At 69.4% G+C, this 50,675-nt stretch carries 47 protein-coding genes and 1 pseudogene; 15 read left to right on the plus strand and 33 right to left on the minus strand.

Annotation, left to right across the window (positions count from 1 at the left end):
* Nucleotides 1–85 precede the first annotated feature (85 nt).
* Complete coding sequence (dapA, locus tag GA0115254_RS36150; RefSeq protein WP_093899498.1) at nt 86–970, plus strand: 4-hydroxy-tetrahydrodipicolinate synthase; 885 nt, start codon at nt 86–88, stop codon at nt 968–970.
* Here the strand turns inward: dapA and dapD are convergent.
* Both dapD and GA0115254_RS36160 read right to left on the minus strand, forming a co-directional pair.
* On the minus strand, nt 967–1,956 hold the full coding sequence (gene dapD / locus GA0115254_RS36155) for a 2,3,4,5-tetrahydropyridine-2,6-dicarboxylate N-succinyltransferase (RefSeq protein WP_093899499.1): 990 nt from the start codon (nt 1,954–1,956) through the stop codon (nt 967–969). The two genes, dapA and dapD, sit on opposite strands and share 4 nt — an antisense overlap.
* Before the next feature lie 89 nt (nt 1,957–2,045).
* Nucleotides 2,046–3,275 (minus strand): MFS transporter, encoded by a 1,230-nt coding sequence (locus tag GA0115254_RS36160; protein WP_093899500.1) that lies wholly within the window; start codon nt 3,273–3,275, stop codon nt 2,046–2,048.
* Between the two features lie 111 nt (nt 3,276–3,386).
* On the opposite strand from GA0115254_RS36160, the gene GA0115254_RS36165 reads away from it, so the two are divergent.
* Nucleotides 3,387–4,274, plus strand: a complete 888-nt coding sequence (locus tag GA0115254_RS36165; RefSeq protein WP_093899501.1) for a winged helix-turn-helix transcriptional regulator — start codon at nt 3,387–3,389, stop codon at nt 4,272–4,274.
* A gap of 22 nt (nt 4,275–4,296) precedes the next feature.
* Here the strand turns inward: GA0115254_RS36165 and GA0115254_RS36170 are convergent, their stop codons facing one another.
* Both GA0115254_RS36170 and GA0115254_RS36175 read right to left on the minus strand, forming a co-directional pair.
* A complete protein-coding gene (locus tag GA0115254_RS36170; protein WP_093899502.1) occupies nt 4,297–4,833 on the minus strand; it encodes a TetR/AcrR family transcriptional regulator in 537 nt (178 codons plus the stop codon).
* Nucleotides 4,833–5,153, minus strand: coding sequence for a DMT family transporter (locus GA0115254_RS36175; protein ID WP_093899538.1), 321 nt, complete (start codon nt 5,151–5,153; stop codon nt 4,833–4,835). The genes GA0115254_RS36170 and GA0115254_RS36175 overlap by 1 nt, the downstream gene beginning before the upstream one ends.
* A gap of 191 nt (nt 5,154–5,344) precedes the next feature.
* On the opposite strand from GA0115254_RS36175, the gene GA0115254_RS36180 reads away from it, so the two are divergent.
* Nucleotides 5,345–6,379 (plus strand): DUF7847 domain-containing protein, encoded by a 1,035-nt coding sequence (locus GA0115254_RS36180; protein ID WP_093899503.1) that lies wholly within the window; start codon nt 5,345–5,347, stop codon nt 6,377–6,379.
* A gap of 100 nt (nt 6,380–6,479) precedes the next feature.
* On the opposite strand, the gene GA0115254_RS36185 is transcribed toward GA0115254_RS36180, so the two are convergent.
* The 9 genes from GA0115254_RS36185 to GA0115254_RS36225 form a co-directional block, all read right to left on the minus strand.
* Nucleotides 6,480–7,874 (minus strand): DUF3616 domain-containing protein, encoded by a 1,395-nt coding sequence (locus tag GA0115254_RS36185; RefSeq protein ID WP_093899504.1) that lies wholly within the window; start codon nt 7,872–7,874, stop codon nt 6,480–6,482.
* Nucleotides 7,875–8,015: 141 nt separating this feature from the next.
* The gene (locus GA0115254_RS36190) at nt 8,016–8,369 is read right to left on the minus strand and encodes a metal-sulfur cluster assembly factor (protein WP_093899505.1); all 354 of its coding nucleotides are present in this window, start codon (nt 8,367–8,369) and stop codon (nt 8,016–8,018) included.
* On the minus strand, nt 8,366–8,821 hold the full coding sequence (gene sufU / locus GA0115254_RS36195; RefSeq protein ID WP_093899506.1) for a Fe-S cluster assembly sulfur transfer protein SufU: 456 nt from the start codon (nt 8,819–8,821) through the stop codon (nt 8,366–8,368). The genes GA0115254_RS36190 and sufU overlap by 4 nt, the downstream gene beginning before the upstream one ends.
* A gap of 26 nt (nt 8,822–8,847) precedes the next feature.
* Nucleotides 8,848–10,104 (minus strand): cysteine desulfurase, encoded by a 1,257-nt coding sequence (locus GA0115254_RS36200; RefSeq protein WP_093899507.1) that lies wholly within the window; start codon nt 10,102–10,104, stop codon nt 8,848–8,850.
* Complete coding sequence (gene sufC, locus GA0115254_RS36205) at nt 10,101–10,892, minus strand: Fe-S cluster assembly ATPase SufC (protein WP_093899508.1); 792 nt, start codon at nt 10,890–10,892, stop codon at nt 10,101–10,103. Before sufC ends, GA0115254_RS36200 begins: the two co-directional genes overlap by 4 nt.
* Before the next feature lie 7 nt (nt 10,893–10,899).
* Nucleotides 10,900–11,217 (minus strand): bifunctional 3-phenylpropionate/cinnamic acid dioxygenase ferredoxin subunit, encoded by a 318-nt coding sequence (locus GA0115254_RS36210; protein WP_093899509.1) that lies wholly within the window; start codon nt 11,215–11,217, stop codon nt 10,900–10,902.
* Complete coding sequence (gene sufD, locus GA0115254_RS36215) at nt 11,217–12,398, minus strand: Fe-S cluster assembly protein SufD (protein ID WP_093899510.1); 1,182 nt, start codon at nt 12,396–12,398, stop codon at nt 11,217–11,219. Before sufD ends, GA0115254_RS36210 begins: the two co-directional genes overlap by 1 nt.
* Nucleotides 12,399–12,457: 59 nt before the next feature.
* Entirely contained in the window at nt 12,458–13,879 is a 1,422-nt protein-coding gene (sufB, locus tag GA0115254_RS36220; RefSeq protein WP_093899511.1) for a Fe-S cluster assembly protein SufB, read from the minus strand.
* A complete protein-coding gene (locus GA0115254_RS36225) occupies nt 13,876–14,661 on the minus strand; it encodes a helix-turn-helix transcriptional regulator (RefSeq protein WP_256102961.1) in 786 nt (261 codons plus the stop codon). Before GA0115254_RS36225 ends, sufB begins: the two co-directional genes overlap by 4 nt.
* Before the next feature lie 100 nt (nt 14,662–14,761).
* Here GA0115254_RS36225 and GA0115254_RS36230 point away from each other — a divergent pair, with 100 nt between their 5' ends.
* The 3 genes from GA0115254_RS36230 to GA0115254_RS36240 all read left to right on the plus strand — a co-directional run bounded on the left by GA0115254_RS36230 (nt 14,762) and on the right by GA0115254_RS36240 (nt 17,542).
* Nucleotides 14,762–15,688, plus strand: coding sequence for an ABC transporter ATP-binding protein (locus GA0115254_RS36230; RefSeq protein WP_093899513.1), 927 nt, complete (start codon nt 14,762–14,764; stop codon nt 15,686–15,688).
* Nucleotides 15,685–16,452: an ABC transporter permease gene (locus tag GA0115254_RS36235; protein WP_037691728.1), complete on the plus strand. Its 768-nt coding sequence runs from the start codon at nt 15,685–15,687 to the stop codon at nt 16,450–16,452. The genes GA0115254_RS36230 and GA0115254_RS36235 overlap by 4 nt, the downstream gene beginning before the upstream one ends.
* A 76-nt stretch (nt 16,453–16,528) precedes the next feature.
* Entirely contained in the window at nt 16,529–17,542 is a 1,014-nt protein-coding gene (locus tag GA0115254_RS36240) for a COX15/CtaA family protein (RefSeq protein ID WP_093899514.1), read from the plus strand.
* Nucleotides 17,543–17,647: 105 nt separating this feature from the next.
* Here the strand turns inward: GA0115254_RS36240 and GA0115254_RS36245 are convergent, their stop codons facing one another.
* Together GA0115254_RS36245 and GA0115254_RS36250 are read right to left on the minus strand one after the other, a co-directional pair.
* On the minus strand, nt 17,648–18,004 hold the full coding sequence (locus GA0115254_RS36245; RefSeq protein ID WP_093899515.1) for a hypothetical protein: 357 nt from the start codon (nt 18,002–18,004) through the stop codon (nt 17,648–17,650).
* Nucleotides 18,005–18,102: 98 nt separating this feature from the next.
* A complete protein-coding gene (locus GA0115254_RS36250) occupies nt 18,103–19,056 on the minus strand; it encodes a heme o synthase (protein ID WP_176740432.1) in 954 nt (317 codons plus the stop codon).
* 432 nt (nt 19,057–19,488) lie between these two features.
* On the opposite strand from GA0115254_RS36250, the gene tkt reads away from it, so the two are divergent.
* The 6 genes from tkt to GA0115254_RS36280 all read left to right on the plus strand — a co-directional run bounded on the left by tkt (nt 19,489) and on the right by GA0115254_RS36280 (nt 26,518).
* The gene (gene tkt, locus GA0115254_RS36255; protein WP_093899516.1) at nt 19,489–21,576 is read left to right on the plus strand and encodes a transketolase; all 2,088 of its coding nucleotides are present in this window, start codon (nt 19,489–19,491) and stop codon (nt 21,574–21,576) included.
* Between the two features lie 34 nt (nt 21,577–21,610).
* Nucleotides 21,611–22,753 (plus strand): transaldolase, encoded by a 1,143-nt coding sequence (tal, locus tag GA0115254_RS36260; RefSeq protein WP_093899517.1) that lies wholly within the window; start codon nt 21,611–21,613, stop codon nt 22,751–22,753.
* A gap of 5 nt (nt 22,754–22,758) precedes the next feature.
* A complete protein-coding gene (gene zwf, locus GA0115254_RS36265; RefSeq protein ID WP_093899518.1) occupies nt 22,759–24,291 on the plus strand; it encodes a glucose-6-phosphate dehydrogenase in 1,533 nt (510 codons plus the stop codon).
* The gene (gene opcA / locus GA0115254_RS36270) at nt 24,288–25,301 is read left to right on the plus strand and encodes a glucose-6-phosphate dehydrogenase assembly protein OpcA (RefSeq protein ID WP_093899519.1); all 1,014 of its coding nucleotides are present in this window, start codon (nt 24,288–24,290) and stop codon (nt 25,299–25,301) included. Before zwf ends, opcA begins: the two co-directional genes overlap by 4 nt.
* Nucleotides 25,298–26,080 (plus strand): 6-phosphogluconolactonase, encoded by a 783-nt coding sequence (gene pgl, locus GA0115254_RS36275; RefSeq protein ID WP_093899520.1) that lies wholly within the window; start codon nt 25,298–25,300, stop codon nt 26,078–26,080. Before opcA ends, pgl begins: the two co-directional genes overlap by 4 nt.
* Before the next feature lie 78 nt (nt 26,081–26,158).
* Nucleotides 26,159–26,518, plus strand: coding sequence for a VOC family protein (locus GA0115254_RS36280; RefSeq protein ID WP_176740433.1), 360 nt, complete (start codon nt 26,159–26,161; stop codon nt 26,516–26,518).
* 9 nt (nt 26,519–26,527) lie between these two features.
* Here the strand turns inward: GA0115254_RS36280 and GA0115254_RS36285 are convergent, their stop codons facing one another.
* From GA0115254_RS36285 to GA0115254_RS36350, 14 genes are all read right to left on the minus strand, one after another.
* A complete protein-coding gene (locus GA0115254_RS36285; protein ID WP_093899521.1) occupies nt 26,528–28,099 on the minus strand; it encodes a PH domain-containing protein in 1,572 nt (523 codons plus the stop codon).
* Nucleotides 28,096–28,599, minus strand: a complete 504-nt coding sequence (locus GA0115254_RS36290; protein ID WP_093899522.1) for a PH domain-containing protein — start codon at nt 28,597–28,599, stop codon at nt 28,096–28,098. Before GA0115254_RS36290 ends, GA0115254_RS36285 begins: the two co-directional genes overlap by 4 nt.
* 4 nt (nt 28,600–28,603) lie before the next feature.
* A complete protein-coding gene (gene pgi / locus GA0115254_RS36295; protein ID WP_093899523.1) occupies nt 28,604–30,280 on the minus strand; it encodes a glucose-6-phosphate isomerase in 1,677 nt (558 codons plus the stop codon).
* 155 nt (nt 30,281–30,435) lie between these two features.
* Nucleotides 30,436–30,771 carry an RNA polymerase-binding protein RbpA gene (locus tag GA0115254_RS36300; protein ID WP_072483070.1) on the minus strand — a complete coding sequence of 112 codons (336 nt, stop codon included), beginning with the start codon at nt 30,769–30,771 and terminating at the stop codon, nt 30,436–30,438.
* Between the two features lie 109 nt (nt 30,772–30,880).
* Nucleotides 30,881–31,117, minus strand: a complete 237-nt coding sequence (secG, locus tag GA0115254_RS36305; protein ID WP_093899524.1) for a preprotein translocase subunit SecG — start codon at nt 31,115–31,117, stop codon at nt 30,881–30,883.
* 114 nt (nt 31,118–31,231) lie between these two features.
* Complete coding sequence (tpiA, locus tag GA0115254_RS36310) at nt 31,232–32,008, minus strand: triose-phosphate isomerase (protein WP_093899525.1); 777 nt, start codon at nt 32,006–32,008, stop codon at nt 31,232–31,234.
* Nucleotides 32,009–32,014: 6 nt separating this feature from the next.
* Nucleotides 32,015–33,226, minus strand: coding sequence for a phosphoglycerate kinase (gene pgk / locus GA0115254_RS36315; RefSeq protein ID WP_093899526.1), 1,212 nt, complete (start codon nt 33,224–33,226; stop codon nt 32,015–32,017).
* Between the two features lie 108 nt (nt 33,227–33,334).
* Entirely contained in the window at nt 33,335–34,342 is a 1,008-nt protein-coding gene (gene gap / locus GA0115254_RS36320; RefSeq protein WP_093899527.1) for a type I glyceraldehyde-3-phosphate dehydrogenase, read from the minus strand.
* Nucleotides 34,343–34,603: 261 nt separating this feature from the next.
* Nucleotides 34,604–35,593, minus strand: a complete 990-nt coding sequence (gene whiA / locus GA0115254_RS36325) for a DNA-binding protein WhiA (protein WP_030919772.1) — start codon at nt 35,591–35,593, stop codon at nt 34,604–34,606.
* The gene (gene yvcK / locus GA0115254_RS36330; RefSeq protein ID WP_093899528.1) at nt 35,584–36,618 is read right to left on the minus strand and encodes a gluconeogenesis factor YvcK family protein; all 1,035 of its coding nucleotides are present in this window, start codon (nt 36,616–36,618) and stop codon (nt 35,584–35,586) included. The genes whiA and yvcK overlap by 10 nt, the downstream gene beginning before the upstream one ends.
* Complete coding sequence (gene rapZ / locus GA0115254_RS36335; RefSeq protein WP_093899529.1) at nt 36,615–37,586, minus strand: RNase adapter RapZ; 972 nt, start codon at nt 37,584–37,586, stop codon at nt 36,615–36,617. The genes yvcK and rapZ overlap by 4 nt, the downstream gene beginning before the upstream one ends.
* The gene (uvrC, locus tag GA0115254_RS36340; RefSeq protein WP_093899530.1) at nt 37,583–39,694 is read right to left on the minus strand and encodes an excinuclease ABC subunit UvrC; all 2,112 of its coding nucleotides are present in this window, start codon (nt 39,692–39,694) and stop codon (nt 37,583–37,585) included. The genes rapZ and uvrC overlap by 4 nt, the downstream gene beginning before the upstream one ends.
* Nucleotides 39,695–39,813: 119 nt before the next feature.
* The gene (locus GA0115254_RS36345; protein ID WP_093899531.1) at nt 39,814–40,701 is read right to left on the minus strand and encodes a hypothetical protein; all 888 of its coding nucleotides are present in this window, start codon (nt 40,699–40,701) and stop codon (nt 39,814–39,816) included.
* Between the two features lie 4 nt (nt 40,702–40,705).
* On the minus strand, nt 40,706–41,344 hold the full coding sequence (locus tag GA0115254_RS36350; protein WP_093899532.1) for a papain-like cysteine protease family protein: 639 nt from the start codon (nt 41,342–41,344) through the stop codon (nt 40,706–40,708).
* 229 nt (nt 41,345–41,573) lie between these two features.
* Between GA0115254_RS36350 and GA0115254_RS36355 the strand changes: the two genes are divergently transcribed.
* Complete coding sequence (locus tag GA0115254_RS36355) at nt 41,574–42,500, plus strand: hypothetical protein (RefSeq protein ID WP_093899541.1); 927 nt, start codon at nt 41,574–41,576, stop codon at nt 42,498–42,500.
* A 19-nt stretch (nt 42,501–42,519) separates the two neighbouring features.
* Here the strand turns inward: GA0115254_RS36355 and GA0115254_RS36360 are convergent, their stop codons facing one another.
* Entirely contained in the window at nt 42,520–42,948 is a 429-nt protein-coding gene (locus GA0115254_RS36360) for a Rieske (2Fe-2S) protein (protein ID WP_093899533.1), read from the minus strand.
* A 397-nt stretch (nt 42,949–43,345) separates the two neighbouring features.
* Entirely contained in the window at nt 43,346–46,405 is a 3,060-nt protein-coding gene (uvrA, locus tag GA0115254_RS36365) for an excinuclease ABC subunit UvrA (RefSeq protein ID WP_093899534.1), read from the minus strand.
* A gap of 175 nt (nt 46,406–46,580) precedes the next feature.
* Here uvrA and GA0115254_RS36370 point away from each other — a divergent pair, with 175 nt between their 5' ends.
* Both GA0115254_RS36370 and GA0115254_RS36375 read left to right on the plus strand, forming a co-directional pair.
* The gene (locus GA0115254_RS36370) at nt 46,581–47,270 is read left to right on the plus strand and encodes a maleylpyruvate isomerase family mycothiol-dependent enzyme (protein WP_093899535.1); all 690 of its coding nucleotides are present in this window, start codon (nt 46,581–46,583) and stop codon (nt 47,268–47,270) included.
* 10 nt (nt 47,271–47,280) lie between these two features.
* Nucleotides 47,281–47,937, plus strand: coding sequence for an MBL fold metallo-hydrolase (locus tag GA0115254_RS36375; RefSeq protein WP_093899536.1), 657 nt, complete (start codon nt 47,281–47,283; stop codon nt 47,935–47,937).
* Nucleotides 47,938–48,060: 123 nt separating this feature from the next.
* Here GA0115254_RS36375 and GA0115254_RS36380 read toward each other — a convergent pair whose 3' ends face one another.
* Nucleotides 48,061–49,068, minus strand: coding sequence for a TerC family protein (locus GA0115254_RS36380; RefSeq protein WP_093899537.1), 1,008 nt, complete (start codon nt 49,066–49,068; stop codon nt 48,061–48,063).
* A gap of 264 nt (nt 49,069–49,332) precedes the next feature.
* A pseudogene (locus GA0115254_RS36385) lies at nt 49,333–50,675 on the minus strand (export associated protein); the annotation flags it as partial.

A 50,675-nucleotide genomic window follows, 5' to 3' on the forward strand; every position in this document is an offset into this window, starting at 1 on the left:
TCCCACAATTGTTGAGCATCTCTTCCTCTTCACCTCAAGAAGAACTAAGTGGACCTTCACGGTTCGGCCGACCGACACTTCAGGGATGACAGCACCTGTAGCCCCCTTCGGCCGCGCGCTCTGCGCGATGATCACGCCGTTCACCGCTTCCGGCGCGTTGGACCAGGACGCCGCCCGGAAGCATGCCGTCTCTCTGGTCGCCGACGGTTGCGACGGCCTGGTGCTCAGCGGCACCACCGGCGAGTCCCCGACCACCACCGACGCCGAGAAGCTCGCACTGCTGCGGGCGGTCAGGGCGGCGGTCGGCGACGACGTGCCGATCGTCGCCGGGGTCGGCAGCTCGGACACCCGGCAGACCGTGGCCCTCGCCCAGCAGGCCGAACAGGCGGGCGCGGACGGCCTGTTGGTGGTGACGCCGTACTACAGCCGACCGCCGCAGGCCGCCGTCGAGGCGCACTTCTGTCGCGTCGCCGACGCGACCGGCCTTCCGCTGATGCTGTACGACATCCCCGGCCGCACCGGCACGCGCGTCGAGCCGGAGACCCTGCTGAGGCTCGCGGAGCACCCGCGCATCGTGGCCGTGAAGGACTGCGCGTACGACCTGCTCGGCTCCACGAAGGTGATCGGCGCGACCTCGCTGGCGTACTACTCGGGCTGCGAGGAGCTGAATCTGCCGTTGTACGCGGTGGGCGCGGCGGGCTATGTCAGTACGGTCGCCAATGTCGTGCCCCGGCAGCTGAGGGCGGTCCTGGACGCCTTCGACGCAGGGGACACCGCGGAGGCCGCCCGGCTCAACCGGCTGACCGTCCCGCTCGCCGAGCTGATGATGGCGTCCGGACTGCCCGGCACGGTCACGGCGAAGGCGCTGCTCGACGCCGGACCGGTCCGGGAACCGCTGCAGCCCGCCGGGCGCGAGGCGGCCGACGGGCTGCGGAGGGCGTACGAGGAACTCCTCGCCGCCACGAGCTAGTTGTGGCTGTGCAGGACGTCGTTGAGGCCGTCCCAGACCGCATTGTTCGGGCGGGCCTCGACGGCGCCGGTGACCGAGTTGCGGCGGAAGAGGATGTTCGAGGCGCCGGAGAGCTCACGGGCCTTGACGATCTGGCCGTCCGGAAGCGTGATGCGGCTGCCGGCCGTGATGTAGAGCCCGGCCTCGACGACGCACTCGTCGCCGAGCGCGATCCCCACACCGGCCTCGGCGCCGATCAGGCAGCGCTCGCCGATGACGATGCGCTCCTTGCCGCCGCCGGAGAGGGTGCCCATGGTGGAGGCGCCGCCGCCGATGTCGGAACCGTTGCCGACGACGACACCGGCGGAGATCCGGCCCTCGACCATCGACGTGCCGAGGGTGCCCGCGTTGAAGTTGACGAAGCCCTCGTGCATGACGGTGGTTCCGGAGGCGAGGTGCGCGCCGAGCCTGACCCGGTCGGCGTCGGCGATCCGGACGCCCTTCGGCGCGACGTAGTCCGTCATCCGGGGGAACTTGTCGACCGAGGTGACCTGGAGGTGCAGGCCCTCGGCGCGGGCGTTCAGCCGCACCTTCTCCACGTCGTCGACGGCGACCGGGCCGAGCGAGGTCCAGGCGACGTTGGTGAGGAGGCCGAAGAGGCCGTCGAGGTTCTGACCGTGCGGCTGGACGAGACGGTGCGAGAGGAGGTGCAGGCGCAGGTACGCGTCGTGCGCGTCGAGCGGCTTGTCGTCGAGCGAGGCGATGACCGTACGTACGGCGACGATCTCGACACCGCGGCGGGCGTCCACGCCGATGGCCTTGGCGGCGCCCTCGCCGAGGAGGTTGACGGCCTGGTCGGGGGTGAGCCGTTCGGTTCCGGCCGGGCCGGGCTCGGCGGTGAGCTCGGGGGCGGGGAACCAGGTGTCGAGAACGGAACCGTCGCCGGCGATGGTGGCGAGGCCGGCGGCGACGGCGCCGGTGGTGCGAGCAGGAGTCGTGTCGGTCATGACACGAACCTAACCGGCGAGGCACCGTCGGAGCCAACCGGTCTCGCCGGGTGGTCGCGCGCGGTCCGCGGGAGCCCACGACCACCCGGTCAGCCGGGCTGCGCCTGCCGTTCGGGTACTGGTGCGGGAGCCTCCTCGCGCACCGGCCCGCGCAGCCGCCGCGCCGCCAGCACCGCCGCCCCCGCACCGCCCGCCAGTACCGCGCAGGCCGGCCAGAGCAGTCCCGGCACGGCGGCGTAGAGGGCGCCGCCGATCGGCGGCGCCAGCACCTGGCCGCTGATGGAGGCGCCCGCGTACAGGCTCTGGAAGCGGCCCTGCGCATGGGCGGGAGCCTGGTCGGCGACGTACGCCGTCGCGGTGGTCTTGTAGAGGATCTCGCCCGCGGTCAGCGACGCCATCATGGTGACGGCGAACAGCGCCCCGGCCCCCGGGATCAGCACCGCGTATCCCAGCCCCACGAGCAGCAGCCCGGTGCCCACGATGCCCAGCGGCGTGCGCCGGCGCAGCGCGTGCGCCGCCGGGAGTTCCAGCAGCAGGATGAGGCCGCCGTTGACGGAGAGCAGCCAGCCGTAGAACTGGGCGCTGTGGCCGTGCTCGGACAGGAAGACGGGCAGCGTCGAGTACTGCTGCCGGTAGACGAGGTCGACGCAGAGGATCGCGGCGAGCAGGACCAGCACGGCCGGCCTGGCCCGTAGCTCCCGCCAGAGCCCGGGTGCACCGGGCTCGCGCACCGGCCGGTTGTGCGCGGTGCCGTGCGCCGGAAGCACCGTCGACGCGTATCCGGCGAAGAACAGCGTCCCGAGGCCGTCGGCGACGAACAGCCAGTCGTACGAGAAGTGGGCGGCGATCAGCGCGCCGAGCGGCGGGCCGACGGCGAACGCCGCGTTGCTCCCGGCCCGCACGAGGGCGAAGCTCTGACGCCGGCTGCCCTCGGGGACGGAGACGGCGACGAGTGCGGCGTTGGCTGCGCGTACGACACCTGCCGCGTACTGCGCGAGCGGCAGCACGCCGTACATCGCCGCGACCGGCAGGACCGGCAGGGCGGCGAGCGCCGTCCCGCTCACCAGCGACCCGGTCAGGAGCATTCGGCGGTGGCCGTAGTGGTCGCCGAACCAGCCGCCGGTGAAGTTCCCCGCGACCAGCCCGATGCCGCCGACACCCGCGATCACTCCGGCCTGCGGGACGGTCAGTCCGCGCGGGCCGGTCAGATAGATGAAGAGATAGACGAAGGTGAAGCTGACGACGCCGTTGAGAAAGGAACCGAAGGCCAGCAGCCGTACCGTGCGCGGTACGTCCCGCACGATCCCGAAGAACCTCATTCGCAGCACCCTCCCCAGTGAGTTTCTCTTGGGAACGGACTATGACATCATGCTTTCCTGCAGGTCAATCGTGTAAGAGACGACCGCGGGAGACCGACGGAGGAGGAGCCCATGCCCCAGCGCACCAGCCTGGCCGACGCCGACTGCGCGATCGCCCAGGCGCTCGATGTCGTCGGCGACTGGTGGACCCTGCTGATCGTGCGGGACACGGCGCGCGGGGTGCACCGCTTCGACGCGCTCCAGGAGGAGCTGGGCATGTCCCGCAAGGTGCTGACCGAGCGGCTGCGACTGCTGGTCGACGCGGGAGTGCTGTCCCGGGAGCCGTACCAGGACCGGCCGCCCCGGTACGAGTACCGGCTCACCAGGCGTGGACGCGCACTGCTGCCCGTACTGATCGCGCTCCAGGACTGGGGCGACACCTGGGTGATGGGAGACGGGGAGATGATGGCAACGGCCACGGAGGCGTCGAAGGAAGCGGCCCGGGTGCACGCCCTGGTGGGCACGCGCCTGCCCGAGCTGCAACTGCTGGACTACGACGGCGTGTTGCGCGACCCGGTCGCCGACACCCCGTACACCGTTCTGTACTGCTTCCCCAGCGCCTACGCCCGCCGGGACGCCTATCCGCCGGGCTGGTCCGATATCTCGGGGGCGAGCGGCTGCACCCTCGAATCCTGTACGTATCGTGACCAGTTGGCCGAGTTCACGGCGGTGGGCGCGACCGTGCACGGGGTGTCCACCCAACGCCCGGACGAGCAGCGGGCGTTCGCGGACGCGGAGCGGCTGCGTTTCCCTCTGCTGTCCGACGCGGAGCTGGAGCTGACGGCGGCGCTGCGCCTGCCGACGTTCCGTGCGGCGGGAACCAGCCGGCTGAAGCGGCTGACGCTCGTGGTGGACGGGGACCGGACGATCCGCGAGGCGTTGTACCCGATCACGGACATCGAGGCGAGCGTGCAGGCGGCGCTGACGGCGATCCGAAGGGCAAGCCCGGCCGGCGAGTGAGGGGCACTTGAGCCCGGAGCCATCAGCCGGCGACGCGCCCCAGCATCTCCCGCGCGTACGCCTCGTCGTACTCCCCGCCGGTGAGCAGCACCTGCAGGCAGATCCCGTCCATGAGCGCGATCAGCGCCCTCGCCGTGGCCGGATCGGTCCGCCGGGACAGCAACTCGGCCGTGCCGTCGGTCCATTCGGCGGCGACGGGCCGCAACGCGGGCCTGCGGAGGGCTGCGAGGTACAGCTCGTACTCCAACTCGGCCCGCCCGCGCCCACCGGAGAAGTAGTCCCCCAGCAGCCCGGCCAGTTCCCCGGCGAGGTCGGCGGCCGGGTCGGCCAGGGCACCGCACTCCCGCATGAGCTCGGCGAAGTTCTCGTTCGACCGGCGCAGGGCCGCGATCAACAGCTCGTCCAGCGAGGCGAAGTGATACGTCGTCGAGCCGAGCGGCACATCGGCCTCGGCCGCGACGGAGCGGTGGCTGAGCCCGGCGATGCCCTTGGCACCGACCACCCGGATCGCGGCGTCGATGATGCGGCCGCGCCGCTCGGGGTCGTAACGGCGTGTCATCAGTGGGCCCCTCCCAGATTCAGCACCACCACTCCGGCAATGACCAGGGCTATGCCCGCCAGCTTGACCGGATTGCCGGACTCCCCCATGAAGAGGATGCCGATGGCGGCGACCGCGGCGGTCCCGATCCCGGCCCAGATGGCATAGGCGGTGCCCATCGACAGCGTCTTCAACGTCTGGGCGAGCAGCGTGAAGGCTATGAGATAGCCCGCGACGGTGATGAGCGAGGGCCAGAGCCGGGTGAAGCCCTCGCTGTATTTCATGGCCGTCGTGCCGGCCACTTCCGCCGCGATCGCAGCGGCGAGCAGTCCATATCCCATGTGTACGAGTGTACGCATCGCTGTTCGCACCTCAGTACGGCAGCTTTGCGCCATCCGGGACGCTACGGTGTCCCGACCAGCACACAGGACGACAACACAACGGAGCAGCAGTGGCGCAGGACGCAGGGTGGGGCGGCGGTCCGCCGTACGGCGGAGCACCGTACGGAGGGCCGCCGGGATGGGGTGGCTGGATGCCGCCGCCGAAGCCCGGGGTGATACCGCTGGCACCTCTGAAACTCGGGGACATACTCGGCGGCGCCTTCAGCACGATGGGGCGCTACTGGAAGCAGTTGTTCGGCATCGGTGTGGCCGTGTACGGCGGGGCACTGGTGGTCGTGGGGGCGGCGGCCGTGATCGGGTACTCCGCGGTCAGTGACCATCTGCACCGGATCATCTCGCTCAGCGCCGAGGAGGACCTGCCGTCGACGGATCTCACACCGGTACTGATCGCCCTCGGCTCCGTCTGGCTGGTCGCCATGGTCGCACTCATGATCAGCACAGCCATGGTGTACGCCGCCGTTCCCGCGGTCCTTCAGGAGGCCGTACTGGGTACGCCGACCACCTTCTCCGTCATCTGGCGCCGGGCCTGGGCCCGCGTGCCGGCGTTGATCGGAACGGTGATCCTGACAGCTCTGATCGCGATGATCCCGATGGTGCTGATGGTGATCGGCTTCCTCGCCCTCATGATCGGCGCGATCACACTGGCGGACGGGGCCGGTGCCGCGGTGTGGACCTCGCTCGGCTTCCTGGGCGCCCTGGCCACCGCGCCCGTGGCGGCCTGGCTCTGGGTGAAATTCAGCCTGGCCCCCTCGGCCGTGGTCTTCGAGGGGCAGCGCCCTGTGGCCGCACTGCGCCGCTCGTCGCAGCTGGTGCGCGGCGACTGGTGGCGGATCTTCGGGATCAGCCTGCTGGCCTTCGCCATGGCGGCAGCGGCGAACTACATCATCCAGATCCCGTTCTCGTTCCTCGGCATGTTCTCCGGGATGATCGGGGGCGCGACCCTGGACGACGACCCGAACCCCGCGTCGATCGTCTTCGCGATGAGCGGCTATGTGGTGATCCTCTTGCTGGGACAGCTGATCGGTCAGCTCGTCTCGGCGACGTTCCCGCAGCTGGTGACCGGACTCCTCTACGTCGACCGGCGCATGCGTACGGAGAACCTGGGCCCGGTCCTCGCCGAGGCGGCAGCCGTACCGCCGCAGCACGGCCCGCAGTACGGCCCCTAGAGGTCACGTCCGCGAAGGCCCGCACCGGACCGCTCGGCCCGCCAGTCCGCCTGGCGGGCACGGCCGTTCGCCACATCGATTCGCGAAGCCGCCCGTTGCGTCAGCCGCCGACGGTGAACCGGACGGCCCGGGACTTCTTCCACTCGGCGTGGTCGAGGTCCTTCGCCGCCGTGCCGTCCCCGTACAGATCGGCCGATCCCGCATCCGTGATCAGCTGCACCCGGGCGCCAGGAACCGTCAGGTCCGGAACGTCGACGACGGCCTCCCAGCCGCCCGGGTCGGCGGTCGGCAGATCGGCCCGCTTGACGGGCGCGTGTGCGGCGACGCCGTCCCATGCGTAGAGGGCGTACGGGTCGGAGTTGTCGTCGGCCGCCCAGGAGCCGGCCACGATCAGATACTGATCGGCGGCGTTCTTGCGGATGTCCCGGATGCTGAGCCCGCCGAGGTCCAGCTCGATCGGCGTACCGATGACCGGCTTCGCCCCGCTGCCGGCCACCTTGTCGAAGTTGGTGACAGGCACGATCAGGGCCCTGCCCCCGTCCTTCGGCGGCACGAGAGGCGCCCGGAAGCCGAGGTACGCGGTGGTCGTCGAGCCGGGCGCGAACTCCAGGCCCTCGATGTTGAACCCGTCGATCTGCTTGGGCACTTCACCGTCCGCCGTACCCGCGGCGAAGCCGTACCGGTTGCCGTTCGCCTTGTCCCAGGCGACGAGGTCGTCCCGGAGCTTCCTGTACGAGCCGCCGACCGTCAGCCGGGTGGCGGCGCCCGACCCGGTCACCGTCGTGGTGAAGACGGTGTTGCGGTCGGACTTGTACTCACCGTCCTTGTTGTTGCCGAGCGAACCGGTCCAGTAGATGGTGTTCCCGACCCGGGCCGCGCCCTCGATGTCGATCTCCTTGTCCGCCCCGAGCGCCGAGCCGACGTCCCAGCTCCGCACGGGCGCACCGGATGCCGAACGGCTGTACAGCCGAAGCGTGTTGGACTCGTCGTCGGCCACGACCGCGTACCCGCCGCCGACATCGACGGCGGCCGAGGCATCCGAGGACCCGGTGAGGTAGCGCGTGTCCGCGGAGTTCTGCACGGCGGCGGACGCCGCGTAGTGCAGCGTCCTGGTGGCGGTCCTGCCGCCGAGTCCGGTGACCTTGATCGTGAGATCCGTGTAGCCGCGCGCGTGCGCGGCGACCGCGAGCTGCCGGGTGGCGCCGGTCCCCGTCACGGTCACATCACCGGTTCCGGCGACGGACGACTTGGAGCTGGCGGATGCCGCCACACCGAGCGCGGTGACATCGGCGCCGCTCTGCGCGACGGTGACGGTGACCACGGGGTCACCGGTCGCACCGACGGCTCCGGAGAGGTAGGAGACCGAGAGCCCGATCGTCGGCGTTCCGTAACTCGCAGCGTGCGCGGGGGTGTTGACCCCCAGAGCGGCCAGCACGAGAACACCGCCCGCGGCGGCGGCCGCCCGGCGGTTCTGGAGCGAAAGCTGATGCAGCACAGCGTGCCTCTCGTCGGCGTGATGTCGAGGAGTAGGTTGCGGTTCCCGCGCCAACGGCGGAGACACATCAGGCGTACAGCAGACGAACAACGCCGAACGGCCCCCGGCAGAAGCCGGGGGCCGTTCGGCGGTGCAGATGGCTCAGACGTTGAAGCCGAGCGCGCGCAACTGCTCGCGCCCGTCGTCCGTGATCTTGTCCGGGCCCCACGGCGGCATCCAGACCCAGTTGATCCGCAGCTCGCTGACGATGCCGTCGGTCGCGGACTTCGCCTGGTCCTCGATGACATCGGTCAGCGGGCAGGCCGCGGACGTCAGGGTCATGTCGAGGGTGGCGATGTTGGCGTCATCGATGTGGATGCCGTAGATCAGGCCCAGGTTGACGACGTCGATGCCCAGCTCGGGGTCGACGACGTCGTACAGGGCCTCACGGACCTCCTCCTCGGAGGCCGGCTTGGTCGTCAGGCCCTCGTCGGGTGTCACCGTGTTCTCGCTCATGCCGTCTTCCCTTCGGACAGCGCTTTCGCCGTCGCGTCCTTCCACGCCATCCAGCTCAGTAGCGCGCACTTGACCCGGGCCGGGTACTTCGAGACACCGGCGAACGCGACCGCGTCCTCCAGTACCTCCTCCATCGCGTCGTCCGGCTCCAGCTGGCCCTTCGACTGCATCAGTTCCAGGAAGGTCTCCTGGATCTTCTGCGCCTCGCCCAGCTCCTTGCCGACCAACAGGTCGTTCAGCACGGATGCGCTGGCCTGGCTGATGGAGCAGCCCTGACCCTCGTACGACACATCGACGATGGTCTCGCCGTCGTACTTCACCCGGAGAGTGATCTCGTCGCCGCACGTCGGGTTGACGTGGTGCACCTCGGCGTCGCCGTCCCGCAGGCCGCGCCCATGGGGGTGCTTGTAGTGGTCCAGGATCACTTCCTGGTACATGGAATCAAGCTTCACCAGTCAACCCTCAGCCGCTGTGCCTATTAACCGAAAAAGTTCCGTACGTGTTCCAGACCGTCCACCAGGGCGTCGACCTCGGCGGGCGTGGAGTACAGATAGAACGACGCTCGCGTCGTCGCAGGAATTCCGTACCGCAGGCAGACCGGCCGTGCGCAGTGGTGTCCGACCCGGACCGCGATGCCCTGTTCGTCGAGCACCTGGCCCACGTCGTGGGGGTGGATGTCGCCGAGCGTGAAGGAGATCGTGGCGCCGCGGTCCTCGGCCGTCGCAGGACCGATGATCCTGAGGTCGGGGACCTCCAGGAGCCGCTTCACCGCGTACTCGGTGATCGCGTGCTCGTGTCGGTAGATCTTCTCCATGCCGATCGCCGAGAGGTAGTCCACGGCCGCACCGAGGCCGACGGCCTGGGCGATCGGGGGCGTACCGGCCTCGAACTTGTGCGGCGCGGGGGCGTACGTCGACGAGTGCATCGACACGGTCTCGATCATCTCGCCGCCACCGAGGAACGGCGGCAGGTCCTCCAGGAGCTCCTGCCGTCCCCAGAGCACGCCGATGCCGGTCGGGCCGACCATCTTGTGACCGGTGAAGGCCACGAAGTCCGCCTGCAGCGCCTGCACGTCGAGCACCATGTGCGGGGCGGCCTGCGAAGCATCGATGCAGACCAGTGCGCCGACCTGCTGGGCACGGCGGATGATCTTCTCGACCGGGTTGATCGTGCCCATGATGTTCGAGACCAGGGTGAAGGAGACGATCTTCGTCTTCTCCGTGATGATCTCGTCGATGTTGGACAGGTCGAGGCGGCCGTCGTCGGTGATACCGAACCACTTCAGCTTCGCGCCGGTGCGCTGCGAGAGCAGCTGCCACGGCACGATGTTGGAGTGGTGCTCCATCTCCGTGGTGACGATCTCGGTGTCGTGGTCCACCCGGTAGGGCTCATCGGCCCAGCCGAGCATGTTGGCCACGAGGTTGAGCGACTCGGAGGCGTTCTTGGTGAAGATCACCTCGTTGCGGCTGGGCGCGTTGATGAACGCGGCGACCTTGTCACGGGCGCCCTCGTACAGCGCCGTGGCCTCCTCCGCGATCGTGTACACACCGCGGTGCACATTGGCGTTGTGCCGCTCGTAGTACTCGTTGAGAGCGTCGAGCACCTGGCGCGGCTTCTGCGAGGTCGCCGCACTGTCCAGGTAAATGACCTTCTTCCCGTCGTGGACCGTACGATCCAGCAGGGGGAAGTCCTTGCGGATCGCCTCGGTGTCGAGGAGGCCCGGCAGCTGTGTCACGCGACTGCACCTCCTGAGTTCGCTCCGCTCACGGGGCCACCCTTCACATATGCCTCGTAGCCCTCGTTCTCCAGCTTGTCGGCGAGCTCGGCGCCGCCGGACTCGGCAATGCGGCCGTTGGCGAAGACGTGCACGAAGTCGGGCTTGATGTAGCGGAGGATCCGCGTGTAGTGCGTGATCAGCAGGGTGCCGACCTCGCCGGTCTCGCGGACCCGGTTGACGCCCTCGGAGACGATGCGCAGGGCGTCGACGTCCAGACCGGAGTCCGTCTCGTCGAGGATCGCGACCTTCGGCTTGAGGAGCTCCAGCTGAAGGATCTCGTGGCGCTTCTTCTCACCGCCGGAGAAGCCCTCGTTGACGTTGCGCTCGGCGAACGCCGGGTCCATCTGGAGCCGGCCCATCGTCTCCTTGACCTCCTTCACCCAGGTACGCAGCTTGGGTGCCTCGCCGCGGACGGCGGTGGCGGAGGTGCGCAGGAAGTTGGAGACCGAGACACCGGGAATCTCGACCGGGTACTGCATCGCGAGGAACAGACCGGCGCGGGCGCGCTCGTCGACGGTCATCTCCAGGACGTCCTCGCCGTCCAGGGTCACCGAACCGCTGGTGATCGTGTACTTGGGGTGACCTGCGAGGGAGTACGCGAGGGTGGACTTGCCGGACCCGTTGGGGCCCATGATGGCGTGGGTCTCGCCCTGCTTCACGGTCAGGTCGACGCCCTTGAGGATCTCCTTCGTGGCGTTGTCGGCCTCGACGGAGACGTGCAGGTCGCGGATTTCAAGCGTTGCCATGGGTGACTCAGGACTCCTGGGTGACGGAGACGAGCACATCGTCCCCTTCGATCTTGACGGGGTATACGGGGACGGGGCGCGTCGCGGGGAGGCCGGACGGCTTGCCGGTGCGGAGGTCGAAGCTGGAGCCGTGCAGCCAGCACTCGATCATGCAGTCCTCGACCTCTCCTTCGGACAGTGAGACATTCGCGTGCGAGCAGATGTCGTTGATCGCGAACACCTCGCCCTCGGTGCGGACGACGGACACCGGGATGCCGTCGAGCTCCACCCGCTTCGGGGTGTCGTCCTCGAGCTCACTCAGCGCACAGGCTTTGACGAAGGCCATCAGACGGAAGCCTTCAGCTCGGTCTCGATCTTGTCGAGCAGCCGCGCCTCGACGTCCGGCAGACCGATCTGCTGGACGAGCTCGGCGAAGAAGCCGCGCACGACGAGCCGGCGGGCCTCCTCGGCCGGGATGCCGCGGGACATCAGGTAGAAGAGCTGCTCGTCGTCGAAGCGGCCGGTCGCGGAGGCGTGACCGGCGCCGACGATCTCGCCGGTCTCGATCTCCAGGTTCGGCACCGAGTCGACCCGCGCGCCGTCCGTGAGGACGAGGTTGCGGTTCATCTCGTAGGTGTCGGTGCCCTCGGCCCTGGCCTGGATGAGTACGTCACCGATCCACACCGCGTGTGCGCCGTCGCCCTGGAGCGCGCCCTTGTAGGCGGCGTTGGACTTGCAGTGCGGGGTGTTGTGGTCGACCAGGAGGCGGTGCTCCTGGTGCTGGCCCTTGTCGGTGAAGTACAGACCGAAGAGCTCGGCCTCGCCGCCGGTGCCCGCGTAGCTGACGCGCGGGTGGAGGCGGACGAGGTCACCGCCGAAGGTGACGACGATCGACTTGAACGAGGCGTCCCGGCCGACCAGCGCATTGTGCTGGCCGATGTGGACGGCGGTCTCGTCCCAGTCCTGCACGGAGACGACGGTGAGCTTCGCGCCGTCGCCGAGGACGTAGTCCACGTTGGCGGCGAGCACCGCGTCACCGGTGTGGTCGATGACGACGACGGCCTCGGCGAAGGCACCCAGCTCGACGACCTGGTGGCCGTAGGCCACGCCGCCCTCGCCGTGCACCGCGATGCGGATCGGCTCGGTGAGCACGGCCTCCTTGGCGACCGTGACGACGGACGCCTGCTCGAAGGACGTGTACGCCTGGGCGGCGACGCGGTCCACCGGGGTGCCGGCCTTCCCGAGCCGGGAGTCGTCACGGCCGACGGTCTCGACCGTGACGCCCTCGGGGGCCTCGATCGCGACCTTCACGGCGCCATCGGTGGCGACGGCCGTGCCGTCGTGCAGCCCGCGGAGCCGCTCCAGCGGCGTGAACCGCCACTCCTCCTCGCGGCCGTGCGGGACCGGGAAGTCCGCGACGTCGAAGGACGGGGGCGCGCTCATGCGCGTGGCGACGGTCGACTCGGCGGCCACCGCGATGGACCCGGTGGTGGTGGACCCCGCCGGAATGTTCTGAGCCTCAGCCATGGCTGTCGTAGTGCTCGCTTTCTCTGTCAAAAGTCGGGGGATTCGGTCGTCGGACTGTGCTAGCCGACCGAACCCTCCATCTGCAGCTCGATCAGCCGGTTGAGCTCGAGGGCGTACTCCATCGGCAGCTCCTTCGCGATCGGCTCGACGAAGCCGCGCACGATCATCGCCATCGCCTCGAACTCCGTCAGACCACGGCTCATCAGGTAGAAGAGCTGGTCCTCGGAGACCTTGGAGACGGTCGCCTCGTGCCCCATCGACACGTCGTCCTCGCGGACGTCGACGTACGGGTAGGTGTCGGAGCGCGAGATCGTGTCGACCAGCAGCGCGTCACAGAGGACGTTGGACTTCGCGCCCGGCGCGCCCTCGCCGATCTCGATCAGACCGCGGTAGGAGGTACGGCCGCCGCCTCGCGCCACCGACTTGGAGACGATGTTGGAGGAGGTGTTCGGCGCCATGTGGACCATCTTGGCGCCGGCGTCCTGGTGCTGGCCCTCGCCCGCGAAGGCGATGGACAGGGTCTCGCCCTTGGCGTGCTCGCCCATCAGGTAGACGGCCGGGTACTTCATGGTGACCTTGGAGCCGATGTTGCCGTCGACCCACTCCATGGTCGCGCCCTCGTAGGCCACGGCGCGCTTGGTGACCAGGTTGTAGACGTTGTTCGACCAGTTCTGGATCGTCGTGTAGCGGCAGCGGCCGCCCTTCTTCACGATGATCTCGACGACCGCGGAGTGCAGCGAGTCGGAGGAGTAGATCGGCGCGGTGCAGCCCTCGACGTAGTGGACGTAGGCGTCCTCGTCGACGATGATCAGCGTCCGCTCGAACTGGCCCATGTTCTCCGTGTTGATACGGAAGTAGGCCTGCAGCGGGATGTCGACGCGGACACCCTTGGGCACATAGATGAACGAGCCACCCGACCACACGGCCGAGTTCAGCGAGGCGAACTTGTTGTCGCCGACCGGGATGACGGTGCCGAAGTACTCCTTGAAGAGCTCCGGGTGCTCCTTCAGCGCGGTGTCGGTGTCGAGGAAGATGACGCCCTGCTCCTCCAGGTCCTCACGGATCTGGTGGTAGACGACCTCGGACTCGTACTGCGCGGCGACACCGGCGACCAGTCGCTGCTTCTCCGCCTCCGGGATACCGAGCTTGTCGTAGGTGTTCTTGATGTCCTCGGGCAGGTCCTCCCAGGACTCCGCCTGCTTCTCCGTGGACCGCACGAAGTACTTGATGTTGTCGAAGTCGATGCCCGAAAGGTCGGAGCCCCAGTTCGGCATGGGCTTCTTGTCGAACAGCCTGAGGCCCTTGAGGCGCAGCTTCAGCATCCACTCGGGCTCGTTCTTCTTCGCCGAGATGTCGCGGACGACATCCTCGGAGAGCCCGCGCTTGGCTGCGGCGCCTGCCGCGTCGGAGTCGGCCCAGCCGAATTCGTACGTACCCAGACCCTCGAGCTCAGGGTGGGCAGTCTCCGTAGGGAGCGTCATGCGGGGTTCCTCCCGGCCGTGCTTGCAGATGCTGAATTGGTGGTCTGTGGTGCTGAGTGGCCGCTGCGCGGAATGTACGTCGTACACACACCGTCGCCGTGGGCGATGGTGGCCAGACGCTGCACATGCGTCCCGAGGAGGCTGGAGAAGAACTCCGTCTCCGCCTCGCACAGCTGCGGATACTGCTCGGCGACATGAGCGACCGGGCAGTGGTGCTGGCACAGCTGCTCGCCCTGCTGCGGGCCGGGCGCGCTTCGCGCCGTAGCAGCGTACCCGTCGGCGGACAAGGCCTTGGCCAGCGCCTCGGTGCGCGCCTGGGGATCCGCGGCCTCGATCGCCGTGCGGTACGCCTCGGACTGAGCCGCGATCCTGGCCCGGGCGAAAGCGACGACCGCTTCGTCGCCCGAGGTCTCGGCAATCCAGCGCAGCGCGTCCGCGGCGAGCTTGTCGTAGGACTGGTCGAAGGCATCCCGCCCGCAGTCGGTGAGGGCGAACGCCTTGGCCGGGCGGCCACGGGTCCGCGCCCCGTACACCCGCTGTTCGCGGGCTTCGACGACGCCGTCGGAGGCGAGGGTGTCGAGATGGCGGCGCACCGCGGCCTGGGTGAGGCCCAGGCGCTTCGCCAGCTCGGCAACGGTGGACGGGCCGTGGTCCAGGATGGAGCGCGCGACCCGGTTGCGCGTCGAGCGCTCGCCGGTCGCGAGTTCCTCCTGCGGTGACTCCCGCTTGGCCTCGCCGTATTTCACAACGCCATTGTTGCGTAATTCAGCGGGCCCTGACAACCACGGTCCGAAACGATCTACGGTGCCGTTCATCACTTAGGGTTACCTAATTCGGCCCCGGGAGACGGGCCCTTCCCGCCCCTGCCTAGACTTACCGGCCATGAAGAGCGAGCCCGTCGTACAGGTCAGGAACCTGGTGAAGCGGTACGGCCCCAAGACCGCTGTGGACGGCCTCGACCTGTGTGTACGCGCCGACGCGGTCACCGCCGTCCTCGGCCCCAACGGCGCAGGCAAGACCACCACCATAGAAACCTGCGAGGGCTACCGCCGCCCGGATGACGGGACGGTACGGGTCCTCGGCCTCGACCCGGTCGCCGACGCCGCGAAGCTCCGCCCCCGGATCGGCGTGATGCTCCAGTCGGGCGGCGTCTACTCCGGTGCACGCGCCGACGAGATGCTCCGCCACATGGCGAAACTCCACGCCGATCCGCTGAATGTCGATGCCCTGATCGAGCGCCTCGGCCTCGGCAGCTGCGGCCGGACGACCTACCGCCGGCTCTCCGGCGGCCAGCAGCAGCGGCTCGCCCTGGCGATGGCCGTCGTCGGCCGCCCCGAACTGGTCTTCCTGGACGAGCCGACCGCCGGCCTCGACCCGCAGGCCCGCCGCTCCACCTGGGATCTCGTACGGGAGCTGCGCGCCGACGGCGTGTCGGTCGTCCTCACCACCCACTTCATGGACGAGGCCGAGGCGCTCGCCGACGATGTCGCCATCATCGACGCGGGCCGGGTCATCGCTCAGGGCAGCCCGGAACTGCTGTGCCGCGGCGGCGCGGAGAACACCCTGCGCTTCACCGGCCGCCCCGGTCTCGACCTCGGCTCGCTGCTGAAGGCGCTGCCCGACGGTTCGCAGGCGGCCGAGCCCACCTCCGGCACGTACCGCATCACCGGCCAGGTCGACCCACAGCTGCTGGCCACCGTCACCTCCTGGTGCGCGCAGCACGGCGTGATGCCCGATGGCATCTCCGTCGAGCGTCACACCCTGGAGGACGTCTTCCTGGAACTGACCGGCAAGGAGCTGCGCGCATGAGCGCCGGTACGTACGCCCCGCGGCCCGGTGCCGCCCCGCTGCCCCGCATGATCGGTGCGCAGACCGCGCTGGAGACAAGGATGCTGCTGCGCAACGGCGAGCAGCTGCTCCTGACGGTGATCATTCCGACGCTGCTGCTGGTGCTGTTCAGCGCCGTCGACATCGTGGACACCGGCGCGGGCAGGTCCGTCGACTTCCTGGCGCCGGGCATTCTCGCGCTGGCCGTGATGTCCACCGCCTTCACCGGCCAGGCCATCGCGACGGGCTTCGAGCGGCGGTACGGCGTGCTCAAGCGCCTCGGTGCCTCACCGCTGCCCCGCTGGGGGCTGATGACCGCGAAGACCCTCGCGGTACTGGTCACCGAGGTGCTGCAGGTCGTGCTGCTGACGGTGATCGCGTTCGCGCTGGGCTGGTCGCCGCACGGCAACCCGCTAGCCGTCCTGCTGCTGCTCGTGCTCGGCACCGCCGCGTTCTCCGGGCTCGGCCTGCTGATGTCCGGGACGCTGAAGGCGGAGGCGACGCTCGCCGCCGCCAACCTGGTCTTTCTGCTGCTGCTGGTCGGCGGCGGCGTCATCGTGCCGCTGGACAAGTTCCCGGACGCGGCGCAGTCCGTGCTGGGGCTGCTGCCGATCGCGGCCCTGTCCGACGGGCTGCGGGACGTGCTCCAGCACGGCGCCTCGATGCCGTGGGGCGATCTCGGGATCCTCGCGGTCTGGACGGTGCTCGGACTGGGCGCGGCGGCAAAGTTCTTCCGCTGGGAATGACCGGCGACGACGTGCGGCATGACGTTTCGAGGTAACTCGTCCCCCTCGTGAAAGCTTGCACAAGCCGCCGCTTACGATGGTGCGCGTGCCCAAGCTGACCCGAGCCGAAGTCGCTCAAGCCGCGCGGAACCCGCTCCTCTTCATCGCCGAACGCTGGACCCCGTCCCCCCGCACGGTCCGCCGCGCGGCCATGTCGGCCGTCGTCATGGCCGTGCTCATCGTCGTGACCGGCGGCGCGGTACGGCTGACCGGCTCCGGCCTCGGCTGCCCGACCTGGCCCAAGTGCACCGACGAGAGCCTGACGGCGACGAGCGCGATGGGCTTCCACGGCGCCATCGAGTTCGGCAACCGGATGCTGACGTACGTCCTTTGCGCGGCGGTCGGGTGGGCGATCATCGCCGCCCGGTCCGCGAAGCCCTGGCGGCGAAGCCTCACGCGGCTCGGCTGGGCGCAGTTCTGGGTGGTCATGGGCAACGCGGTGCTCGGCGGCATCGTGGTACTGGTCGGCCTCAACCCGTACACCGTCGCCGCGCACTTCCTGCTCTCCACGGCGCTGCTCACCGTCGCGATGGTGACCTGGCAGCGGGTCCGCGAGGGCGACGCTGCGCCCCGTCCACTGGTGGGCAAGGCGGTGTCCCAGCTGACCTGGCTGCTCGTGGTCGTGGCGGGGCTGCTGATCGCGGTCGGCACGGTCGTCACGGGCGCCGGACGGCACGCGGGTGACTCCAGCGACGTCCACCGCATTCCGATCGACTGGAAGATGATCACGCAGCTGCACGCCGATCTGGCCTGGGCCGTGGTGGCGCTGACCGTCGCTCTCTGGTTCGTGCTGAAGGCCGTTGACGCGCCGGTCGGTCCGCTCCACCGCGCCCGTGATCTCTTCCTGGTGCTGCTGGGGCAGGGCGTGATCGGTTACGTCCAGTACTTCACGGACACCCCGGAGATCCTCGTCGGCCTGCACATGTTCGGCTCGTGCCTGGTATGGATCGCGGTCGTGCGGGTGCTGCTGTCGCTGCGTGAGCGCCCGGTGGCCGTCGCCGCGGTGCCCGGTGCTGCTGCCGAGCAGCCGGAGCCCGCCGCGGCGGGCTGAGCGCGGGAGAGCTCCGGGCGTCCGACGGCCGCCCTCTATGTCGATCGCCGGGCGGGCCTGTGAATGCAGGCCCGCCCGGCGATCGACGTATGAGGGTCCGTTCGGTCAGGCCTTGTTGGAGGGGCCGCCCAGCTGAATGCCGGCCATCCGAGCCCATTCGTACGGGCCGGTGTGGACCTTCGCGGCGAACTCCCCGTCGAAGGACTCGTGCATCGTGATCCCGGCCTTCCGGGTGGCGCTCTCGGCGATCGCGTACGACGGGGCGACCAGATCGCCCCAGCCGCCGTCCTCGCCCACGAGAACGATGCGAGTGCCCGTCTGCCCGATGTAGGCGAGCTGTCCCTCCGCACCGCCGTGCGCCTTGGAGAAGGCGCCGATCTGCTTGGCGAGCCTCGTCGCCCTGCGCTCCGCGCGGGCCGCCTGCTTGCCGCTCTCCACCTGGGTCTCTGCCGTCTCTGCCATGCTCAGGATGCTACCGATGGGTAGATCGACTGGCGACGGGCGGGGCACGTGGCATGGACCACGTACCCCGCCCGTCGGCAGGAATCGATGAAGCGGGACTACCTCAGGAAGGGATCGACCGCCACGGCGACGAAGAGCAGCGAGACATAGGTGATCGACCAGTGGAACAGCCGCATCTCCTTGAGCTTCGCGCCGGTCACTCCGGCCTTGGCCCGGTTCTGCAGGCCGTGCGCCTCCCAGAGCCAGAACCCGCCGGTCGCCAGCGCCACCACCGTGTAGAACCAGCCGGTGTAGCCCAGCGGGGTCAGCAGCAGCGATACGGCCACCATCACCCAGCTGTAGACGACGATCTGGCGGGCCACCACCCGATTGGACGCGATGACCGGAAGCATCGGGACGCCGACCCGGGCGTAGTCCTCCCTGACCTTCATGGAGAGCGGCCAGTAGTGCGGCGGCGTCCAGAAGAAGATGACGGCGAAGAGGATGACTGCGGCCCAGGACATCGAGTTCGTCACGGCCGACCAGCCGATGAGGACCGGCATGCAGCCCGCGATGCCGCCCCAGACGATGTTCTGCGAGGTGCGGCGCTTGAGCAGCATCGTGTAGACGACGACGTAGAACAGCAGCGCGCCGAGCGACAGCGCGGCCGACAGCCAGTTGACGAACAGCCCGAACCAGACCGTGGAGATCACCGCGAGGGCGAACCCGAAGGCCAGGCACTCGCGCGGGCTCACCATGCCGGTGACCAGCGGGCGCTGCGACGTACGGTCCATCAACGCGTCGATGTCGCGGTCGATGTACATGTTCAGCGCATTGGCACCGCCCGCGGAGAGATATCCCCCGATGGTGGTGGTGAGAACGAGCCACAGATCGGGTACACCCTGAGCGGCCAGAAACATCACCGGAACAGTGGTGATCAGCAACAGCTCGATGATCCGCGGCTTGGTCAGCGCCACGAATGCCTTGACACGGGCCCCGAACGGGCGATGGCCCCCTGGGCTGGGAGTCAAGGCGACCCCTGCGGGTCGGGACTCGACGGCCGTCACGCACACCCCTGACAGAGAAATCCCAGCAAGCTCCGGGCGTGAGGGCCCGGTAAAGACTTGCGCGAACCAGACCACTGTAGACGTTGGGGACAGGCCGCCCTTCGCGGGGGTGGGTCGTGTTGGAGCCGCGCAGAAACAGGGGCGCACGCTCATCGGAGGACCCAGCAGCGACGGGGCACGCTCATCGGAGAGACGTCGGGGCAAATCCGGCACATAAGTAAGAGGACACGCTCATCGGAGGGCCCAGAAGTAACGGGACACGCTCATCGGAGTAGCGCATCGGTGAGCCGTTGCGCTCATACGGGAGGCGAACTCCGCGGGGCGCCTGCACCCTGGAAAGCAGCCGGAAAATGCTCGTTCCGACGGGGGTAGGCTCGACAACGCCCGGTGCGGTCACAGTCACCGGTTTACAACAGTGGAGAGGAGCCCTGACTCAGGGTGAGCACCAAGCCGACCACCACAGACCTCCAGTGGACCGAATTGGACCAGCGGGCCGTGGACACTGTCCGCGTCCTTGCCGCCGACGCCGTACAGAAGGTCGGAAACGGCCACCCGGGCACGGCGATGAGCCTGGCTCCCGCCGCGTACACCCTCTTCCAGAAGGTGATGCGGCACGACCCCGCCGACGCGGAGTGGACCGGTCGTGACCGGTTCGTGCTCTCCGCGGGTCACAGCAGCCTGACCCTCTACATCCAGCTCTACCTGGCCGGCTACGGCCTGGAGCTCGATGACCTCAAGGCTTTCCGTACCTGGGGCTCGAAGACCCCCGGTCACCCGGAGTACGGCCACACCACCGGCGTCGAGACGACCACGGGCCCGCTGGGCCAGGGCGTCGCCAACGCGGTGGGCATGGCCATGGCCGCCCGCTACGAGCGCGGCCTGTTCGACCCGGAGGCGGCCCCCGGCACCTCCCCGTTCGACCACATGGTCTGGGTCATCGCCGGCGACGGCTGCCTCCAGGAGGGCATCTCCGCGGAGGCGTCCTCGCTGGCCGGGCACCAGAAGCTCGGCAACCTGGTCCTGCTGTGGGACGACAACCACATCTCCATCGAGGGCGACACGGAGACCGCGGTCTCCGAGGACACCCTGAAGCGGTACGAGGCGTACGGCTGGCACGTCCAGCGCGTCGACCAGCTGCCCAGCGGCGACCTGGACCCGGCGGGTCTGTACAAGGCGCTGCAGGCCGCCAAGGCCGAGACCGAGCGCCCGTCGTTCATCGCAGCCCGCTCGATCATCGCCTGGCCCGCCCCGAACGCCCAGAACACCGAGGCCTCGCACGGATCCGCGCTCGGTGACGAAGAGGTCGCCGCGACGAAGAAGGTCCTCGGCTTCGACCCGGAGAAGTCCTTCGAGGTCTCCGACGAGGTCATCTCCCACACCCGCGAGGCGCTGGACCGCGGCCGCGAGGCCAAGGCCGAGTGGGAGAAGTCGCTCGCCGCCTGGCGCACCGCCAACCCGGAGCGCGCCGCCGAGTTCGACCGGATCTCCGCGGGCGAGCTGCCCACGGGCTGGGAGGACAAGCTTCCGATCTTCGAGCCGGGCAAGAGCGTCGCCACCCGCGCCGCCTCCGGCAAGGTGCTCCAGCAGCTCGGCGAGGTCGTCCCCGAGCTCTGGGGCGGCTCCGCCGACCTCGCGGGCTCGAACAACACCACGATCGACAAGACGTCGTCGTTCCTCCCGACGGGCAACCCGCTGCCCGGCGCGGACCCGTACGGCCGCACGATCCACTTCGGCATCCGCGAGCACGCCATGGCCGCGGCCATGAACGGCATCGCGCTGCACGGCAACACCCGCATCTACGGCGGCACCTTCCTGGTCTTCTCGGACTACATGCGCAACGCCGTGCGCCTGTCCGCGCTGATGCACCTGCCGGTGACGTACGTGTGGACGCACGACTCGATCGGTCTCGGCGAGGACGGTCCGACCCACCAGCCGGTCGAGCACCTGGCCTCGCTGCGCGCCATCCCGGGCCTGAACATCGTCCGCCCGGCCGACGCCAACGAGACCTCCATCGCCTGGCGCGAGATCCTGCGCCGCCACACCAAGGTGTTCGGCAAGGGGGCCCCGCACGGTCTGGCGCTGACCCGCCAGGGCGTGCCGACCTACGAGGCGAACGAGGACGCGGCCAAGGGCGGTTACGTCCTGCTCGACGCCGAAGGCGGCGACGCCCAGGTCCTCCTGATCGGTACGGGCTCCGAGGTGCACCTTGCCGTCGAGGCACGCGAGGAGCTGCAGGCCGCAGGTATCCCGACCCGTGTGGTCTCGATGCCGTCGGTCGAGTGGTTCGAGGAGCAGGACCAGGCCTACAAGGACAGTGTTCTGCCGCCGTCCGTGAAGGCCCGGGTCGCGGTCGAAGCCGGTATCGGTCTGACCTGGCACCGGTACGTCGGAGACGCCGGCCGGATCGTCTCGCTGGAGCACTTCGGTGCCTCGGCCGACGCCAAGGTCCTCTTCCGCGAGTTCGGCTTCACGGGCGAGCACGTCGCCGCCGCCGCGCGGGAATCTCTCGCCGCCGCCACACGCTGACGCCGTTATACGACTAGTAGGAGATGCAATTCTCATGACAGACGCACTCAAGCGCCTCTCCGACGAGGGCGTGGCGATCTGGCTCGATGACCTGTCGCGCAAGCGGATCACCTCGGGCAACCTCGCCGAGCTGATCGACCAGCAGCACATCGTGGGCGTCACCACCAACCCGTCGATCTTCCAGAAGGCGATCTCGCACGGCGACGGTTACGAGCAGCAGCTCACCGACCTCGCCACCCGCAAGGTCACCGTCGACGAGGCCATCCGCATGATCACGACGGCCGACGTACGGGACGCCGCGGACATCCTGCGTCCTGTCTTCGACGCCACGGACGGCCAGGACGGCCGGGTCTCCATCGAGGTCGACCCGCGCCTGGCCCACCACACCGATGCCACGGTCGCCGAGGCCAAGCAGCTGGCCTGGCTGGTGGACCGGCCCAACACGCTCATCAAGATCCCGGCGACGAAGGCCGGTCTCCCGGCGATCACCGAGGTCATCGGCAAGGGCATCAGCGTCAATGTCACGCTGATCTTCTCGCTGGAGCGCTACCGCGAGGTCATGGACGCCTACCTGGCGGGCCTGGAGAAGGCGAAGGCTTCGGGCCTGGACCTCTCCAAGATCCACTCGGTGGCCTCGTTCTTCGTGTCCCGCGTGGACTCCGAGATCGACAAGCGGCTCGACGCGGTCGGCACCCCGGAGGCCAAGGCGCTCAAGGGCAAGGCAGCTCTTGCCAACGCCCGGCTCGCCTACCAGGCGTTCGAGGAGGTGTTCGGCTCCGCCGACGAATCGACACAGCCGTCGGACCGCTGGGCCGCCCTGGACAAGGCGCAGGCCAACAAGCAGCGTCCGCTGTGGGCCTCGACCGGTGTCAAGGACCCCGCGTACAAGGACACCCTGTACGTCGACGACCTGGTCGCCCCCGGCACGGTGAACACCATGCCCGAGGCCACCCTGGACGCCACGGCGGACCACGGGCAGATCACGGGCAACACCATCGCCGGCACCTACGACCAGGCCCGTGCCGAGCTCGACGCGGTCGCGAAGCTCGGGATCTCCTACGACGACGTCGTCCAGCTTCTCGAGGACGAGGGCGTCGAGAAGTTCGAGGCGTCCTGGATCGACCTGCTCAACTCGACCGAGGCGGAACTCAAGCGCCTCGCCCCTTCGGAGGGCTGACCACCTTGTCTGGTGTTCCCGGAGCCAATCCGCTTCGTGACCCCCAGGACCGACGGCTCCCGCGAATCGCGGGACCGTCGGGCCTGGTGATCTTTGGCGTCACGGGCGATTTGTCCCGTAAAAAGCTGATGCCCGCCGTCTACGACCTGGCCAACCGCGGCCTGCTGCCGCCGGGCTTCTCACTCATCGGCTTCGCGCGCCGCGAGTGGCACGACGAGGACTTCGCACAGGAGGTCCACGACGCCGTCAAGCAGCACGCGCGTACGCCGTTCCGCGAAGAGGTCTGGCAGCAGCTCATCCAGGGGATGCGCTTCGTCCAGGGCAACTTCGACGACGACGAGGCCTTCGAGACACTGAAGGCCACGATCCAGGAACTCGACAAGGCACAGGGCACGGGAGGCAACTTCGCCTTCTACCTGTCCGTGCCGCCGAAGTTCTTCCCCAAGGTCGTCCAGCAGCTCAAGAAGCACGGGCTCGCCGACCAGAAGGAGGGCTCCTGGCGGCGTGCCGTCATCGAGAAGCCCTTCGGCCACGACCTGAAGAGCGCGCAGGAGCTCAACCAGATCGTGCACGACGTCTTCCCGCCCAACGAGGTCTTCCGGATCGACCACTACCTGGGCAAGGAGACGGTCCAGAACATCCTGGCGCTGCGGTTCGCCAACACGATGTTCGAGCCGATCTGGAACCGGAGTTATGTCGACCACGTCCAGATCACGATGGCCGAGGACATCGGCATCGGCGGCCGGGCCGGCTACTACGACGGCATCGGCGCCGCCCGCGACGTGATCCAGAACCACCTGCTCCAGTTGCTGGCGCTGACCGCGATGGAGGAGCCCGGCTCCTTCCACCCGAAGGCCCTGGTCGCCGAGAAGCTCAAGGTGCTCACGGCGGTGGAGCTGCCGGAGGATCTGGGCAAGCACACGGTGCGCGGCCAGTACGTGCACGCATGGCAGGGCGGCGAGGAGGTCCTCGGCTACCTCGAAGAGGACGGCATCGATCCCAAGTCGAAGACCGACACCTACGCCGCGATCAAGCTGACGATCAACAACCGCCGCTGGGCGGGCGTGCCGTTCTACCTCCGTACCGGAAAGCGGCTCGGCCGCCGGGTCACGGAGATCGCGGTCGTCTTCAAGCGCGCCCCGTATCTGCCCTTCGAGTCCGGCGCGACGGAGGAACTGGGCGGCAACGCCCTGGTCATCCGCGTCCAGCCGGACGAAGGCGTCACCGTGCGATTCGGCTCCAAGGTGCCGGGCACCTCGATGGAGGTCCGGGACGTCACGATGGACTTCGCCTACGGCGAGTCCTTCACGGAGTCCAGCCCGGAGGCGTACGAGCGGCTCATCCTCGATGTGCTGCTCGGCGACGCCAACCTCTTCCCGCGGCACCAGGAGGTCGAACTCTCCTGGAACATCCTCGACCCGATCGAGGAGTACTGGGACAAGCACGGCAAGCCCGCGCAGTATCAGGCGGGCACCTGGGGCCCGGCCGAGGCGGACGAGATGCTTGCACGAGACGGACGGAGCTGGCGCCGGCCATGAAGATCGATCTCACGGAAACCACTTCCAGCAAGATCAACCAGGCGCTGGTGTCGGCCCGCCGTGCCATCGGCACCCCGGCCATCGGCATGGTGCTGACCCTGGTCATCGTCACCGACGAGGAGAACGCGTACGACGCCCTCAAGTCGGCCGGCGACGCCTCGCGTGAACACCCCTCGCGGATCATCGCGGTGATCAAGCGGCACAGCCGCTCGCCGCGCAGCCGCCGGGACGCCCGGCTCGACGCCGAGGTGCGGGTCGGTTCCGACGCGGGCACCGGCGAGACCGTCGTCCTGCGTCTCCACGGCGAGCTGGCCAACCACGCCCAGTCGGTGGTCCTGCCGCTGCTGCTGCCGGACGCCCCGGTCGTGGTCTGGTGGCCCGAGGACGCCCCCGCCGATCCGGCGAAGGACCCGCTGGGCGCGCTCGCCCAGCGCCGGATCACGGATGCGTACTCGGCGGAGCACCCGGGTGACGAACTCGCGGTGCGCGCCCGGTCGTACTCCCCGGGCGACACCGATCTGTCCTGGACCCGCATCACGCCGTGGCGCTCGATGCTGGCGGCCGCGCTCGACCAGCAGCAGGTCGAGGTCGTCTCGGCGACGGTCGAGGGCGAGTCGGAGAACCCGAGCTGCGAACTGCTCGCCATGTGGCTCGCGGACCGGCTCAAGGTTCCGGTGGAGCGCACCCAGTCCGGCGGCCCCGGTCTGACGGCCGTGCGGATGCAGACCAAGAACGGCGTCATCGTCCTGGACCGGCCGGACGGTTCGCTGGCCACGCTCTCGATGCAGGGCCAGCCGGACCGTGCGGTGGCGCTCAAGCGGCGGGACACCGCCGAGCTCCTCGCCGAGGAGCTGCGGCGTCTGGACCCGGACAACACCTACGAGGCGACGGTGAAGTTCGGCGTGGAGAAGCTCGGCGGACCGGCGGAGCCGAAGCCGGCCGAGCCCGCCCCCGCTGCAGCCCCTGCCGCCGCGAAGAAGACCGCGGCGAAGAAGGCGGCGGCGAAGTGAGTGCCCCTCAACTTGTCGTGCACCGCGACAAAGAACTGATGGCGCAGGCCGCCGCGGCCCGGCTGATCACGAAGATCGTGGACGCCCAGGCCGCGCGCGGTCACGCCTCGGTGGTGCTCACCGGCGGGCGCAACGGCAACGGCCTGCTGGCCGCACTCGCCGACGCGCCCGCCAGGGACGCGATCGACTGGTCGCGGCTCGACCTCTGGTGGGGCGACGAGCGGTTCCTGCCGGAGGGCGATCCGGAGCGCAATGTCACACAGGCCCGCGAGGCTCTGCTGGCCTCGGTGCCGCTGACCCCGTCCCGGGTGCACGCGATGCCCGCTTCCGACGGCCCCTGCGGCAACGACGCCGACGCGGCAGCGGCCGCGTACGCCGGTGAACTGGCCGCGGCAGCCGGCCCGGAGGACCACGGTCCGGTGCCGACGTTCGATGTGCTGATGCTGGGCGTCGGCCCGGACACGCATGTCGCGTCGCTCTTCCCGGAGCTGCCCGCGGTACGGGAGACCGAGCGCACCGTCGTCGGTGTGCACGGCGCTCCCAAGCCGCCGCCCACCCGCATCTCGCTCACGCTGCCCGCGATCCGGGCGGCGCGCGAGGTGTGGCTGCTCGCCGCGGGCGAGGACAAGGCGGAGGCCGCGGAGATCGCGCTCTCGGGCGCCGGGGAGATCCAGGCCCCGGCAGCCGGTGCGTACGGACGCAGCCGCACTCTGTGGCTGTTGGACGCGGCGGCGGCCTCACGGCTGCCGCGCGCGCTGTATCCGCCGGCCTCTCCCTGAGTGGTCGTCAGTACCGTTGCACGCAGGCCCGGTTCGCTCTTCGGAGCGGCCGGGCCTGCGGCGTGAGAGGCTCGGCCCATGATGCGTATCGGAACCGTGGTGATGGGTGCGTCGGACGTACGGCGCGCCGCGGCCTTCTGGAAGGCGGCGCTCGGCCATGTGGAGCGTGAGCCCTTGCGGGACGACTGGGTGGTGCTGGTCCCGGCCGATGGACACGGCGTCGGGCTGTCCCTGGGGCGGAGCGACACGCCGGTGCAGGAGATCCCCCGGGTCCATCTCGACCTGTACGCCGAGGAGCAGGACGCCGAGGTGGACCGGCTGATCGCACTCGGCGCGGCGCGGGTCGACTGGGAACTGTATCCGGACGACCCGGATTTCGTGGTGCTCGCCGACACCGAGGGCAACAGGTTCTGCGTCATCGACACGACGCACGGCTGACCGTCGCGGTCACCGGGCCGGCGGGATGCGCTCCAGGAAGGGCTCCAGCAGGCCGGGGACGGCTTCGGACGCGAAGTCGAGGCCCTCGGTCGCATCCGCGTCGTACGCCGTGTACGCGCCTGCTCCGGCGGCCGTCGTCGCGGTGAGGCTCAGCACCCCGGACCGTCGCTGGAAGTACGTCTGCCTGACCGTCCAGCCGATGACACCGGCCCGTTCCAGCGCGGCGGTGGAGCGCCGGACCGTGCCGGACCGGACCACCAGGTAGTCGCCGCTGATGGCGTGTCCCAGGCCGCGGTAGGCGTCCCGGGCGAGGAACACCCCGACGGGCAGTCCCACGACGGCGCAGGCGAGTGCGATCCAGAGCAGGACGGGTGTCAGCAGCACACCCAGGAGGGCCAGGACGAGTACGGGCGCGGCGGTGGCCCAGAACGCCCGGCGCAGCCGGCGGCCGCGGGCCGCGAGGGGGTGCCCGGTCAGCGGGACGCCGGTCGGGGACGTGGTCTCGCGCAGGACGTCGGCGGCGACCGTGTCGGCGACGGGCCGGGGCGCGGCGGGCAGCAGGGTGTTGTGGTCGCCGTGCTGCTCCTCGTCGTCCTTGGCCAGTCCGGTGGTGATCGCGTCGATGCGGGCTGCGCCGAACAGCCGGATGCCGAACGGTTCGACGAGGTCGACGCCGCGCAGCCGCCGCTCCTCGATGGAGACGGACCGGGAGGTCAGCAGGCCGCGCCGAATGCGCAGCGTGCCGCCGGGTTCGCGCTCCAGCCGGTAGCTCCACCACATCTCGACCCACAGGCCGAGCGCGCCGACGACACCGGCGGCCACCGCGGCGACGGCGAGGATCACGATCATGGCGAGCAGTGAGGTGTCCCGGAACCGGTCGCCGATCCAGTCGATCACCTGCCCCTGGGCCCCGAACCAGTCGCTGACCTGCATCACCGCACCGGCCGCCGCACCACCGAGCGCGGGGGCGACGAAGGAGACCGGTGCGTAGCGGATCCAGCGCGGGTCGAGGGCGGCGAGCTCGCCCTCGCGATGGGTGCCCGGGGTGCCGGTGGCTGCACGTTCCAGCAGCTCGAGGCGGAGCCGCTCGCCCTCGGACCTGGTGACCGGGTCGAGCTCCAGGGTGGACTCGTTGCCGGAGTGCTCGCCGGTACCGATGCGGACGGTGACCAGGCCGAGGACCCGTTGCAGCAGATGGGCGGTGAGGTCGACGCTGCGGATGCGTGTCCGGGCCAGTGAGCGCTTCTTGACCAGCAGCAGCCCGGTGTGGAGCTCGACCCGTTCGGCCCCGATGCGGTAGCGGGTGCGGCGCCACCGTACGTAGTCACCGGCCGCGGCGCAGCCGATCAGCGCGATCGCACCGGCCAGCACCCAGGCAACCGCGTGCCCGAACCCGAACCGCCCCGAGAGGCCGAGTGTGGTGGGCACGGCCGCACCGGCCGCCACCCCGGCCGTGACGACTGCGCTGACGAGGACCGTACGCCGGTCCAGCCGCCGCCAGCCGGCAGCGGCGGCCGCCTCGGTGCCGGTGACGCCGCCCTCGCCCTCGGCGTCCGGGGCGACGGCCGCCTCGGAGCTCATGTGGCGTCCCCGGGGGTTTCCTGGGTGATCCGGGTCAGCCGCTCGGCCAGCTCGGCCGCCAGTTCGTGGCCCAGTCCCTCGATCCGCACCGCACCCTTGGACGATGCCGTGGTCACGGTGACCGTGGCGAGCCGGTAGAGCTGTTCGAGCGGGCCGCGCACGGTGTCCACGGTCTGGATCCGGGACATCGGAGCGATCCGCCACTCCTGCCTCAGGACGCCGGTTCTGACATACACCGCTTCGTCGGTGACCTCCCAGCGATGGGTGCGGAACCACCAGAGGGGGAAGAGGACGGCGCAGCCGATGCCGAGCACCGCGAGGATCGCGGCAGGCAGCAGCAGCCAGAACCGGGCGGGTTCGATGAACGCGCCCAGCACGGCCAGCACGACCACCGGCACCGCGGTCAGCAGCAGCCACTGGGCCCGCCACCAGCCGACGGCCCTCGGGTCCAGTGTGTTGTTCGGCGGCCTCAGCCGCACCGCCCGCTCCCCCGTGGTCATCGGCTCAGCGCCCCCTGCGGGCGCGGTACGCCCGGACGAGCGCGGCGGTCGAGCTGTCCAGCTGCCCGTCCCCCTCCGCCGCGGCAGAGGCCGATGTCGACGTCCCGGTCAGCACCGGCTCGATCTTCTTGGCGAGGACCTTGCCGAGTTCGACGCCCCACTGGTCGAAGGAGTCGATGTTCCAGATGGCTCCCTGGACGAAGACCTTGTGCTCGTACAGCGCGATCAGCTGGCCGAGGACGGACGGCGTCAGCCTGTCGGCCAGGATCGTCGTCGTCGGGTGGTTGCCCTTGAAGGTCTTGTGCGGCACCAGCTCCTCGGCGACTCCCTCGGCGCGGACCTCGTCCGGCGTCTTGCCGAAGGCCAGCGCCTGGGTCTGGGCGAAGAAGTTGGCCATCAGCAGATCGTGCTGGGCGACCAGACCGGGCAGCAGGTCGGCGACCGGCTCGGCGAAGCCGATGAAGTCGGCCGGGATGACCTTGGTGCCCTGGTGGATCAGCTGGTAGTAGGCGTGCTGCCCATTGGTGCCGGGGGTGCCCCATACGACCGGTCCGGTCTGCCAGTCGACCGGATTGCCGTCCCGGTCCACGGACTTGCCGTTGGACTCCATGTCCAGCTGCTGCAAGTACGCGGTGAACTTGGACAGATAGTGGCTGTAGGGCAGTACGGCATGCGACTGCGCGTCGAAGAAAGCGCCGTACCAGACGCCCAACAGGCCCAGCAGCAGCGGGACGTTGTCCTCGGCGGGGGCGGTCCGGAAGTGCTCGTCGACGAGGTGGAAGCCGTCGAGCATCTCGCGGAACCGATCCGGGCCGATGGCGATCATCAGCGAGAGTCCGATGGCGGAGTCGTACGAGTAACGGCCGCCGACCCAGTCCCAGAACTCGAACATGTTGGCGGTGTCGATGCCGAAGTCCGCGACCTTCTCGGCGTTCGTGGACAGCGCCACGAAGTGCTTGGCGACGGCGTCCTGATCGGCCTTCAGACCGGTCAGCAGCCAGTTGCGGGCCGAGGTGGCGTTGGTGATGGTCTCGATCGTGGTGAAGGTCTTCGACGCGATGATGAAGAGCGTCTCGGCCGGGTCGAGATCGCGCACGGCCTCGTGGAGGTCGGCGCCGTCGACGTTCGACACGAAGCGGACGGTGAGCGAGCGGTCCGTGAAGGAGCGCAGCACCTCGTACGCCATGGCGGGGCCGAGGTCGGAACCGCCGATGCCGATGTTGACGATGTTCTTGATGCGCTTGCCGGTGTGACCGGTCCACTCCCCCGACCTGATGCGGTCGGAGAAGGCCGCCATCTTGTCGAGTACGGCGTGCACGGCGGGCACCACATTCTCGCCGTCGACCTCGATCACCGCATCGCGCGGGGCACGCAGCGCGGTGTGCAGGACCGCGCGGTCCTCGGTGGTGTTGATCTTCTCGCCGCGGAACATCGCGTCCCGCAGCTCAGCCACGCCGGTGGCCGCGGCGAGCTCGCGCAGCAGCCGGAGCGTCTCGTCGGTGACCAGGTGCTTGGAGTAGTCGACATACAGATCGCCGACCCGGAGGGTGTATCCGGTGCCGCGCTCCGGGTCGTCCGCGAAGAGCTGCCGCAGATGTGTCGCCCCGAGCTGCTCGCGGTGCTTGCCCAGAGCGGTCCACTCGGGTGTCTGGTTGAGCCTGGTTCGGCTTGGTGTGTTCATCCCGGATATCAGCCCACTTCTTCTCGTGCCTGCAGATGCCCCGCTGCGCTTCCAACTTAATTGATCAGAGGGGTTGACGAGGCAATGGCGAGCTGCGGCACGGCGAAAGCAGTCCGGCCGGACACCTCGTGAGGTGTCCGGCCGGTGAACAACAACTAGATCTCACCCCGGAGTTTTGCCAGGGCCTCGGCGAGGATGGCCTCGCCGTCCGCATCGCTGCGCCGCTCTCGTACGTACGCGAGGTGCGTCTTGTACGGTTCGGTGCGCGGCGGGTCCGGCGGGCTGTCCCGGTCCTGGCCGGCCGGGAAACCACAGCGCGGGCAGTCCCAAGTCTCCGGTACCTGCGCGTCACTGGCGAAGCTCGGCTGCGTCTCGTGCCCGTTCGAGCACCAGAAGGAGATGCGGAGGCGCGGCGCGGACTCGCCCCGCTCGGCCTCCCCCATCGGCCCCGCTCCGACCCGGCTTCCCCGGATCGCGTTGCCACTTGCCACGGTCGTAACTCCCTGCGTGATGGTGCTCGAAGATGCCCCAGTCTACGTAAGGCCCAACGCGCGTCCAGTGAAAGGAGTTACACCCTCACCGGGAATCGCGTACGACGGGTCAGCTGTCCAGCTTGATCAGCAGACCAAGCACGACAATGCACGCGAACCAGGCCAGACCGATGAACACGGTGATCCGGTCGAGGTTCCGCTCGGCGACCGAGGAGCCGCCCACGGACGACTGCATACCGCCACCGAACATGTCGGAGAGGCCGCCGCCCTTGCCCTTGTGCATCAGCACCAGCAGCATCAGCAGCAGGCTGAAGACGATCAGGGCGATCTCGAACGCCAAAATCACGGCTGGTCCCTACTTTCCGGAATTCTCTGGACTGCATGTGCGAACAGCGGGGGCCGGGAGGCTACACCCTCCTCGGCCCCCGCAAGGGTACGACGGATCGGCGCTACCGCATACTCACTGGTCGCGGAAGCGGACGATCTTGACGAACTCGTCGGCGTCCAGTGCGGCCCCGCCGACCAGCGCGCCGTCCACATCGGGCTTCGACATGATCTCGGCGACGTTCCCGGACTTCACCGAGCCGCCGTACTGGATACGGACCGTGTCGGCCAGTTCCTGCGAGTACAGCTCGGCGAGGCGGCTGCGGATCGCCCCGCAGACCTCCTGGGCGTCTTCGGAGCCGCAGACCTTGCCGGTGCCGATCGCCCAGACCGGCTCGTACGCGATCACGATCGACTCGGCCAGCTCGGCGGGGATGTCCTTGAGACCACCGTCGACCTGCGCGAGCGTGTGCGCGACGTGGCTGCCCGCCTCACGGACCTCCAGCTCCTCGCCGACGCAGAGGATCGGGGTCAGGCCGTGCTTGAAAGCGGCCTTCACCTTGGTGTTGCAGATCTCGTCGGTCTCGCCGTGGTACTGGCGGCGCTCGCTGTGGCCGACGGTGACATAGGTGCACTTCAGCTTGGCGAGCATCGGGCCGGAGACCTCACCGGTGTACGCGCCGGAGTCGTGCGCCGAGATGTCCTGCGCGCCGTACTTGATCTTCAACTTGTCGCCGTCCACCAGGGTCTGCACGGAGCGCAGGTCGGTGAAGGGCGGCAGGACGGCGACCTCGACGGCGTCGTAGTCCTTGTCGGCCAGGGCGAAGGCGAGCTTCTGGACGTGTGCGATGGCCTCGAGGTGGTTGAGGTTCATCTTCCAGTTGCCCGCCATCAGCGGGGTACGGGTGCTCATGAAAAGTCAGTCCTCCAGTGCGGCGAGGCCGGGAAGCGTCTTGCCCTCGAGGTATTCGAGGCTGGCGCCGCCACCGGTCGAGATGTGTCCGAATGCGTTCTCGTCGAAGCCCAGGATGCGGACGGCCGCGGCGGAGTCGCCACCGCCGACGACACTGAAGCCCTCGGAGTCGACGAGGGCCTGGGCGACGGCCCGGGTGCCCTCGGCGTAATCAGGGTGCTCGAAGACGCCCATCGGGCCGTTCCAGAAGACGGTGACGGCGTCGGCGAGCTTCGAGGCGTACAGCTTGTTGGTCTCGGGCCCGTTGTCCAGGCCCATGAAACCGGCCGGGATGGCGTCCGCGGGCACGGTACGGTGCTCGGTCGGAGTCTTGGTCTTGAGGTCCGGGAACTGCTCGGAGACCACGACGTCGACGGGGAGCACGAACTCCACGCCCTTGTCCTCGGCGCGCTTGAGGTACTCCAGCACCGCCGGGATCTGGTCCTCCTGGAGGAGGGAGCTGCCGACCTCGTGGCCCTGGGCCTTGAGGAAGGTGTACGCCATGCCACCGCCGATGAGGATGCGGTCGGCGCGCTCCAGCAGGTGGTCGATGACGCCGAGCTTGTCGGAGACCTTGGATCCGCCGAGCACGACGGCGTACGGGCGCTCGACGTTCTCGGTGAGCTTCTTCAGGACGCCGACCTCGGTGGCGATCAGGTCGCCGGCGGCGTGCGGCAGCCGGGCCGGGAGGTCGAAGACCGAGGCGTGCTTGCGGTGGACGGCGCCGAAGCCGTCGCCCACGTACACATCGGCGAGCTCGGCGAGCTGGTCGGCGAACGCGCCGCGCTCGGCGTCGTCCTTCGACGTCTCACCGGGGTTGAAGCGGAGGTTCTCGATGACGGCGACCCGGCCGTCGGTGAGCGCGGCGACCGTGGCGCGGGCCGACTCGCCGACCGTGTCGGTCGCGAAGGCCACGTCGGCGCCGATGAGCTCACCGAGACGGGCCGCGGCGGGCGCCAGGGAGAAGGCGGGGTCCGGGGCGCCCTTGGGGCGGCCCAGGTGCGAGGCGACGACGACCCGCGCACCGGCTGCGGCGAGCTTCTCCACGGTCGGCTGGACGGCCCGGATGCGGCCGTCGTCGGTGATGGTGGTGCCGCTCAGCGGCACGTTGAGGTCGGCGCGGACGAATACGCGCTTGCCGGTGACCCCTTCGGCGAGAAGTTCGTCGATGGTCTTCATCTTGCTGGACTCCTTGGAGGACGAGGAAGCATGCAACGGGGCTCGAACGGCGCTGCGTTGCGCTGTTCGAGCCCCGTGCTCACATCGAGGTGCCTGCCGATTCGACGGTCAGAGCTGGCTGCCGACGAACACGGTCAGGTCGACGAGGCGGTTGGAGTAGCCCCACTCGTTGTCGTACCAGCCGATGACCTTGACCTGCGTGCCCTCTGCCATGGTCAGCAGGGAGTCGAAGGTGCAGGAGGCCGGGTCCGAGACGATGTCCGAGGACACGATCGGGTCCTCGGTGTAGAACAGCTTGCCCTTGAGCGGGCCTTCCTCGGCGGCCTTCTGGAAGGCGGCGTTGACCTCGTCGCGGGTGACCTCGCGCTCCAGCGTGATGACCAGGTCGGTGACCGAACCGGTCGGGACCGGGACACGCATGGCCATGCCGTCGAGCTTGCCCTTGAGCTGCGGGAGCACCAGAGCGGTGGCCTTGGCGGCACCGGTCGTGGTCGGGATGATGTTCTCCGCGGCGGCTCGGGCGCGACGCAGGTCGGAGTGCGGGAAGTCCAGGATGCGCTGGTCGTTCGTGTACGCGTGGACCGTCGTCATGAGGCCCTTGACGATGCCGAAGTTCTCGTCCAGCACCTTGGCCATCGGCGCGACACAGTTGGTGGTGCAGGAGGCGTTGGAGATGACGTGGTGGTTGGCCGCGTCGTACTTCTCCTCGTTGACACCCATCACGATGGTGATGTCCTCGTTCTTGGCCGGGGCCGAGATGAGGACCTTCTTGGCGCCACCCGCGATGTGCTTCTCGGCGTCGGCCTTCTTGGTGAAGATGCCGGTCGACTCGACGACGATGTCGACGCCCAGCTCACCCCAGGGGATGTCGGCCGGGTTGCGCTCGGAGAGCACCTTGATGGTGTGGCCATCGACGGTGATGCTGTCGGCGGTGTGGCTGACCTCGGCCTTGAGACGGCCCAGGATCGTGTCGTACTTCAGAAGGTGTGCCGTGGTCGCGGTGTCACCCAGGTCGTTGACAGCCACGATCTCGATGTCCGCACCCTGCTCCAGCAGCGCGCGGAAGTAGTTACGACCGATGCGGCCAAAGCCGTTGATGCCTACGCGGATCGTCACGAACCGATCTCCTCGTTAGGTACGCGGGGTTTCCACCCCGGCGAGTTGTATGAGATGTCCCCGACCGCCTCCGACCCTACCTCTCCGACGGCCCCGGGGTGACATCGAGCGGGGCCGTAAGAACCGCCGAGGCCCGTACTCCTTCGGTAGGAGTACGGGCCTGCGGATACTCGGCCGTACGTGCAGCGATGATTACGGAGCTTCAACATTCCTGGGGCTGCCGCGTGTTCTGTATCCGGCCGACTTCACGGCCGTCGCGGGTCAGCCCACCAGGCCGTCGGCGAGCTCCTCGCTGAGCGTGGATTCCGTGCCCGGGATACCCAGATCCTGGGCCCGCTTGTCGGCCATCGCCAGCAGCCGTCGAATCCGGCCGGCGACCGCGTCCTTGGTCAGCGGCGGGTCGGCGAGCGCGCCCAGCTCCTCCAGGGAGGCCTGCTTGTGCTCCATGCGCAGCCGTCCGGCCGCCGCGAGGTGCTCGGGCACCTCTTCGCCCAGGATCTCCAGCGCGCGCCCCACCCGGGCGCCCGCGGCGACCGCGGCCCGCGCGGAACGGCGCAGGTTGGCGTCGTCGAAATTGGCGAGCCGGTTGGCGGTGGCGCGGACCTCGCGGCGCATCCGCCGCTCCTCCCAGGCCAGCACCGACTCATGGGCGCCGAGCCGAGTGAGCAGGGCGCCGATCGCGTCGCCGTCCCGGACGACGACCCGGTCCACCCCGCGCACCTCGCGGGCCTTCGCCGCGATGGAGAGCCTGCGGGCTGCGCCGACCAGCGCGAGCGCCGCCTCCGGACCCGGGCAGGTCACCTCCAGCGAGGAGGAGCGGCCCGGCTCGGTGAGCGAGCCATGTGCCAGGAAGGCCCCGCGCCAGGCTGCCTCGGCATCGCAGGTGGCCCCCGAGACCACCTGCGGGGGAAGGCCGCGGATGGGGCGGCCGCGGCCGTCCACCAGGCCGGTCTGGCGGGCCAGCTGATCGCCGCCCGCCACCACCCGTACGACATAGCGGGAGCCGCGCCGCAGCCCGCCGGGAGCCATCACGATCAGTTCCGAGCTGTGCCCGAAGATCTCGAGAATGTCCCGCTTCAGCCGGCGCGCCGCCATGGCGGTGTCCAGCTCCGCCTCGATCACAATCCGGCCGCTCACCAGGTGCAGCCCACCCGCGAACCGAAGGATCGCCGAGACTTCTGCCTTCCTGCAGCAGGTCCGGGTCACGGGAAGCCGAGAGATTTCGTCCTTCACCGCCGGCGTCATCGCCATGGGCCGATCCTTCCATGCATCCGAAAAATACGGTCGTACGCGGCGGCCAACAGCTCCGGATCATGGATCGGAACGCCGTCGGGTGAGGCCACCGGCGCCAGCTCGACCGCGGCGCCGAGCCGCTTGGCTGCGTCGGCGAGGGACTCGCGATCGGGCACGGCGGCTTCGTCGGCCAGCACCACGTCCATGGCGAGTTTAGGGGCGTGTCGTCCCAAAACCTCCAAATGACGCTGCGGAGAGAAGCCATCAGTTTCGCCGGGTTGCGGTGCGAGGTTGAGCGAGAGGACCTTGCGGGCCTTGGTCTCGATGAGCGCGTCGAGCAGTTCCGGGACGAGCAGATGCGGGATCACGGAGGAGAACCAGGACCCCGGGCCGAGCACCACCCAGTCCGCGTCGAGGACTGCCGCGACGGCCTCGGGAACGGCCGGCGGGTCGTTCGGGACGAGGTGCACGGACTGCACCTCGCCCGGGGTGAGCGCCACGGTGGCCTGGCCGCGCACCGTGTCCACCTCGTCCGGGCGGGCCGGGTCGTGCCCCCGTACGAGTGCCTGGAGCTCCAGCGGCACGGCGGACATGGGCAGCACCCGGCCGTGCGCCCCGAGGAGCTTGCCGACCAGGTCCAGGGCCTGGACATGGTCGCCGAGCTGCTCCCACAGGGCGACGATCAGCAGATTGCCGACCGCGTGCTCGTGCAGATCGCCCTTGGACTGGAAACGGTGCTGGATGACCCGGGCCCAGGTCTGGCCCCAGTCGTCGTCACCGCACAGGGCGGCGAGCGCCTTGCGCAGGTCGCCGGGCGGCAGGACGCCGAGTTCCTCGCGGAGCCGGCCGCTGGAGCCGCCGTCGTCGGCGACGGTGACCACGGCCGTGAGATCGCCGGTGATCCGGCGGAGCGCCGCGAGCGACGCGGACAGGCCCATGCCGCCGCCGAGGGCGACGACCTTGGGCTGCGCGCCCCGCTTGCGGCCGGAGATGGCAGAGGTGGCTCTGCGCAGCCGTCGCAGGCGCAGATTACGGCTGGTCACTCGCGCCCCATGTCCCGGTGGACGAGGACGGTCTCGATACCTTCGGTAGCGAGCCTGGCCGCGAGCTTCTCGGACATGGCGACCGAGCGGTGCTTACCGCCCGTGCAGCCGACGGCGATCGTCACATAGCGCTTGCCCTCGCGGCGGTACCCGGCGGCGATGAGCTGGAGCAGCTCCGTGTACTGGTTGAGGAATTCCTTGGCGCCCGGTTGGTCGAAGACGTAGGCGGAGACCTCTTCGTTGAGCCCGGTGAACGGGCGCAGCTCGGGAACCCAGTGCGGGTTGGGCAGGAAGCGGCAGTCGACCACCAGGTCGGCGTCGACCGGCAGGCCGTACTTGAAGCCGAACGACATCACCGTGGCGCGCAGCTCCGGCTCCTCGTCGCCGGCGAACTGGGCGTCCATCTTGGCACGCAGTTCGTGGACATTGAGGCTGGAGGTGTCGATCACCAGGTCGGCGTCGCCGCGCAGCTCACGCAGCAGGTCGCGCTCGGCCGCGATGCCGTCGACGATCCGGCCGTCGCCCTGGAGGGGGTGCGGGCGACGGACCGACTCGAAGCGCCGGACCAGTGCGTCGTCGGAGGACTCCAGGAAAACGATGCGCCGGGTGACGTGCTTCGCCTCCAGGTCCGCGAGGGACTCGCGGAGGTTGTCGAAGAAGCGGCGGCCCCGCACGTCGACGACGACGGCGATCCGGGCCACGTTGCCCTGCGAGCGGGCGCCGAGCTCGACCATGGTGGGGATCAGTGCGGGCGGCAGGTTGTCGACGACGAACCAGCCGAGGTCCTCCAGACACTTGGCCGCGGTGCTGCGCCCGGCGCCCGACATCCCCGAGATGATCACCAGCTCGGGGATGGCCGCATTCCCGTCACCCGTCTCGATCGTGGTGCCCGTACTCACGTGTCCTGCTCCGTCTGCTCGGTCGGTGCTGTTGTGCTCGACTTCGTGTTCGTGTTCGTGCTCAGTCATGTCGTGCTGCCCCCGTCGTCATCTTCAATGATCTCTCCTGTCGCCGTGTTCACGGCGGGCGTGGCCGGGGCAGCCGAGGCCAGGGCGACAGCCACCGACTCCGCAGTCCTGCGGCCTATCCCCGGAACCTCGCAGATCTCGTCGATTGTCGCCTGCTTCAGCTTCTTCACGGAGCCGAAATGCTTGATCAACGCCTGTTTGCGGGTCTCGCCGAGGCCGGCGACCGCATCCAGGGGGCTGGAACGGATGCGCTTGGCCCGCTTGGCGCGCTGATACGTGATCGCGAAGCGGTGGGCCTCGTCACGGACACGCTGGAGGAGATAGAGGCCCTCGCTGGAGCGGGGCAGGACGACGGGGTCGTCGTCCTCGGGCAGCCAGACCTCTTCGAGGCGCTTGGCGAGACCGCAGACAGCGATGTCGTCGATCCCGAGCTCGTCGAGGGCGCGCTTGGCGGCGGCGACCTGCGGCTGGCCGCCGTCGACCACGACGAGCTGCGGCGGATAGGCGAACCGCTTGGGACGGCCGTCGTCCTCGCGGGGCTCGGCGTCCGGATCGGGGGTGGCGTCCGGGGCGAGGGTGGTGCCTGCGCCGGGAATGGTGTCCACGCCGAAGGCCGGCGCGGCCGGGCCGGTCAGGACTGCCAGGGCGGTTTGCGGGGCCGGGACGGGGCCGGTCGGCGCGGGGGTCTCCTCCCACTCCCCCGTCCGCTCCTTCTCCTGGAGATACCGCTTGAAGCGGCGGCCGATCACCTCGTGCATCGACCGGACGTCGTCCTGGCCCTCGAAGCCCTTGATCTGGAAGCGGCGGTACTCGCTCTTACGGGCAAGACCGTCCTCGAAGACGACCATGGAGGCGACCACGTCGTCGCCCTGGAGATGCGAGATGTCGAAGCACTCGATGCGCAGCGGAGCCGTGTCGAGGCCGAGCGCCCCGGCGATCTCCTCCAGGGCGCGGGAGCGGGTCGTCAGGTCGGAGGCGCGCTTGGTCTTGTGCAGTCCGAGAGCCTGCTGGGCGTTGCGCTGGACCGTCGCCATCAGGTCCTTCTTGTCACCGCGCTGCGGGATCCGCAGGCTGACGTGGGAGCCCCTGCGGTCGGCGAGCCACTGGGAGACCGCGTCGGGGTCCTCGGGAAGGGCCGGGACGAGGACCTCCTTGGGTACGGATTCGCCCGTCTCCTCGCCGTACAGCTGCTGCAGGGCGTGCTCGACCAGACCCGAGGTGTCGACGTTCTCGACCTTGTCGGTGACCCAGCCGCGCTGGCCGCGCACCCGGCCACCGCGCACATGGAAGATCTGGACGGCGGCTTCGAGCTCGTCCTCGGCGACCGCGATCAGGTCGGCGTCGGTCGCGTCGGCGAGGACGACGGCGCTCTTCTCCATGGCCCGCTTGAGCGCCTCCACATCGTCGCGGAGCCGGGCCGCCCGCTCATACTCCATCTCTTCGGCCGCCGCCATCATGTCCTTCTCCAGGCGGCGGATGTACGTGCCGGTGCGGCCGGCCATGAAGTCGCAGAAGTCGCCCGCCAGTTCGCGGTGTTCCTCGGGGGTGACCCGGCCGACGCAGGGGGCCGAGCACTTGCCGATGTAGCCGAGGAGGCACGGGCGGCCGGTCCTGGCGGCGTTCTTGAAGACTCCGGCTGAGCACGTACGCACCGGAAAGACCCGGAGCATCAGGTCGACCGTCTCGCGGATCGCCCAGGCGTGCCCGTACGGACCGAAGTAGCGCACGCCCTTCTTCTTGGCTCCGCGCATGACCTGGACGCGCGGGAATTCCTCGTTGAGCGTGACCGCGAGATACGGATAGCTCTTGTCGTCGCGGTACTTGACGTTGAACCGGGGGTCGAACTCCTTGATCCAGGAGTACTCCAGCTGGAGCGCCTCGACCTCCGTGGAGACGACGGTCCACTCCACCGAGGCGGCCGTGGTGACCATCGTGCGCGTACGTGGGTGGAGCGCGGCCAGGTCCTGGAAGTAGTTGGCCAGGCGCTGGCGCAGGTTCTTGGCCTTTCCGACGTAGATCACCCGGCGGTGTTCGTCGCGGAATTTGTAGACCCCCGGGGAGTCGGGGATCTGTCCCGGCTTGGGGCGGTAGCTGGAGGGGTCTGCCATGTGTCCCACCCTACTTGCGGGCAGTGACAGTGCGGCCTGCCCGGCAGTGGTGCCGTGCTCCGGGGCGCGGGGTGAGGGAGCGCGCCCCGGAGCACGGGGTCAGCGGGTGCCGTTGCCGGTCACGGGGTTCCCCGGTGGCGACGGCGACTGCGCAGTGCCGTGAGGCCGGCGAGGGCGAGCACGGCGAGGGCACCCGCTCCGGCGGCGGCCGACGTGACGGTCGGGGCCGTGTCGGAAGCCGCGCTCGCGGCAGCCCCCCGGTGGGCTGCGTCGGCGCCTTCCCGGGTGCCGGAAGCGGTGGCGGACGGTGCGTAGCCCCCCGCCTTGCCGGAGCGGTCGTATCCGGATCCGGGGAGTTTATTGCCGTAGGCCTCCCGTACTCGGGCGCGGTAGGCGGCGAGCGTGGTGCCGCGGGCGCCGATCGCGCGGACCGCATCCTGGTCCAGCGGGAGCACCTCGGCCCCCCTCTGGACGTACCAGGCGTCGATCTGCGGCTCGCGGAAGACCGTCCCGCCGGGGAGCTTGTGTGTGCCCGCGGCGGCGTACCGCGTCTCGTCGTCGCCGGTGGCGATGTTCACCACCCGCCAGCCGCCGCCCTTCCCTTCCTTCGGAAGGGTCCACAGGGACGCCTTCTGGCCGTCCGAGGAGACGGCCGTGGTGGCGAGGTAGTCCAGCCTGGCGACGGGCGCTCCCGGTCTCCCGGCGACGAAGTCGGGATCGAGGGTGCGTACGGGGACCGCGGTGCCCTCGATGCGCGGCGCGGCCGCCGACCTTGTGATCCTGCCTTCGCGGGCGAAGAACCGGGACAGGGTGTCCAGGGTCGCGGGGTCGGTGGCCGCTCGACGGGCGGCGGTCAGGGAGGCCGGATCGGCTGCGGGGCCGGTGGCGGCGGCCGCCTGCGGGGCCGTGACGGTGAGCAGGGCGGCGCCTGTCAGAACGCCCGTGGCGGCCAGGGCGGCCCCTGCGGACCGTGCAGTGCGTGCGGTGCGTGCGGTCTTGGAGATCATTGGGTCACGCTCCGATCCGGTACAGCGAGTGGGTCCAGGAGAATTCGTTGTTGCTCACGTACCAGGCGTGCGAGGCCCAGTTGTAGCGGTTGCTGGAGGGCCATGGATCACCCCAGTAGACCCAGCTGTTCGCGTCGTCGTACCCGTACAGGACGTGCATGTGGCCACCGCCGGCCGACCACTGGATGCGGGTCTCGACGGGGCGTCCTGCGGCGATCTCGGCCTGGACGGTGGGGTAGCGCAGCCAGCCGGTGACGTACGAACCGGGGTTGATGCCGGCCCAGTCGAGACCGTCCTGGACATTGCCGAGCGAGGCCTGCGAGTTGGGGCACTCGTAGCCCTGGGAGCGGCCGAAGGCGGCGTTGCAGAACTGGTTCTGCGAGTAGGTGCGGCCGAACCAGGTGGCGATGGTGTTGCCGGCCGCCGCCCAGCACCAGTTGGTCTTCTGCTGGGCCTGCATGGTGATGTTCAGGCGCTGGGTGGCGGCGATGCTGCTGCCGGCGGCAGCGGTGCCTTGTACTGCCGAGGCGGTCGCGGTGGGGGTCTGTGCCGCTGAGGCGGTCGCCATCGGTACGGCGAGCAGTACGGCAGCGAGGACGGCCGTGACCGGGAGTCGTCCCGGTCGGACACTTCGGTTGCGCATGGCGTTCCTCCCAATGCAGGGGATGTGTGATCGGAGGAGCGCGTCCGGACGCTGTTCGAGGAGCATCAACCGTTGTCGGGGACGGGTCAACACGCTTCAATGCGGGGGAACATCGCGGTGTGAACGGCGTGGCGGATACGTGAACGGATCCACCCCGGCCACCTGCGGCACCGCCCCCGCCGATGCGGTCTCCCCACCCCGTGTCGTGAACGTTCACCTGGAGGACCTCATGCAGCACACCGAGGCCGAACTCGCGCAGGTGCTGCACACCGGCCCGTTCCACCTGGCGCTGCGCACCGCACTCTCGGTGCGCGGGCTGCCGCTCCAGCGGGTGCAGCACCATCTCGCACACCGTGGGGTCAAGGTCGGTGTGACCAGCCTGAGTTACTGGCAGCAGGGGGCCAGGCGCCCGCAGCGCACCGAGTCCCTGCGGGCGGTGAAGGCGCTGGAGGAGGTGCTGGAGCTGCCGGGGAACTCGCTGCTCCGCCTGCTGGAGACCGGGAACGGCCGTGTGGACGCCGACCGTCCGGCCGCACGCTCGTACCGTTCCCTGATGGAGGCGTCCGGCGCGGTGGAGCGGTTGCTCGCCACGATGGGGTCACCGATGGACGGCGGGCTGCACACCGTGGGGCATCACGAGCGGATACGGATCGGGCCCGGCCGGGAGCTGCGGCAACGGGAGTCGCAGCATGTGGTGCGTGCGCACCGGGACGACATCGACCGCTATCTCGCCGTCTACCGGGGCGATCCGGGCTGCGATCCGGCGCGGGTGGAGGTGGCGGCCCGGGAGAACTGCCGTACGGGGCGGGTCCGCTGGGACCGGGAGACGGGAGTGCTCGTCGCGGAACTGCTCTTCGACACCCGGCTGAGGGCGGGTGACACGTACCTCTTCGGCTACGGCTTCGACGACGCCACGGGAGGGCCGTGCGGCGAGTACGTGCGTGGCTTCAGCTTCGGCGGCGGACAGTACGTGCTGCAGGTGGGCTTCGACGAGGCCGCGCTGCCGGTACGGTGCCGGAGCTTCGCCCAGGTCTCGGCTGGAGCGCCGCGTGGCGCCCGTGCGGATCTCACGCTCACCGGCCGGCACCGGACCGTTCACCTGGTGGAACAGGGGGTACGGCCCGGCCTGGTCGGCATCGACTGGGACTGGGAGTGAGCCCGTCCCCGGCAGGGCGTCAGGCGTCGGGGCCCGCGACGAGCTTTCCGTCCTCGATCCGGACCGGGACCGAGGGCAGCGGCGCGGTCGCCGGGCCGCGCATCGCCTTGCCGGTCGTCGTGTCGAAGCGGCTGCCGTGGCAGGGGCAGTTCCCCACGTTGTCCTCGACCTTGTCCAGCAGGCAGCCCGCGTGGGTGCACTGGGCGCTGAACGCCTTGTACTGGCCCTTGGCCGGGCATGTGACGATGACCCGCTGGTCGCGGTAGAGCTTGGATCCGCCGACCGGCACCTCTTCCGCCGCGCCGAGCTGGACGGGGGCGGTCGGCGTCGGCGTCTCGGCGTGACCGAGCTTCGATTCGGTCGAGCAGGCGGCCACTCCCAGCCCGGCGGCACCGGCGAGAGCGGCACCCTTCAGCACGGTACGGCGGGCGGCGGGCTGGCCGGGCATGCGGTCTCCACTGGTCAGGGGTCAGGGTGCAGAGGGGCCACCGGGGGCAGCCGAGGCATCGGGAGTACCCAGGGGTACCTGCCGGCATCAGTGCCATCGGTGACAGAACCGACGATACCGGCGGAGATCGGGGGGTCGGTGGCCGGGCCACCCAAGTCCGGTTGTCCCTGGTCAGGGGGTTGGGGACGGGTGGGACAGGGGGCACGGGGCGCGCGCACAGGCAGGGGCGCGTGGGCGGACCGGGGGACCTGGGGAGACGCGCGGGGTGGGGCGGCGCAGGTCTCACCGAGCTCCGGTGGGCGCGCAGCCGTACCGGGGCCTGCTGCGAGGGGCGCGCCGTACCGACAGAAGCGGCGGCCTCCGATTTCCGGGGGGCCGCCGCTTCGTCGCGGTGCCGTCAGGCCTTGCGCGCGCGGGTCGCCTTCTTCGCCGCGGGCGTCTTCGCCTCAGCCGTCTTGGCGGTCTTGGCGGTAGCGGACTTGGCGGCCTGGCCCGCGCTCGTCCTGGCCGTGGCCGTCTTCCTGACCGGGGCCGACTTCGCAGCGACCGCCTTCTTCGTGGTCACCTTCCGCACGGGCTTACGTGCCGCGGGCACCGAGGCTTCGCTCACCCGGTCCGGGTCCAGGATGCCCTGGAGGAACTTGCCGGTGTGGCTGGCCGGAACCCCGGCGACCTGCTCCGGGGTTCCCTCGGCGACGACCAGACCGCCCCCGTTACCCCCTTCGGGGCCCATGTCGATGACCCAGTCCGCGGTCTTGACCACATCGAGGTTGTGCTCGATGACGATCACCGAGTTGCCCTTGTCGACCAGCCCGGAGAGCACCTTGATGAGCTTGCTGATGTCCTCGAAGTGCAGACCCGTGGTCGGCTCGTCCAGGACGTAGACCGTGCGGCCGGTGGAGCGCTTCTGCAGCTCGCTCGCGAGCTTCACACGCTGTGCCTCGCCGCCGGAGAGCGTCGGCGCGGACTGGCCGAGCCTGACGTATCCGAGGCCGACCTCGTGGAGCGTGCGGAGGTGACGCGCGATCGTCGGGACGGCCTCGAAGAACTCCAGGCCCTCCTCGATCGGCATGTCCAGCACCTCGGCGATGGACTTGCCCTTGTAGTGGACCTCCAGGGTCTCCCGGTTGTAGCGCGCTCCGTGGCAGACCTCGCACGGGACGTACACATCCGGCAGGAAGTTCATCTCGATCTTGATGGTGCCGTCGCCGGAGCAGTTCTCGCAGCGGCCGCCCTTGACGTTGAAGGAGAAGCGGCCCGGCAGATAGCCGCGCACCTTCGCCTCCATCGTCTCCGCGAACAGCTTGCGGACATGGTCGAAGACGCCGGTGTACGTGGCCGGGTTGGACCGGGGCGTACGGCCGATGGGCGACTGGTCGACGTGCACCACCTTGTCGACCTGGTCGTCCCCGTCGACCCGGGTGTGTCGGCCGGGCACCGACTTGGCGCCGTTCAGCTCGCGTGCCAGGTGGGTGTAGAGGATGTCGTTGACCAGCGTCGACTTTCCGGAACCCGAGACACCCGTGACGGCCGTGAGCACGCCGAGCGGGAAGGAGACGTCGATGTCCTGGAGGTTGTTCTCGCGGGCACCGTGCACCGTGAGCCTGCGTGACGGGTCGACGGGGCGCCGGATGTCGGGCATCGCGATCGACTTCTTGCCGGTCAGATACTGACCGGTGATCGACTCACCGTTGCCCAGCAGCTCCTTGAGCGATCCGGAGTGGACCACCTTGCCGCCGTGCTCACCGGCGCCGGGGCCGATGTCGACGACCCAGTCGGCGACCTTGATGGTGTCCTCGTCGTGCTCCACGACGATGAGCGTGTTGCCCATGTCGCGGAGCCGGACCAGGGTCTCGATCAGCCGGTGGTTGTCCCGCTGGTGCAGACCGATGGACGGCTCGTCCAGCACGTACAGCACGCCGACCAGACCGGAGCCGATCTGCGTGGCCAGCCGGATGCGCTGGGCCTCGCCGCCGGACAGAGTGCCTGCCGCGCGGTTCAGCGAGAGGTAGTCGAGGCCGACGTCGACCAGGAACCTCAACCGTTCGTTGACCTCCTTCAGCACCCGCTCGGCGATCTTCTTGTCGCGGGCGTTCAGCTTCATCCGGCCGAGGAATTCGGCGCACTCGCTGATCGACATCGCGGAGACCTCGGCAATGGACTTCTCCATCACCGTCACCGCGAGGACGATCGGCTTGAGCCTGGTGCCCTCACAGGTCGGGCAGGGCACCTCTCGCATATAGCCCTCGAAGCGCTCCCGGCTGGAGTCGCTCTCGGCCTCGGAGTGCCGCCGCTTGACGAACTGCACCGCGCCCTCGAAGGCGGGGGTGGTGTAGGCACGCTCGCGGCCGTAGCGGTTGCGGTAGCGGACCTCGGTCTGGATCTTGTGGCCGTGGAGCAGGGCCTTCTTGGCGCGCTGCGGCAGCCCGGCCCACGGGATGTCCGTACGGAATCCGAGGGCTGTGGCGAGCGCGCCGATCAGCCGCCCGAAGTACTCCTTGGTGTGGCCGTGCGACCAGGGGTGGATCGCGCCCTCGTCGAGCGACTTCTCCTCGTCGGGGACGATCAGCTCGGGGTCGACCTCCATCCGCGTACCGATACCCGTGCAGTCGGGGCAGGCGCCGAAGGGCGAGTTGAAGGAGAAGGAGCGCGGCTCCAGCTCCTCGAAAGAGAGGTCGTCGTACGGGCAGTAGAGGTGCTCGGAGTACATCCGCTCACGCTCGGGGTCGTCCTCGGGAAGGTCGACGAAGTCGAGCACGACCATGCCGCCGGAGAGTCCGAGCGCGGTCTCGACCGAGTCGGTCAGCCGGCGCTTGGCGCTGTCCTTCACCGTGAGGCGGTCGATGACCACCTCGATGGTGTGCTTCTCCTGTTTCTTCAGCTTGGGCGGCTCGGAGAGCTGGATGGTCTCGCCGTCGACCCGGGCCCTGCTGTAGCCCTTGGTCTGCAGATCGGCGAAGAGGTCGACGAACTCGCCCTTGCGCTCACGCACCAGCGGCGAGAGCACCTGGAAACGGCTGCCCTCGGGAAGGCCGAGCACCTTGTCGACGATGGCCTGCGGCGACTGGCGCGAGATGGGGCGGCCGCACTCCGGGCAGTGCGGCTTGCCGATCCGGGCGAAGAGCAGCCGGAGGTAGTCGTAGACCTCCGTGATGGTGCCGACCGTCGAGCGCGGGTTGCGCGAGGTCGACTTCTGGTCGATGGAGACTGCGGGCGAGAGGCCCTCGATGAAGTCGACGTCCGGCTTGTCCATCTGGCCGAGGAACTGGCGGGCGTACGAGGAGAGGGACTCCACGTAGCGCCGCTGCCCCTCGGCGAAAATCGTGTCGAACGCGAGAGACGACTTGCCCGACCCGGAAAGCCCGGTGAAGACGATGAGAGAGTCGCGGGGGAGGTCGAGCGAGACGTTCTTGAGGTTGTGCTCGCGAGCGCCACGGACGATGAGACGGTCGGCCACGCCGGTCCGCACCTTTCTAGAGAGAAGTGGGGGAACTGAGCCCCTGTCCCAGGGTATGGGGGGCGCCACAGCGATGTACGAAGCTTTCGACTCCGAGCGTATAGCACGCGCATTCGATTTACGGACGGCCGCAGACTCCTTCACCCGAATGAGTGGCGAGGCTAGGCTCAGCCTCATGATTGATCATGCGCACGACCTGGACGCCGTACGTGAAGCGACCGATCGGCTGCTCAGCGCCACCGGGAAATTGGACGACGCCGCACTCGCCGAGCCGTCGCGATTGCCGGGCTGGAGCCGCGGCCATGTCGTCGCGCACCTCTCTCGTAACGCCGACGCGCTCGTAAATGTTCTCCAGGGCCGGCCGATGTACGCAGACAGCGAAACCCGCGACCGCGACATCGAGCGCGACGCACCCCGGCCGAAGGCCGAGCAGCTGGCCGACCTCGCCGAGAGCGCGGCCCGCTTCGTGGACGCCGCCTCGGGCCCGGCCGACTGGTCCCGCACGGTCACGCTGCGCAACGGCGTGACCGATTCGGCCTCCCGGATCCCCTTCCGCCGCCGCATCGAGGTCGAGCTGCACCATGTCGACCTGGGCATCGGTTACGAGCTGGAGGACCTCCCGGACGAGTTCGTCACCCGGGAGATCGGCTTCCTCGCCGAGCGGTTCGGCGGGCACCCCGGTGTCGTGTCCACGGGTGTGGCCGACGACAAGGGCCGGACCTGGACGACGGGCGGCGGCGCGGAAGGTGGTCCTGTCACGGTCCGCGGTACGGCCCCCGAGCTGCTCGGCTGGCTCTGCGGACGCCGTGACGGCTCGGCGCTGACCGTCGAAGGCGGCCCCCTTCCCGCGCTGCCCCCGCTATAGGCTGAGACGTATGACGTACAGCGGAACGGTCAAGGTCGGCGGGCGTGCGGATGTACACGAGTTGACGGATCTGATGATCTCCAAGGTCGCCGTCGGCCCGATGAACAACAACGCCTATCTGCTGCGCTGCCGGGCCACCGGCGAGCAGCTCCTGATCGACGCGGCCAACGAGGCCGGGACCCTGCTGCGACTGATCGGTGACGACGGCATCACCTCCGTCGTCACCACCCATCGGCACGGCGACCACTGGCAGGCACTCGGCGAGGTGGTGGCGGCCACCGGCGCGCGTACGTACGCCGGGCGGTACGACGCCGAGGGCATCCCGGTCCCGACCGATGTCCTGGTCGACGACAACGGCACGATCCAGGTGGGCCGGGTCGCCCTGACCGCCCGTCACCTCGTCGGTCACACCCCCGGCTCCATCGCGCTGATCTACGACGACCCGCACGGCGCCCCGCATCTGTTCACCGGGGACTGCCTCTTCCCCGGCGGCGTCGGCAATACGCACAAGGATCCCGAGGCCTTCGCGAACCTGCTCCACGACGTGGAGACCAAGCTCTTCGACCAGTTGCCCGACGAGACCTGGGTCTACCCGGGCCACGGTCACGACACCACGCTCGGCGACGAGCGCCCGCAGCTGCCGCAGTGGCGCGCCCGCGGCTGGTGACAGCAGCCGCAGGGACGCTCTCCACCCGTGAAGACACCGGCCGGGGCGGGCAACGGACAGTTGCTCGCCCCGGCCGGTGCCGGTTCCTGCCCGGCCGGACAGCCGCCGGGCCGTCCGCCACGATCAGGCGTCGACGCTGGAACCCTTTTCCGCGGCTGCCCCGTCCGCTTCCTCGGCCGTGTCGGCCTGCTCCTGCTTCTTGTTGGCGATGAGGCTGGTGATCGTGGTGATCACCAGCACGCCGCAGATGACGCCGAGCGAGACCGGGATGGAGATCTCGGGAACGTGCACTCCGGACTCGTGCAGTGCATGCAGTACCAGCTTCACGCCGATGAAGCCGAGGATGACCGAGAGGCCGTAGCTGAGGTGGACCAGCTTCTTCAGCAGCCCTCCGATCAGGAAGTACAGCTGCCGCAGCCCCATCAGCGCGAAGGCGTTGGCGGTGAAGACGATGTACGGGTCCTGGGTCAGGCCGAAGATCGCGGGGATGGAGTCCAGGGCGAACAGCACATCGGTGGTGCCGATGGCGAGCATGACGACCATCAGCGGCGTCAGGACGCGCTTGCCGTTGTTACGGATGAAGAGCTTGGTGCCGTGGTACCGGTCGGCGACCCCGAAGCGGCGCTCGATCGTCTTGAGGAGTCGGTTCTCCTCGAACTCCTCCTCTTCCTCGTCGGCCCGCGCCTCCTGGATGAGCTTCCAGGCGGTGTAGATCAGGAACGCGCCGAAGATGTAGAAGACCCACGAGAAGTTGGCGATGACGGCGGCACCGGCGGCGATGAAGACCGCTCGCAGCACCAGCGCGATCAGCACGCCGACGAGCAGCACCCGTTGCTGGAGGTGGGAGGGGACCGAGAACTTCGCCATGATCAGGACGAAGACGAAGAGGTTGTCCACGCTGAGCGACTTCTCGGTGATGAAGCCGGCGAAGAACTCGCCCGACGCCTGACTCTCGCCGAAGACCAGCAGGCCGAGTCCGAAGAGCGCGGCCAGTGCGATCCAGATGATCGTCCAGATTCCGGCTTCCTTGGTCGTCACGTCATGGGGTTTGCGCCCGATGAAGAAGTCGACGGCAATAAGGGCTGACAGACCAAGAATGGTCAGCACCCAGAGGGTCCATGAAACGTCCACTGCGCCTCCGGCAGTTCGCTACGGCTACTGATCAGCGTCGTCGCTGCCGGAGGTCTCTTCCACCCGGGCGCACGGGCTGCGCGCCACGGGCCGACGCCCCGGGACCGGTCACAGTCCGTACTGACGGGCACGCCGCGTATGGGAGTACTCCCCTCCGCTCAAAGAACAGTACAGGGAACACCAAGGAAAGGTAAAGAGGAGGGTAAAGATCTTCCAAAAGAGCAGGTCGGGGGCGCTGATAGGTAGTCGCTGCCGCTGCAGGGCTCAGGGGCGCCGGGGGCGGCGGGCCGCGGCCACCCTGGCGAGCACCTGCTGAAGGACCCGGCTGCCGGGCGGCATTCTCAGCGGCTCGTACGTCCAGGCGTGGCCTACCCAGGGATCGGCCAGGTGGTCGTCGGCGACCGGCGTGATCCGGAGCAGCGAGCGCCACAGCGGGTCGAGCACCGGCCCGTACGCGCCGGCGTCCTCGCGGTCCGCGACCATCAGCAGATGGACGCCGACCGAGGGCCCCTCGTCCGCGAGGTAGCGCAGCTGGGTGACGGCCCGGTCGTCGAAGCCGTGCGGGAAGTCGTTGACGATCAGCAGCTGTTCGCCCGTGTCGAGGTCCGGCGGAAGCGAATCGGCGGCGCCGGCCCTGATCGCCATCTGCACCAGGTCGACGCGCCGGGTGAGCTGCGCGAGGACCGAGGCCACTCCCCCGGCTCCGGCGGCGGGCGGCCCGGCGAGGGCCCCGGATCCGACCAGGGGGGCGAGTGCTCCGGCCGCCGAACCCGCGGGGTCGATGACATGGACGGAGAACTCGTCGGCCGGGTAGACGGCCAGCAGCCGGGCCGCGTGCGCGACCGCGTTCTCCATGGCCAGGCGGCGCAGTTGGGCGGTGTCCATCAGAGCTGCGGCCTCGGAGGCCGTACGGCCGCTGTCGACCCAGATCCCTCGCTCCAGAGGGAGCCGGACCAGTAGTGGGATTCGCAGCTCGGGACTCTCGGGCAGATGGAGGTCGCCGATGCGCAGCGCCATGGGGATCTCCATAGGGACGCGGTAGGCGTGCCAGGCAGGGTTGTCCCATCCCGCGTACGCAGCGGGGAGTGCGGGTTCCACGACGGCGGACTCGGCGGCGAGCTGGGCGAGGTCGCGATCGAGGACCTCGCGGGCCCGGGCGGTCAGCTCGTCGCGCTTGGCACGGGCCTGTTCGCGGGCCCGGTCGCCGGCGCCGCCGATCCGGTTGCGCGGGTCGGACAGGGTCCGGTCGAGCTCCTGCTCCATGCGGGACTCTGCGAAGTCGACGGCGCTGCGGTACGCGGCGGTGGTGCGGGCCAGGTCCTCGAACATGCCCCATATCTGGTTGTAGAGGCGCTCCTCCATGGACCAGCCGGTCGCGTCCCCGGCGACGGGCCGGGCGGCGTGGCCCGGCTCGGCGGGCGGGGCGGTGGGAGGGGGCGGCGGCGGTGCGGATGCCTGGCGGCGCGGGTGCGCGTAGTTGATGGGGCCGCCCGTCGGGGCCGCGGAAGGCTCGGCGAGCGGCGTCGGGGGGCCGGGTGGCCGTCGGCGGTGCGACGGGAGGCCGGTCCCCGTCCGAGGGCGGTACGGGGCCCGTGCCGTGACCGACC

Origin of the sequence: Streptomyces sp. Ncost-T10-10d (genome assembly GCF_900091955.1) — a bacterium.
GTDB lineage: Bacteria > Actinomycetota > Actinomycetes > Streptomycetales > Streptomycetaceae > Streptomyces.

Coding starts and splice junctions, on each gene's coding strand:
- dapA (WP_093899498.1), top strand. CDS start 86: ATGACAGCACCTGTAGCCCCCTTCGGCCGCGCGCTCTGCGCGATGATC.
- dapD (WP_093899499.1), bottom strand. CDS start 1,956: ATGACCGACACGACTCCTGCTCGCACCACCGGCGCCGTCGCCGCCGGC.
- GA0115254_RS36160 (WP_093899500.1), bottom strand. CDS start 3,275: ATGAGGTTCTTCGGGATCGTGCGGGACGTACCGCGCACGGTACGGCTG.
- GA0115254_RS36165 (WP_093899501.1), top strand. CDS start 3,387: ATGCCCCAGCGCACCAGCCTGGCCGACGCCGACTGCGCGATCGCCCAG.
- GA0115254_RS36170 (WP_093899502.1), bottom strand. CDS start 4,833: ATGACACGCCGTTACGACCCCGAGCGGCGCGGCCGCATCATCGACGCC.
- GA0115254_RS36175 (WP_093899538.1), bottom strand. CDS start 5,153: ATGGGATATGGACTGCTCGCCGCTGCGATCGCGGCGGAAGTGGCCGGC.
- GA0115254_RS36180 (WP_093899503.1), top strand. CDS start 5,345: ATGCCGCCGCCGAAGCCCGGGGTGATACCGCTGGCACCTCTGAAACTC.
- GA0115254_RS36190 (WP_093899505.1), bottom strand. CDS start 8,369: ATGAGCGAGAACACGGTGACACCCGACGAGGGCCTGACGACCAAGCCG.
- sufC (WP_093899508.1), bottom strand. CDS start 10,892: ATGGCAACGCTTGAAATCCGCGACCTGCACGTCTCCGTCGAGGCCGAC.
- GA0115254_RS36210 (WP_093899509.1), bottom strand. CDS start 11,217: ATGGCCTTCGTCAAAGCCTGTGCGCTGAGTGAGCTCGAGGACGACACC.
- sufD (WP_093899510.1), bottom strand. CDS start 12,398: ATGGCTGAGGCTCAGAACATTCCGGCGGGGTCCACCACCACCGGGTCC.
- sufB (WP_093899511.1), bottom strand. CDS start 13,879: ATGACGCTCCCTACGGAGACTGCCCACCCTGAGCTCGAGGGTCTGGGT.
- GA0115254_RS36230 (WP_093899513.1), top strand. CDS start 14,762: ATGAAGAGCGAGCCCGTCGTACAGGTCAGGAACCTGGTGAAGCGGTAC.
- GA0115254_RS36235 (WP_037691728.1), top strand. CDS start 15,685: ATGAGCGCCGGTACGTACGCCCCGCGGCCCGGTGCCGCCCCGCTGCCC.
- GA0115254_RS36240 (WP_093899514.1), top strand. CDS start 16,529: ATGGTGCGCGTGCCCAAGCTGACCCGAGCCGAAGTCGCTCAAGCCGCG.
- GA0115254_RS36245 (WP_093899515.1), bottom strand. CDS start 18,004: ATGGCAGAGACGGCAGAGACCCAGGTGGAGAGCGGCAAGCAGGCGGCC.
- tal (WP_093899517.1), top strand. CDS start 21,611: ATGACAGACGCACTCAAGCGCCTCTCCGACGAGGGCGTGGCGATCTGG.
- opcA (WP_093899519.1), top strand. CDS start 24,288: ATGAAGATCGATCTCACGGAAACCACTTCCAGCAAGATCAACCAGGCG.
- GA0115254_RS36280 (WP_176740433.1), top strand. CDS start 26,159: ATGATGCGTATCGGAACCGTGGTGATGGGTGCGTCGGACGTACGGCGC.
- GA0115254_RS36285 (WP_093899521.1), bottom strand. CDS start 28,099: ATGAGCTCCGAGGCGGCCGTCGCCCCGGACGCCGAGGGCGAGGGCGGC.
- GA0115254_RS36290 (WP_093899522.1), bottom strand. CDS start 28,599: ATGACCACGGGGGAGCGGGCGGTGCGGCTGAGGCCGCCGAACAACACA.
- pgi (WP_093899523.1), bottom strand. CDS start 30,280: ATGAACACACCAAGCCGAACCAGGCTCAACCAGACACCCGAGTGGACC.
- tpiA (WP_093899525.1), bottom strand. CDS start 32,008: ATGAGCACCCGTACCCCGCTGATGGCGGGCAACTGGAAGATGAACCTC.
- pgk (WP_093899526.1), bottom strand. CDS start 33,226: ATGAAGACCATCGACGAACTTCTCGCCGAAGGGGTCACCGGCAAGCGC.
- whiA (WP_030919772.1), bottom strand. CDS start 35,593: ATGGCGATGACGCCGGCGGTGAAGGACGAAATCTCTCGGCTTCCCGTG.
- rapZ (WP_093899529.1), bottom strand. CDS start 37,586: ATGACTGAGCACGAACACGAACACGAAGTCGAGCACAACAGCACCGAC.
- uvrC (WP_093899530.1), bottom strand. CDS start 39,694: ATGGCAGACCCCTCCAGCTACCGCCCCAAGCCGGGACAGATCCCCGAC.
- GA0115254_RS36345 (WP_093899531.1), bottom strand. CDS start 40,701: ATGATCTCCAAGACCGCACGCACCGCACGCACTGCACGGTCCGCAGGG.
- GA0115254_RS36350 (WP_093899532.1), bottom strand. CDS start 41,344: ATGCGCAACCGAAGTGTCCGACCGGGACGACTCCCGGTCACGGCCGTC.
- GA0115254_RS36355 (WP_093899541.1), top strand. CDS start 41,574: ATGCAGCACACCGAGGCCGAACTCGCGCAGGTGCTGCACACCGGCCCG.
- GA0115254_RS36360 (WP_093899533.1), bottom strand. CDS start 42,948: ATGCCCGGCCAGCCCGCCGCCCGCCGTACCGTGCTGAAGGGTGCCGCT.
- GA0115254_RS36370 (WP_093899535.1), top strand. CDS start 46,581: ATGATTGATCATGCGCACGACCTGGACGCCGTACGTGAAGCGACCGAT.
- GA0115254_RS36375 (WP_093899536.1), top strand. CDS start 47,281: ATGACGTACAGCGGAACGGTCAAGGTCGGCGGGCGTGCGGATGTACAC.